This window comes from Aeromonas sp. 11P (assembly GCF_051920165.1).
GTDB lineage: Bacteria > Pseudomonadota > Gammaproteobacteria > Enterobacterales > Aeromonadaceae > Aeromonas > Aeromonas veronii.
Map to the genome: position 1 here is coordinate 2,900,001 of NZ_JBQBDJ010000004.1, position 57,248 is coordinate 2,957,248.

Here is a 57,248-nt window from a genome sequence, read left to right on the forward strand (position 1 = left end):
GCTCAAACCAGGCACCGAAGCCGCGGATTCACACTTATGTGTGAGTGGTAGGGGAGCGTTCTGTAAGTCTGCGAAGGTGTATCGAGAGGTATGCTGGAGATATCAGAAGTGCGAATGCTGACGTAAGTAACGATAAAGGGGGTGAAAAGCCTCCTCGCCGGAAGACCAAGGGTTCCTGTCCAACGTTAATCGGGGCAGGGTGAGTCGACCCCTAAGGCGAGGCCGAAAGGCGTAGTCGATGGGAAGCAGGTTAATATTCCTGCACGACTTGTAATTGCGATGGGGGGACGGAGAAGGCTAGGTGGGCCAGGCGACGGTTGTCCTGGTGAAAGTGCGTAGGTGGTGTTTGTAGGCAAATCCGCAGACACAACACTGAGACACGAGACGAACACACTACGGTGTGGAAGCCATTGATGCCCTGCTTCCAGGAAAAGCCTCTAAGCTTCAGATTACAAGTCATCGTACCCCAAACCGACACAGGTGGTCGGGTAGAGAATACCAAGGCGCTTGAGAGAACTCGGGTGAAGGAACTAGGCAAAATAGAACCGTAACTTCGGGAGAAGGTTCGCTCTTGACAGTGAAGTCCCTTGCGGATGGAGCAGTTGGGAGTCGCAGTGACCAGATGGCTGGGACTGTTTATCAAAAACACAGCACTCTGCAAACACGAAAGTGGACGTATAGGGTGTGACACCTGCCCGGTGCCGGAAGGTTAATTGATGGGGTTAGCGCAAGCGAAGCTCTTGATCGAAGCCCCGGTAAACGGCGGCCGTAACTATAACGGTCCTAAGGTAGCGAAATTCCTTGTCGGGTAAGTTCCGACCTGCACGAATGGTGTAACCATGGCCATGCTGTCTCCACCCGAGACTCAGTGAAATCGAATTCGCCGTGAAGATGCGGTGTACCCGCGGCTAGACGGAAAGACCCCGTGAACCTTTACTACAGCTTGGCACTGAACATTGAACCTACATGTGTAGGATAGGTGGGAGGCTTTGAAGGCGTGACGCCAGTTGCGCTGGAGCCGTCCTTGAAATACCACCCTTGTATGTTTGATGTTCTAACGCAGGGCCCTGAATCGGGCTCGCGGACAGTGCCTGGTGGGTAGTTTGACTGGGGCGGTCTCCTCCCAAAGAGTAACGGAGGAGCACGAAGGTTGGCTAATCCTGGTCGGACATCAGGAGGTTAGTGCAATGGCATAAGCCAGCTTAACTGCGAGACGGACAGGTCGAGCAGGTACGAAAGTAGGTCATAGTGATCCGGTGGTTCTGAATGGAAGGGCCATCGCTCAACGGATAAAAGGTACTCCGGGGATAACAGGCTGATACCGCCCAAGAGTTCATATCGACGGCGGTGTTTGGCACCTCGATGTCGGCTCATCACATCCTGGGGCTGAAGTCGGTCCCAAGGGTATGGCTGTTCGCCATTTAAAGTGGTACGCGAGCTGGGTTCAGAACGTCGTGAGACAGTTCGGTCCCTATCTGCCGTGGGCGTTGGATGATTGAAGGGAGTTGCTCCTAGTACGAGAGGACCGGAGTGAACGAACCTCTGGTGTTCGGGTTGTCACGCCAGTGGCACTGCCCGGTAGCTAAGTTCGGAATCGATAACCGCTGAAAGCATCTAAGCGGGAAGCGAGCCCTGAGATGAGTCATCCCTGACCCCTTGAGGGTCCTAAAGGGCCGTTGGAGACCACAACGTTGATAGGTGGGGTGTGTAAGCGCAGCGATGTGTTGAGCTAACCCATACTAATTACCCGTGAGGCTTAACCATACAACACCCAAGAAGTGTTTCGAGCCTTGTAACGAATACGAAACTACTTACATCAGCTTTCACAGATTGAAGAATTTGCCTGGCGGCCATAGCGCCGTGGAACCACCTGATCCCATGCCGAACTCAGAAGTGAAACGCGGTAGCGCCGATGGTAGTGTGGCATTCGCCATGCGAGAGTAGGACACTGCCAGGCACCCAATTTCAAGATTACGCCCAGCGTGGTCTTTACCGGTTAGTGTGCTGATATGGCTCAGTCGGTAGAGCGCATCCTTGGTAAGGATGAGGTCCCCAGTTCGATTCTGGGTATCAGCACCATTAAATAGAAAGCCTCCCTGAAAGGGGAGGCTTTTCTGCATCTGTCATTTTTGTGATATCCCCTTACATTCCCTATTCCCGCAACCCCCTCTGCTTGCAGCAGACACTGTTTATCTGCTGGTTTTAGTCCTAATGCGTTACTCATTTGACTGCTATTGATGGTTTTATCCAGATATTTAACCATGATTGATTGACGTAAAACGTTTTACATGTAAAATCCGGCGCGTTTTGCCTATTACGTGGAGAGAGAGCATGGCGCAGGATAACGAATACTGTTTGGGGGCGGTACCCGCCAAAGGGCGCAAAGGTGTGCTTTCGCTGATGCTGGTGATGCTCGGCCTGACCTTCTTCTCTGCCAGCATGTGGACCGGTGGTGCGCTGGGCACCGGCTTGGTGTTCAATGATTTCATCAAGGCGGTACTGATCGGCAACTTGCTGCTGGGGATCTACACAGCTTGTCTCGGTTATATTGGTGCTTCAACCGGTCTCTCTACCCATCTGTTGGCGCGCTACTCCTTTGGGGTGAAAGGTTCCTGGCTGCCATCCCTGCTGCTCGGCGGCACTCAGGTTGGCTGGTTTGGCGTTGGCGTGGCGATGTTTGCCCTGCCGGTGCAGAAGGCGACCGGCATAGATGTGAACTGGCTGATCGCCATTTCGGGCATTTTGATGACGGTGACCGTCTACTTCGGGATCTCCGCCCTGATGGTGCTGAGCTTTGTGGCCGTACCGGCTATCGCCCTGCTCGGTGGCTACTCGGTCTGGCTGGCGGTGACCTCGACCGGTGGCATGGCTGCACTGCAGCAGGTACAACCAAGCAATCCCATCGAGTTCACCACGGCGCTGACCATGGTGGTCGGTTCCTTTATCAGTGCAGGAACCCTGACCGCCGACTTTGTCCGCTTTGGTCGCAAACCCTGGGGCGCCGTCATGATTACCATGGTGGCGTTTTTTTTGGGCAACACGCTAATGTTCGTCTTCGGTGCAGCTGGTGCGGCGGTAACGGGGCAGGCCGATATCTCGGAAGTGATGCTGATGCAGGGGCTGTTGATCCCCGCCATTCTGGTGCTGGGCCTCAATATCTGGACCACCAACGACAACGCTCTCTACGCCTCCGGCCTCGGTTTTGCCAATATTACCGGTCTCAAGAGCAAGCCCCTCAGCGTGATCAACGGCCTCATCGGTACGGCTTGCGCCCTCTGGCTTTACAACAACTTTGTCGGCTGGCTGGCCTTTTTGAGTACGGCAATTCCGCCGATCGGTGGCATTATCATCATGGATTTCCTGCTCAATCGTGAGCGTTACCGTCAATTTGCCGATCAGCAGTTCGAGACGGTGCGCTGGCAGGCGCTGGTCGCCACGGCAGTCGGGGTGGCTGTCGGCAAGTGGCTGCCGGGCATAGTGCCACTCAACGCGGTATTGGGCGCCGCCTTCACCTATTTCATTCTGGTTCGCCTCACCCAGCGGCCGGTTCTGGTACAGGAAGCTAACAAATGCTGATTCAACATATTCGTTTGGCCGATCGGGAAGGGTTGTGGCAGATCCGTTGTCAGGATGGGGTCATCACAGCCATCGAACCCCATGACGAACATGCCGTCGCCGGTCGGGTGCTGGACGGGGAGGGCGGTCTTGTCATCGCGCCCTTTATCGAGCCCCATATTCACCTCGATACCACCCAGACGGCCGGTGAGCCGAGCTGGAACCTCTCCGGCACCCTGTTCGAGGGGATCGAGCGCTGGGCCGAGCGCAAGGCGCTGCTGACTCATGAGGATGTGAAGCAACGTGCCATCCAGACGCTGAAGTGGCAGATTGCCAACGGCATCCAGTTCGTCCGTACTCACGTCGATGTCTCCGATCCCAATCTGGTGGCGCTCAAGGCGATGCTGGAGGTGCGGGAGGAGATGAAAGAGTGGGTCGAGCTGCAAATTGTCGCCTTCCCGCAGGAGGGGATTCTCTCCTACCCCAACGGCAAGGCACTGCTGGAGGAGGCGCTCAAGCTAGGGGCTGACGTGATTGGCGCGATCCCCCACTTCGAGTTTACCCGGGAATATGGGGTCGAAAGTCTGCACTACATCTTCGATCTTGCGGATAAGTATCAGGTTCTGGTCGATGTGCACTGCGACGAGATCGATGACGAGCAGTCCCGTTTCATCGAGACGCTGGCGACTCTCGCCTACGAGCGGGGTATCGGTCATAGAGTCACCGCCAGCCACACTACCGCCATGCACTCCTACAACGGCGCTTATGCTTCCCGCCTGTTCCGTCTGCTGAAGATGGCGGACCTCAACTTCGTGGCCAATCCGCTGGTGAACATTCACCTGCAGGGGCGGTTCGATACCTATCCCAAACGCCGCGGTATTACCCGGGTGAAGGAGATGCTGGAGGCGAACATCAACGTCTGCTTCGGCCACGACGATGTGTTCGATCCCTGGTATCCCATGGGTACTGCCAACATGTTGCAGGTGCTGCACATGGGGCTGCATGTCTGCCAGATCATGGGCTACGAGCAGATCAACGACGGTCTGAAGCTGATCAGCAGCCACAGCGCCCGCACCCTGAATGTGCAGGATCGCTATGGCATCGAGGTGGGCAAACCGGCCAACCTGCTGATCCTGCCCGCCGAGAACGGCTTCGATGCGGTGCGCCGTCAGGTGCCGGTGCGTTACTCGATCCGCCACGGCAAGGTGATTGCCCAGACCCGCCCGGCCCAGACCGAAATCGTGCTGGGTCAGCCCGAGCCGATCGATTTTCGCCGCTGAGATTTCAATCAGGCTGGATGACGATTAGTTCCGCCTCTGGGCACAAGGGCCGCCATTGCGACATAATGGCGGCCTGACCCTGAGGGAGTGACACCATGCAAACCTTGTTCTATGTTGCTGCAGGGGGCGCCATCGGCGCCTGCCTTCGTTTTGGGATTGCCGAACTGATGGCCTTGCTGCTGGGGCGCCACTTTCCTTACGGGACGCTGGCCGTCAACGTGGTGGGTTCCTTCATCATGGGGGTGGCCTACGCCCTCATCAGCCACGGCCATATCGTCGAACATCCAATGAAGCCGCTGCTGATGGTGGGGATCCTCGGTGCCCTGACCACATTTTCTTCCTTTGCCCTCGATACGGTAGTGCTGGCCCAACATGGCGCCTATCTGAAAGCGTTGCTCAATATCGCGCTCAATCTCTTCCTCTGTCTGGCCATGGTTGTGCTGGGCATGCAGTTGGTTGCGAGCCGGGTTTAAGGTGTCCGGACGCCAGTGGCTCTGGTAAACTGGCGGCCATTCTTTGCTCTATGGGTGTTTAAGGGATGTCAGAACAAGCAACGACAACGCATTTTGGCTTTAAAACCGTGGCCGCGACCGAGAAGGAAACTCTGGTAGCAGGTGTCTTCCATTCGGTGGCAGCCAAGTATGATCTGATGAACGATCTGATGTCGTTCGGCATCCACCGCCTGTGGAAGCGCTTCACCATCGACTGCTCCGGTGTGCGCAAGGGCCAGAAGGTGCTGGATCTGGCCGGTGGTACCGGTGACTTGACCGCCAAGTTCTCCCGCATCGTCGGCGAGACCGGTCAGGTGGTGCTGGCGGATATCAACGACTCCATGCTGAAAGTGGGCCGCGACAAGCTGCGCAATCTGGGGGTCGCCAACAACGTCTCCTACGTGCAGGCCAATGCCGAGGCGCTCCCCTTCCCGGATAACCACTTCGACGTCATCACCATCGGCTTCGGCCTGCGCAACGTCACCGACAAGGACAAGGCGCTCGCCTCCATGTTCCGGGTACTCAAGCCGGGGGGCCGTCTGCTGGTGCTGGAGTTCTCCAAGCCGGTCAGTGAAGTGATCGCCAAGCTCTATGATCTCTACTCCTTCAAACTGCTGCCGAAAATGGGCGAAATCGTCGCGAACGACAGTGAAAGCTACAAATATTTGGCAGAGTCCATCCGCATGCACCCGGATCAGCAAACCCTGGCTGGCATGATGGAAAATGTCGGGTTCGAGCAGGTGGAGTACTTCAATCTGACTCAGGGTGTGGTCGCCCTGCACCGCGGTTACAAGTTTTAAGGTTGCCTATGCCGATGGATGCCATGGTCACCGCGGTGATCGAAACCAGCCTCAACCAGTTGCTGGCGCTGGACAAACAGAGCCCGGAGCGGCTGCGCAAACTGGTGGGCAAGGTGCTCAAGCTGGAGCTGCGTGAACTCAAGCCGCTCTGGTTTGTCTTCTCCGAGCGTCGGCTGGATATGCTGGCCCAGCATGAAGGGGAGGCCGATGCGGTGCTCAGCCTGTCGCTGACCGCCCTCGGTCTGCTGAAAGACCCGTCCGCCCTGACCCGCTATATCCGCGAGGAGAAGCTGGATCTGAGCGGTGATCCCCAGCTGGTACAGGCATTCAGCGTGCTGCTTGGTGAGCTGGATATCGACTGGGAGGAGGAGCTGTCGCGCTATACCGGCGACGTGCTGGCCCACACCCTGTTCAGTGGTGCCCGTCAGGCGCGCCGCCTGGTCGGCCGCGAGCTGTGCCGCACCCGCAGCCAGCTGGCGGAATATCTGACCGAAGAGGCCCGCCTCGCTCCCGGCCCGCTGGAAGTGGCGAGTTTCAACGATGACGTCGAGGTGCTTGCCCAGCAGCTCAAGGCCGTCGAACTGCGGCTGGCTCGCTTCGAACAGCAGGTGACCTGATGACCCCGAAGGAGTTCAAACGCCTCTATCGCATCATCACCATCCTGCTGGAGCAGGGCATCGACGAACTGGTGCCCGCCCGCTATCAACCCTGGCCGGGTCGTCTGGCCCGTCGCTCCCTGTTCTGGCTCAAGAACAAACAACCGGATCTCAGCCGCGGTGCCCGCATCCGCCTCGCCTTCGAGGCCCTTGGCCCCATCTTCATCAAGTTTGGCCAGATGCTCTCGACCCGCCGCGACCTGCTGCCGCCGGACATTGCCGAGGAGCTGGCTCTGCTGCAGGACAGGGTGCCCCCCTTCTGTGGTCAGGCGGCGCGCCAGCAGATCGAGCTGAGCCTGGGTTGTCCCATCGAAACCCTGTTTGACGACTTCGACGAGACGCCGCTGGCATCGGCTTCCATCGCGCAGGTGCATACTGCTCGCCTGAAGGAGAGTGGCCGCGAGATCGTTATCAAGGTGATCCGTCCCGATATCGAGCCGGTCATAGAGGCTGACCTGCGGTTGATGCAGGCGCTGGCCCGTCTGGTGGCGCGCTTCGTGCCCCAGAGTGCACGACTGCGCCCCATCGAGGTGGTGGAGGAGTATCGCAAGACCATCCTCGACGAGCTGAATCTGATGCGCGAAGCGGCCAACGCCATCCAGCTGCGCCGCAACTTCACCGGCTCCGAAGCGCTCTATGTGCCTGAAATCATCACTGATCTCTGCCGCGAGCAGGTGCTGGTGATGGAGCGGATCTACGGTATTCCGGTCTCCGACATTCCTGCGCTGGAAGCCAACGGCACCAACATGAAGCTGCTGGCCGAGCGCGGGGTAGAGGTCTTCTTCACCCAGGTGTTCCGCGACAGCTTCTTCCACGCCGATATGCACCCGGGCAACATCTTCGTCTCTTACGAACATCCGGAAAACCCGCTCTGGATCGGCATCGACTGCGGCATCGTCGGCACCCTCAATCGGGAAGACAAACGCTATCTGGCGGAGAACTTCCTCGCCTTCTTCAACCGCGACTATCGCCGGGTGGCGGAGCTGCACGTGGAGTCGGGCTGGGTACCGGCAGACACCAAGGTGGACGAGTTCGAGTTCGCCATCCGCACTGTGCTGGAGCCCATCTTCGAGAAGCCGCTCTCCGAAATTTCGTTCGGTCACGTGCTGCTCAATCTGTTCAACACTGCCCGCCGCTTCCATATGACGGTGCAGCCGCAGCTGGTGCTGCTGCAAAAGACCCTGCTCTATGTGGAAGGGTTGGGGCGTCAGCTCTACCCGCAGCTCGATTTGTGGCAGACCGCCAAGCCGTTCCTCGAAAACTGGATGCACGAACAGGTGGGGCCCAAGTCGGTATTGAACGCTATCAAGGAGAAGGCGCCATTCTGGGCGGAGAAGCTACCGGAGCTGCCGGAACTGGTCTATGAGACCCTGCGTCAGACCCGTCATCAGCAGCGTCATTTCGACCAGATGTTTGCCGAGTTCCGCCGTCACAGCCGTCGGCAGGGGCAGGCCCGCTACCTCTTAGGGGTTGGAGCCAGCCTGCTATTGGCGGGTGTATTCTTGCTGACCCAAAAACAACACATTGAGTGGGGACAAGCCAGTCTCGCCGGTGCAGCCCTCTGCTGGCTGGTCGGCTGGTTGCGAACCCGTTCCCATTAATCAACAACCGCGCCGTCAGGCGCCTGTTCTGGAGAGAAAATCATGGGTGGTATCAGTATTTGGCAATTGTTAATCATTGCAGTCATCGTCGTGCTGCTGTTCGGTACCAAGAAACTGCGCGGTATTGGCGGTGATCTGGGTGCGGCGGTCAAAGGGTTCAAGAAAGCCCTCTCCGACGAGCCGGCTGATGCCAAGGCCGAGCAGAAAGATGCCGAGTTTCCCCCGAAACAGCTGAACGAAGCGGCCACTCAGAGCAGTGAGACCGCCAAACAGAAAGACAAAGACCAGGCCTAAGCCATGTTCGATATCGGTTTTTGGGAGCTGGTCGTTATCGGTGTGGTAGCACTGGTGGTACTGGGGCCCGAGCGGCTGCCGGTTGCCATCCGCACGGCTACCCACTGGATCCGCCTCATTCGTTCGACCGCGAACTCGGTCAAGTCCGAGCTGGAGCAGGAGCTCAAGTTGCAAGAGCTGCATAACGACCTCAAGAAGGCGGAACAGTTGCAGATGAGCAACCTGAGCCCCGAGCTGCAGGAGTCTATCGAACAGCTCAAGGCGGCGGCCCAGTCGGTCAATCGCCCCTATCAGGTGGAGAACGAGATCCGTCCGCCACGCCCCGAGCCGGTCGCCCAGGCTGAGCCTGCCACGCCGGTTGAGCCTGCAGTGCAGCTGAGCCACGACGTGCCGCCGGTCAACAGCCAGCGGGAGAGCGAGCCGGTGCCGGTCAGCGATTCCGCAGTAAAAGGGGAGGTGAAGCCATGAGTCAGGCCGAACAACCCCTGATCAGCCATCTGGTTGAGCTGAGAACCCGTTTGCTGCGCTCCATTACCGCCATCCTCGTGGTGTTTCTGGCGCTGATCTACTTCTCCAACAACATCTACGACTTCGTGGCCCAGCCGCTGCTCAGCCAGCTGCCGGAAGGGACCAGCATGATCGCGACGGATGTGGCGACCCCCTTCCTGACGCCGATCAAGCTGACCCTGGTGGTCTCCTTCTTCGTGGCGATACCCTATCTGCTCTATCAGGCCTGGGCCTTTATCGCCCCCGGTCTGTACCAGCACGAACGGCGGCTCATCATGCCGCTGGTGGTCTCCAGTGCCCTGCTGTTCTATGCAGGGATGGCGTTCGCCTACTACGTGGTGTTCCCCCTGGTGTTCGGTTTCTTCACCAGTACCGCCCCTGCCGGGGTGACGGTGGCGACCGACATCGCCAGCTATCTGGACTTCGTACTGACCCTGTTCTTCGCATTCGGGGTGGCGTTCGAAATTCCGGTGGCTACCATACTGCTCTGCTGGACCGGCGTGACCACACCGCAAAACCTGAAGGAGAAACGTCCCTACGTCGTTGTCGGGGTGTTTGTGGTCGGCATGCTGCTGACGCCGCCTGACGTTTTCTCCCAGACCCTGCTCGCCATTCCGATGTGGGCGCTGTGGGAGATTGGTCTGTTCTTCGCCCGCTTCTACGTGAAGAAAGAGGATGAAGAGCAACAGGAACAACCGGATGTGGAGAGCTGAGGCTCTGTTCGTCACCTGTTTGCCGGACGGCGAGAGGATGACTAAGTCCGCAGGAATAGCAGAACGAGGGGAGCTTAGGCTCCCTTCCTCTTTTCATGCTCCCGTTCGAGGCGTATGGTAAGACCCCATTCGGTAGATGGTTTTCAAATACCTGATATGTATTCCTTTTGTTCGGAACGTCTCAATCCATGATCGATATCGGTTTAAACCTGACCAGCAGCCAGTTCGCCGGCGAACAGCCTGAGCTGGTGGCCCGTGCCCGCGCCGCCGGAGTGGAAGCGCTGATCCTCACCGGTACCGATCTGGCTGGCAGCCGCGAGAGCGCCGGGTTGGCCGCCCGTTGGCCGGGCTACTGCTTCTCCACCGCCGGGGTACACCCTCACGATGCCAAGAGTGTCGATGAGGCGACCCTGCCCGCCTTGCGCGAGCTGGCAGCCTTGCCGCAGGTGGTCGCCATCGGCGAGTGCGGCCTCGACTACAACCGCGATTTTTCCCCCCGTCCGGTACAGGACGCAGTGTTCGACGCCCAGCTGGCGTTGGCTGCCGAGCTCGGGATGCCGGTGTTTCTCCACTGTCGCGATGCCCACGCCCGTTTTATCGAGATCCTGCGTCCCTGGTTGCCGAAACTGCCGGGAGCCGTGCTGCACTGCTTCACCGGTTCCGACGAGGAGCTGGACGAGTGTCTGGCGCTGGGGCTGCATATCGGGGTGACCGGCTGGCTCTGCGACGAGCGCCGCGGCCAGCTGCTGCGCGAACAGGTGGCCCGTATTCCGGCCGGTCGGCTGATGATCGAGACCGATGCCCCCTATCTGGTGCCGCGGGATCTGAAACCTCGCCCGAAACGCAACGAACCAGCTTTTTTGCCGCACATCGCCCAGGTGGTGGCGGCCTGTCGTGGTGAAGCGCCCGAGGCCTTGCTGGCCCATACCCGGGCCACCTCCGCCGCGTTCTTCCAACTTCCTCTCCAGGAGTGATTCATGGCTACAACTCTTCCGGGCGCCTTTCCGGGCCGCCGCCTGCGCCGTCTGCGCAAACATGATTTCAGCCGTCGTCTGGTGCGCGAGAACGTACTGACCGTCAACGATCTCATCTATCCGGTGTTCGTGCTGGAGGGAGAGAACCGCCGTGAAGCCGTTCCCTCCATGCCGGGGGTGGAGCGTCTCTCCATCGATCTGCTGCTGGAAGAGGCTGCCGAGCTGGTGGCGCTGGGCGTGCCTGCCATTGCCCTGTTCCCAGTGACCCCGCTGGAGAGCAAGAGCCTGATGGCGGAAGAGGCCTACAACCCGAACGGGCTGGCCCAGCGTACTGTGCGCGCTCTCAAGGCCCGCTTCCCGGAGCTGGGGGTCATCACCGACGTGGCGCTCGATCCGTTCACCACCCACGGTCAGGACGGCATCATCGATGACGAAGGCTATGTGCTGAACGACATCACCACCGAAATTCTGATCAAGCAGGCGCTCTCCCACGCCGAGGCCGGGGTCGATATAGTCGCGCCGTCCGACATGATGGATGGCGCATCGGCGCCATCCGCGCAGCGCTGGAAGAGAACGGCTTCATCAACACCCAGATCATGGCCTACTCCGCCAAGTACGCCTCCTGCTACTACGGCCCGTTCCGCGATGCGGTCGGTTCTGCCGGCAACCTCGGCAAGAGCAACAAGGCCACTTATCAGATGGACCCGGCCAACAGTAACGAAGCCTTGCACGAAGTGGCACTGGATATTCAGGAAGGGGCCGACAGCGTGATGGTCAAGCCGGGCATGCCCTATCTGGACGTGATCCGTCAGGTGAAGGATCAGTTCGGCGTGCCGACTTTTGCCTATCAGGTGAGTGGCGAGTACGCCATGCACATGGCGGCGATCCAGAACGGCTGGCTGAAAGAGAAGGAGTGCATCATGGAGTCCCTGCTCTGCTTCAAGCGGGCCGGGGCCGACGGCATCCTCACCTACTTCGCCAAGCGCGTAGCGCAGTGGCTGAAGGAAGATGCCCGCTAAGTCGGGTTGAAGAGATAAACGAGAGGGGGAGCCGATGGCTCCCCCTCTGTCGTTATGGCTCTCTTTTTGTAGCGAGCGGATGATTACAGCTTGATCCAGGCATCGCTCCAGTGGCTGCCGGTACCCGGCGCATAGTGGCTGGTCGAGCCGCCACACCAGCCACTGTAGGGCCAGGGTTTGCACTCGTAGTCGCCACCGGCATTGCTGACCCGTTCGCCACTCTGATAAGCGGTGCCCGCAACATAGGCCGGATAGCTGCCGTTACCACCGTTACTGTCACCACCCGGAGCCTGTTCCACCAACGCCAGGGGGAAGCGGCGCTCGAAGCCCTGTTTGCTCCCCTCTGCCATGCCCGCCAGCAGCAGCTCGTAACTGCCTGCCGCAAGGTCCGACTGCGTCAGCTGCAGGGAACCCTGACCATCGATCAGAGCGCTGCCGGTAGCGACCGGATTGCCATCCTGCAACAGGGTCGCGGTGACGGTCACCGGGTTGGCGGTGGTCAGCGTCAGGTTGAGGTCGAGCGCGCCGTTGACGACGAGATATTCGGACGCCAGATCGGTAACGGTGAAGTCGCTGCTGCTACCAGCAGTGGGCAGGACGAAGTCTCCGCTCAGATAGGTGAGACCGATCCAGCCTGAGCTGGTCATCCAGTGTTTGCCATTGACCTGATAGACGTTGGGCAGCTGGGTGCACTGGTTGTTGTCATTGATGAAGCCGATACCGTAAAAGCCCGCCATATCCTTGTAGCAGAGCTGGCGACCATTCTGGTGCAGCACCGGTTGATCCAGCTTGCCCTTGTGGTGGAGCGACAACCAGTCAAACTGGTTGAGGGCAGAGACCAGCGGCACCAACTGGCCATCGGGCTGACGATAGAGGATCTGGGATCCTGCATCGCAGTACAGGCCGTCAGCCTGCTGTTCGACATAGCCGTAGTACTGTTCGCCATCCTGGAAGGTGAAACGGCAGAGATTGCGTTTCTCCGATTCCTTGGGGATCCAGCCCATCAGCAGCCGCTCCTGATTGTTCAGGGCCTCCAGCTGCCCGGCGCTGAAGCCACTGCCGTTGGCTACCCAGCCCTGCGGCATGGTGGAGAACTGCATGAAGTAGTGGTCGGTGTAGTACATGTGGCTGTCAGCACGGTGCTTGCGAGCCCCCTGGTTGACCGAGTTGTAGCGATAGATGTCGTTTTCCGGCTTGTGGAAGCCGTTGAGATCATCGTCCAGATAGGGCAGGTCTCCCTTGCGGATATGGTAGTTGGCCATGCCTGTCATTAGGGGATGCCAGCCGTGGCTGCCACGGGCAAACGCGCTCTCATGGCTGTAGGACTTTCCATCGAAGCCGTGGCCAAATTCATGGGCAATGACGCCCCAACTGCCGTAGTAGTGGCTGACAAAGTTAAAGGTATCGACCCCGGTGATGCTACCGCTCCCCAGTCCGCCGCCCATGGCGGTGATCCCCAGGTTGAGGTAGGGGCGTTTCAGCAGGCTGTGGTAGTAGTAGTCATAATCGGCCGCCGTAAAGATCCCGTTCGGCACATAGCTGTTACCGCCATTGCCGAACATCTCATAGCCGTTCACCGCCTTGAAGTTGTACCAGACGTGTTTGAACTCCTCGGTCGAGACCATGTAAGCCAGGTTGGTGGCGATGATCAGCCACTCGCGGGCGTAGAGGGCATTGATGGGGCGCCAGGAGCCGCTGGTATTGGTGGCGAAGCGCACGTTCCAGCTTGGCTTGAGGCGTGCCAGCTTCTGGGCGAACGGATCCGAGTTGGAGCTGAACCTGTGCTCGAACTGGGCAGGCAGGCTGATGCTGTTGTCGAGCAGGTTGTTGAGATCAAACACACCATCGCGGCTGGCGCTGCTGAAGCGTCCCTGCTCGCCAAAGGCACTCAGTGGCAGGGTGATTTGGGCATAGGCGGGCAGGCGATCGAGCTGGCCCAGGAGCAGCCACTTGTTGATGCCGTTCAGGCGCGACTCGATATTGATGTCATGCAGCTCTCTGGCGGCATAGTTGGTGATGCGCACCGTGTCGTTATCAAGTAGCTCGGTCTTGACCAGCGAGTTGATATTGACCGAACGCTGGGCGCGATCGATCAGCACCTCGTAGGGTTCGTCATTGCGCAGTATGTAGCTGACGGCGGCCGGCATCAGCTGATCGAAGATCAGCGGGCGAACCGTCAACTGCTCGTCGGACGTGAAGCTGATCTCCTTGCTCAGCAGCTGGTTGAAACCCAGACCGCGCTCGTTGGCGGTGAAAAGCGCCGAGCCCGCCAGCTGGAGATCTTTCAGTGCCGCCACGGGCTGCTGGTTGATATCCCGAACAGTAAAGGTCGGGTTCTTGAACAGAAAGTCGTTGGCGATCAGGGTATCGACATCATGCCACTCGATGCGGTCCTTGAAGTTCACCACCAGCCGATCGCCATCCATGTCGATTTTTTGCAGATTGCTGTCGGCGATCACCTGCTCAGGCGCCAGCGGGGTGTTGCTGGCGATGGCATCAGCCAGTTTGCGCAGGTCATAGATGTAGTAGTTTTTGCCGGCTGTATGGGCCAGGAGATAGTCACCCACCTGATGGAGTTGCACCAGACGGTGGCTGTATTTTCCTTCAAAGGCGAGCCGACCGGCGATGGGGGTCTTGAGGTTATTCTCCGGCGTCACATCCTGCTGGCGGTAGACCTTGATCTCGCTCAGCGCATCCGCCACCAGCACGTAGTCCTGATTGGCAAAGACGGCCTGGGCACGGTGCAGGCTGTTGCTGCCGGAATCCCGACCGGTTCCCAGGGTGGTGACATGGCGATGCTCGTCGGCCAGATCGAAGATATCGACACGGTGCGAGTAGCGCGAGACCACGTAGAGCAGGTTGTTCCGGACAAACAGTTCACTGACCTGGTTGTAGGCCATGGCGCTGCCGCTTTCTGTGCCACGGATCTCGCCAATCCGCTGGCGACTCGGGATATCGATAATGGCCACATGGCCCGGATTGCCGTTCTGGCTGACATAGAGCCGATCCTGATAGCGCTCGACCGCCGTGATCAGGCTGGCGTCCAGCCCCAGCTGGTCGGCCGTCAGCTCCTCGCCTTTGTCCAGATATTGCAGCGAGGTGGCAAACGAGTTGACGCTGCAGGAGCTGGTCTCCATCACCACACGGGTGCGTTCGCCATTCTGGATCTGGCCGTGGGGGAAGTACTCCAGCAGACAGCCGTTGCCGTAGTCATAGTTGCCAAAGCGCTTGTTGACCGCAACGACCCCACCGTCGTACCAGGTCAGCTCCCACTCCTCATCAAAGAAATCAAAGACGTTACGAATGGCTGTTTCGTCGAAAAAGTGGGGTTTGGGAAACTCGAACAGGATGTGGTTGTCCGCCGTCAGCGGGTAGAGCAGGCCATTGATGGCAAGGTGGCGCTTGCCATCCTTGATGATCACGTTCTGCTCGTCAGCCGCACTCTGATGCAGCGCGGCGAGGCGCGTCGTCATCTGCTCGTAGTGATCCTGATAGGTTTGTTTGAAATAGGCTTGTTCGCGCTCATCGGCCACGACCTGGGCCGACAGCAGCAGACCGAGCAGGGTGGCAAGCTTGGTGGTTCTTGGCATGTTGATTTCCTTATCCTGGTTGTTGGATATTTTTATGGTTGGCAAGCATGTAAACAGAGAGGTGCGCTAACCCTTCCGGGTCCGCGCATCCTGCCCATCGGCAGGGTGGCCGACGGGCAGAATATGGGGGAGGGGGCCTGTCGGCCCCCGGTCGAGGTTGGGGCAAGGTCAGAGCTTGAACCAGGCATCGCTCCAGGCAGTGCCGGTACCCGGCGCATAGTGGCTGGTCGAGCCGCCACACCAGCCGCTGTAGGGCCAGGGTTTGCACTCGTAGTTGCCACCGGCATTGCTGACCCGATCACCGGCCTGATAGCTGGTATTGGGGGCATAGGCCGGGTAGTCACCCTCTCCACCGCCGCTGCTCTCTTCAGTCAGCGCAACCGGGAAGCGCTGTACCACCGGCTGCTGGCCATCTGCCAGACCTGTGATAACCACGTCGTAGCTGCCATCGGTGACATTGCTGCCCTGTAGCACCAGGGTGCTGGTGCCGTTTACCTTGCTGCTGGTGGTGCCGTGGCTGCGGCCGCCTTGTTCCAGAGTCGCAGTGATCTGTACCGGGTTGGCGGTGGTCACGTTGAAGCTGATGCTGACCTGACCGTTGACGATGGTGTATTCGCCTGTCATGGCGCTAACAGTGAAGTCGCTGCTGCCGATCACCGGCGGCTTGCTACCACCGTCACAGTCGCTATCGCCCTGTACGCGCCAGACGCCCCACTCACCGGTTGTACCCGGCTCGTCGTTCTGGGTCCACCACTCGGCGCGCCAGCTCTTGCCGTTGTGGCTGACGATGTCGCCGCTAACGTAGGTCTTCTTGGCATCCCAGCTGTTTTGACAGATGGCGCCCTGCTCCCTGACGGTTACGTTGCGCTGCTGGGTTACCTGCTGACCGGCGCTGTCGCTCACCTGATAGGTGAGGGTGTAGCGGCCGACCTTGCTGTCGACGCTGCCGCTGACCTTGATTTGGGCGGTCAGGTCGCCATCTTCCTCATCGTGGGCGCTGACGCCGGTCATCGGATCGAAGGGGGTACCCAGCTCCAGCGTGGTGTCGGTGACACCGCTGAATACCGGCTTCATGCTGTAGACCTCGATGGTGCGTACCTGCTCGGTGACGTTGTTGTCGCGATCGCTCACCTTGTAGGTGAGGGGGTAGAGGCCGATGCGCTGGCTGTCTACCGAGCCTTCCACCTGGATCTGGCCAGTCAGGTCGCCATCTTCCTTGTCGTTGGCGCTGACACCGGCCAGCGGATCAAAGGCGGTGCCCTGCTTGATGCGGGCATCGCTCAGGCCACTGAACACCGGCTTGCCGTTGTCGTCCGGGGGAGTGATCTCCTGATCGTGGATGAAGGGGCCGTAGCTCTTGATGAAGGATTCGTTGTAGGACTGACCGGCGGCGTTGCGGCCCATGTCCCAGTTGATGGACCAGGTCATCACGCCGCGCAGTGGTTGCCCCTCGCTCTTCAGGCGGTTGAAGGCGTTGTAGAGCTTCTGCGGATCCTGCACATAGCCGGTGGCGGCGGCGTCAATGTTGGTCGGAATGCCGAACACCAGCTTGTCATGGGGGATCTTGTAGAAGCCGCGGGTTCCGTTGCTCAGCGAATCCGCCATGTAGTAGATGAACTCTTCTTTCAGGGCATCGTTGTTCTGGGCAATCCAGCCGATACCATCGATGTAGATACCGTCGCCACCCTGGTTGTAGAACTGGGGGTTGATCCAGTCGTAGTACCCTTCCAGATTGCGGATATAGGGGATGTAGGCGCCTGTCTGGGTCAGATAGGGGAACTCCGGCGCCATGGTGATGAGGAAGTTTTTCCCCTGGGTGCGGTAGTGATCCTTGACCAGACGCAGGGCCGCCGGGATCACGGTCTGGTTGTCGGCGGCGGTGATGGCAGCCTGTTCCAGATCGATATCCAGCCCGTCGAAGCCATAGGTCTCCACCAGACGGATGATCTCGTCGGCAAAGGCCTGCTCCTGACCCTTGCGCAGCTCGATGTGCGCATCGGCACCGCCCAGCGCCAGCAGCACGGAACGGCCCTGACGGTTCAGCTGGGCGATCTGCTCGATAAACTGGCTTTCGCTCATGCCGATAGCCGGGTCGAGTTTGAAGGTGGGGATGGGATCGCTGCCATAGACCTTCATGAAGGAGACATCGACCACGTTGTATTGCGGGTTGACCTGATCGAGCTTGACGCAGGGGGCGATACCGCCCTTGTAGCCTGAGCCGTCACACCAATTGTGCCAATAGCCGACCACCACGCCGGACTGGGGGTTGACCATCGCCTGACCGGCACTGGCGGCATATGCAATGGGGGTGCCCATGCCGAGCAGACAGCCCAGCAGGGATAACTTCAATTTGTTCATCTTGATATCTCCATACAGTACAAACGGAGCGTACAGCTATGGCCGAACGCTCCCGGGGGCAGCCCCGCTGTCATAGGTGTTTTCCCTTAGACCGGTGGCTTTGCGTCGCGCCCTTTCGGGTCGCTTTGCCTTTTTCACCCGATTTCTGTGCAGCACAGAGAATCAAGTGACCTGAGTAACAGGCTGCTTATGATATGCACTTAAAAACAAATTAATCAACGTATGTGTATGATTTGTTTTGGTTATTAATTTGTTGATTAGTTATTTTCCCAGCATGGAAAGGGCCAGAGATACACTGCTGTGACCTACTCCTTTGTTGAGTGTATTTGGTCTGCAGCCTAGTGATTCGAGAGTTGAAAAAGCTGCAAAAAGAGCAAAAAAGTACCCATTATTCATGCTGTTGCCGTCCAGTATCTGGCAGAGAGGTGTTTGAGTTCACAAAGAGGCGAAAACAGTGCCGAGAGGTGGATTCCCGCTTGATTATTGCGTGGCTTGGCCACATGTTAGAAAGCCATACAGAGCTGCTAAAGCGGTCTGTTCAAGACCAAACAAGAGGTAACCGGGATGAATAACCCTTTGCTGACAATGGATTCGCTGCCCCCTTTCAGCCAGATCAAGCCGGAGCAGGTTCAGCCTGCCGTGATTCAGGCGATTGCTGACTGCAAGCAGAAGATCAGCGATGTGCTGGCCCAGCGTGATCCCCATACCTGGGATAGCCTGATTGCCCCGCTGGAAGAGGTAAATGACCGCCTGTCACGGATCTGGTCACCGGTCAGCCACCTCAACTCCGTACTCAACAGCGAAGCGCTGCGCGAGGCCCATGACGCCTGCCTGCCGCTGCTCTCCGAATTCCAGACCTATGTCGGTCAGCATGAAGGGCTCTATCAGGCCTATCTGGCCCTCTCCCAGAGCGATGATTTCCCGCTGCTGAGCGGTGCCCAGCGCAAGGAGATCCAGAATACCCTGCGCGACTTCCGCCTCTCCGGCATCGGTCTGCCTGCTGAGGCGCAGCAGCGTTACGGAGAAATTCAGGCCCGCCTCTCCGAGCTGGCCTCCCGTTTCAGCAACAACGTGCTGGATGCGACCCAGGGCTGGAACAAGCTGGTGGTCGATGAAGCCGAACTGGCCGGTCTGCCCGACAGCGTGCGTGCCGCTGCCCGTCAGATGGCCGAGCTCAAGGGCAAAGAGGGGTGGCTGTTCACCCTGGATATCCCCTCTTATCTGCCGGTGATGATGTATGCCGACAACCGCGAGCTGCGCGCCGAGATGTACGAAGCCTTCACCACTCGCGCCTCCGATCAGGGCCCCAATGCGGGCAAGTGGGACAACTCCGCCATCATGAGTGAGCTGCTCACCCTGCGCCGCGAACTGGCCCAGCTGCTGGGCTTTGCCAACTATGCCGAGCTCTCCCTGGCCACCAAGATGGCGGACAAGACCGAACAGGTGGTGAGCTTCCTCACCGATCTGGCGGCCAAATCCCTGCCGCAAGGCAAGGCCGAGCTGGAGGAGATCCGCGCCTTCGCCGCCGAACAGCATGGTCAGAGCGAGCTGGCCGGCTGGGATCTCGCCTACTACGCCGAGAAGCTCAAGCAGCACAAATTCTCCATCTCCGACGAGCAGCTGCGTCCCTACTTCCCCGCCAGCAAGGTGGTGAAGGGGTTGTTTGAAGTGGTTAAGCGGGTGTTCGGCATGAAGGTGCGCGAGCGCCTCGGTATCGACACCTGGCACCCGGATGTGCGCTTCTACGACATCTTCGACGCCGACGACGAGCTGCGCGGCAGCTTCTACCTCGACCTCTACGCCCGCGAGCACAAGCAGGGCGGGGCCTGGATGGATGTCTGTCTGGGTCGTCGCTACCGTCAGGATGGCTCGCTGCAAAAGCCGGTGGCCTACCTGACCTGCAACTTCAACGGCCCGGTGGATGGCAAGCCTGCACTGTTCACCCATAACGAAGTGGTCACCCTGTTCCATGAGTTTGGCCACGGCATTCACCACATGCTGACCCGCATCGATGTGGCCGGTGTCGCCGGTATCAACGGCGTGGCTTGGGATGCGGTAGAGCTGCCGAGCCAGTTCCTCGAGAACTGGTGCTGGGAGTCCGAGGCGCTGGCCTTTATCTCCGGCCACTACGAGACCGGCGAGCCGCTGCCTGCCGATCTGCTGGAGAAGATGCTGACCGCCCGCAACTTCCAGGCCGCCATGCAGATGCTGCGCCAGCTGGAGTTCGCTCTGTTCGACTTCCGCCTGCATCAGGAGTTTGATCCGGCCAATCCGGCGCAGCTTCCGGCGCTGCTGGATGAGGTGCGCAGTCAGGTAGCTGTGATGACGCCACCGGCGTTCAACCGCTTCCAGCACAGCTTCTCCCACATCTTCGCGGGCGGCTATGCGGCGGGCTACTACAGCTACAAGTGGGCCGAAGTGCTCTCTGCCGATGCCTTCTCCCGCTTCGAGGAGGAGGGGATCTTCAACCCGGCGACCGGCCAATCCTTCCTGAAGAATATTCTGGAGAAGGGGGGCTCGAAGGAGCCGATGGAGCTGTTCCGAGCCTTCCGTGGCCGTGAGCCCAAGGTGGATGCACTGTTGCGACACAGCGGGATCGCTGCCTGAGATTCCTGACCCGCCGCCTGTGTGAGCTTCAAGCAGGTACACTGTTTTGCGGCATAGTGGGATCGAGTCGTGATTTCTGCGACAAAAAGGGACCTTTTGGTCCCTTTTTTCAAGGCTTTTTAATATCTTGCTGATTGCATATTTGCACTGCTCACAGCTCTTCAGTAGAGTCGTGTTCTAACCTTCAAGGAGAGAAAGCCACTTGCCATGAGGCGAGCACTCGATTCCGTCTATCAAATCATCTCAAGTCTGGCTCATTCGAGCGGCCAGGGATATTTCGATACCTTTGTGAGTGAAATCGCCGCTGCTGTGATGGCTGATGTCGTCCTGATCGCCAGCAGGGAATCAAATGCTACCCACTTGACGGTTCAGGCTGCCCATCCCTCCTCTCTTGACCCCGATACCCTGACGCTGCCACTGACTGACTCTCCCGATGCCATTACCTGGCAGGAGGGGGAAGCCTGGTTCAGCAATCGTCTGTTGCAGCTGTTCCCCGCGATGCCGCTTGCCGATGCGTGGCAGGCCCAGGCCTACGCCGGGATCGCCCTCAAGGATGCGGATGGCGAGACCATAGGCATCTGCTGCCTGCTCTATCGTCAGCCGCAGGCCAATATGACCAAGGTGATGGGGCTGCTCCGGTTGCTGGGGCCGCTGGCCGGTCGCGAATTGGCGCTGATGCTGCAACGCCAGCTGCCACAACTCTTGCCTGATACCCCCCATGTGCTGCAGAGCATGCTGTTTCAGGCCCCAGTGGGGATCGGCAAGCTCGATCTCACCGGCCGTATTCTCTGGGCCAACCCGGCCATCGAGAAGATGTTGGGATATCCCCTCGACGAGCTGCTTCATCGATCCATCTCCGACATCAATCACCCGGAGGATTGGCAGCGCAGCCTTGAGTGCTACGAAGAGATCCGGCGCGGCGAGCGCAGCAGTTTCACCCAGGAGAAGCGCTACTTCTGCAAGGGGGGCGAGATCCTGTGGGGGCGGGTAACTGTCACCCTGATCCGCGACGAGCAGCAGCAGCCGGACTACCTGATGGTGCTGCTGGAGAATATCGATCCCCTCAAGCGTCATGCGGAGCAGCTCAAGCTCTCTCACCGGGTCTACGACAACCTCTCCGAGGCCATTCTGGTGTGCGATGCCGACAGCCGCATCATCTCGGTCAACCCGGCCTTCGAGCAGATCACTGGCTACAGCAGCGACGAGGTGCGGGGCCAGCGTCCCAGCATGCTCAAGTCCGGGCTGCACGATCAGACCTTCTATGCCGACATGTACCATGCGCTGGAGCGGGTGGGGGTGTGGCGTGGCGAGGTGTGGAACAAGCGCAAGAACGGCAAGCTCTATCCGCAGCAGCTGATGATCAGCACCCTGCGCGAAGCCGGCAAAATCCAGCAATATATCGCCATTTTCAGCGATCTTTCCCAGACCAAGGTGGCCGAGCAGAAGATCGCGACCCAGGCCAACTACGACAACCTTACCAGCCTGCCCAACCGCTGGCTGTTTGGCCGCTGCCTCACCCGCTTCTGCGAGCGGGGCGAGCGCTTCGCGCTCATGGTGCTCGACCTCAACAACTTCAAGGCGGTCAACAACAGCATGGATCACCATGCTGGCGATGCCCTGCTGCGGGAGGTATCGGATCGACTGGTGAGCCGTGTGCGCACTGAAGATCTGGTGGCCCGCATCGGTGGCGATGAGTTCGCGTTCCTTGTGCCCGGCATCGTCACCCGCCGTCAGGCCGAGGTGTTTGCCAAGCAGGTGATCGGCAGCTTCGCCCGCCCCTTTATGCTGGCCAACCAGCACCTCTATGTGACCGCGACCATCGGCATGACCCTCTGCCCGGTCGATGGCAGCGAGAGCGACGAGCTGCTGCGCAATGCCGAACAGGCGCTGTTTGCGGCCAAGCGGCAGGGAAGGTTGCTCGGTGCCTACTGCTCATCCATGCGGGAAGAGGTGCGCCAGCGCCACCAGATGCAGCAGGATTTGGCCGAAGCGATCAAGCTGGAGCAACTGACCATGGCCTACCAGCCGATCTGGGACAATCGCAGCGGACGAGTCGCCAAGCTGGAGGCGCTGGTGCGTTGGTATCACCCCCACTGGGGGCAGGTCTCCCCTGCCGAGTTCATTCCGCTGGCGGAAGAGGCGGGCCTGATTCAGGGGCTGGGGGCGCTGGTATTGTGGCAGTCGTGCCGGGATCTGGCGCGGTTGCAGCAGTCCGGTTTCCCTGATCTGCAGATGTCGATCAACCGTTCCACCATGGAGTTTCAGACCATCGACCCCGAGGCGAGTGAGTGGCTTAAGGTGATCCAGCACTTCGGGCTCGATCCTGCCGACATCGTCATCGAAATCACCGAATCTCTGCTGATGGAGAGCAGCGATCAGCACAGAGTGCGGATCGATGCCCTGCGCGAGGCGGGCTGCAAGCTGGCCATCGACGATTTCGGTACCGGCTACTCGGCCCTCAACTATCTGCGCACCTTCCCGGTAGATCTGGTCAAGATCGACCGCTCCTTCGTGCGCCATATCCCCTTCAACGAGCAGGATCGGATGCTGCTCGATGGCATCATCAACATAGTGCACAACCTCGGCATGCAGGTGGTGATCGAGGGGGTAGAGACCCGCGAGCAGCTCAACTTCCTCTGCCAGAAAGGGTGCGCCTTCACCCAGGGTTATCTGCTCAGCCGCCCGCTGGCCTATGACGATCTCATCGATTACCTCGCCCTTAACCGTCAGGGGATGAACCTCACTGTCGTGAGCTGATCCACCGCTTCTGTTATCATGGCCGCTTCTGTACGTGCCATGAGTCTGCCTCCTATGCCCCATATTCAGGTTTTCAGTGAAGTCCCCGCCCGTGATGGCGAGCTCGACGCCCTGCGTTTACGCCTTGCCGACGTGGAGTTTCCGGCTCCGTTTGCGCTGGTACTGACTGAAGAGAGACTGGAGCTGCGCAAGCTGGATGAGCCCAAGCTGGGAGCCGTCTATGTGGACTTCGTGGAAGGGGCGGTGGCACATCGTCGCAAGTTTGGCGGCGGTCGCGGTCAGTCCATCGCCAAGGCGGTGGGGCTCAAGGCCGGTGCCACACCGACCGTGGTGGATGCCACTGCCGGGCTGGGGCGCGATGCCTTCGTGCTCGCCTCCCTCGGTTGCAAGGTGACCCTGATCGAACGCAGCCCTGTGGTGGCTGCTCTGTTGCAGGACGGGTTGGCGCGGGCGGAACAGGATCCCGAGATTGGCCCCTGGGTCAGTGAGCGGATGCACCTGCTGCAAGGCCCGGCGGTGGACAACTTGCTGGCGCTGCCGGAGCGGCCCGAGGTGATCTACCTCGACCCCATGTTCCCCCACAAGCAGAAGTCGGCGCTGGTGAAAAAGGAGATGCGGGTGTTCCAGTCGCTGGTGGGGCCGGATCTTGATGCGGATGCCCTGCTGCCTGCCGCGCTCAAGATGGCGAACAAGCGGGTGGTGGTGAAACGCCCTGACTACGCCGGCTGGCTCAATGAACAGAAGCCCAGCATGGCCATTGAGACCAAGAGCAACCGCTTCGATGTCTATGTGATGGCGGCGCTGGCAGCGGGTTAACGGCCGGTGTGAGCCGCAGATGCAAAAAGGAGGGCCAACGTCATGTTGGCCCTCCTTTTTCGTATTGGATTCAGTTGGTTGGCGCGAAGCGGATCAGCATTTCTTCCCCTTGCCAGTTCAGGCGCAGGGTCGCCAGATCCGCCAGACTGAGCCGCTCGCCACTGTGCAGCAACAGATACTCGACCCCTTCGCTGGCTTCGATAGTGCGGATCTTGTCATCCCGCTGGCGACCATCGCGGCTGGTGAGGGTCACCGGCAGTTGCCAGCTGGCAGCAATTTCGAGCCAGTCGTAGAGATCGCAGCTGATGGGTTGATAATCCGGCATGATCGGCTCCAAAACAGGCAGGTTGCTGAGTCAGGCTTCCTGTACGCGGGTCGGCCAGCCCATCTTCTGCTGGCGTTCCACTTCAAAGCGCAGCTCGCTGGCGCGCAGGTAGTGTTCATCCATCCAGCCCTTGGGCAGGGTCAGGGTCAGTGACTCCTCTTCTGCCTGCAGGGTGAAGTTGGGCACTGTGCCCTGGGTACGGCGCATGCAGAGGATCAGCGCGATGCGCAGGATACGGGCCAGCCGGATCGCCTGACGACCGGTGACTGCACCCTGTTTCTCCAGTGGTTCCAGCTTGAATTCGTCCCGCTGGTTGAACAGCAGGGCCGACAACAGCTTCTTTTGCGCAGGGGTAAAGCCCGGCATGTCGATGTTGTCGATGATGTAGGCGGCGTGTTGCGGCGCCTTCTTGTACTCGATACAGAGGCCGATCTCGTGCAGCAGGGCGGCATAACGCAAGATTGGGCGGCCGTAGCGTTTGGAGAGTCGCCAGGCCGGTTGCAGCTGGTTGAACGCCTCGACGGCGGTATCGCGCACCCGTTCGGCGTGCTCTTTATCCAGTTGATAGCGGCTGATCAGGCTGTCGGCGGTGCGATCCCGGGCATCACAGTCGTGATTGTTGCCAAGCAGACCGTAGATCAGTCCTTCACGCAGGGCGCCACCCGCGAGGGTCATGCTCTCGATATCGAGGGTTTCGAAGATGGCGATCAGGATGGCGAGGCCGGAGGGGAACACGGTCAGCCGCTCGGCCGCCAGCCCTTCCAGTTGCAGCCGGTCGAGCTTGCCGCAGGCGATGGCCTGACCCATCAGCTCCTGCAGTTTCGGCAGGGTGACCCGCTCGCTCTTCCCTTGCGCCAGCATGATCTCCTGCAGCGCCTGTACCGTGCCGGAGGCGCCGACACAGGTACGCCAGCCGAGGGCGCGGTAATCTTCCGCCACCTTCTCCAGCACCGCCTTGGCGGCAGCAATCGCCTGCTCGAAACGGGCTTCGGAGAGCTCGCCATCACCAAAGTGATTGTTGAGCCAGGTGACGCAGCCCATGTGCAGGCTGTTGAGCAGTTTCGCTTCGCTGTGCTCGCCAATCACCAGTTCGGTACTGGCACCGCCGATGTCGATCACCAGCCGGTTGCCTTCCCCGGCAGAGGTCCAGGAGACCCCTTCATAGATGGTCTTGGCCTCTTCCTCGCCCGAGATGATCTCGATGCTGTGGTTGAGTACCCGTTCCGCTTCGCTGAGGAACTCATCGACGTTGGTGGCAAGTCGCAAGGTTGCGGTGCCCACCACCCGGATGTTGTCGGCCGGAATGTCCTGCAACTGTTCGGAGAAGAGACGCAAACAGTCCCAGCCTCGCTCCATGGCGGCACGGCTGAGACGAAATTCCGGATCGAGCCCGGCTGCGAGGCGAACCTTGCGCTTGACCTTGGCGACGGTGCGCAGGGCACCGGCAACCTCGCGCACCACCAGCATATGAAAGCTGTTGGAGCCGAGGTCGATAGCGGCATAGAGAGGCGAGTTGTGCAACGGGCCTGTCCTTAGCTCTTGCGCGGCGGACGACGACGGTTGTTGCTGTTGCCACCGCCCTGACGATCCCGCATGTTGCGGTTCACCGGCTGACGGTTGCGGAACACCCGTTTCGGCGGGGTCACGTCATCCAGCAGCGCTTCGCGATCATATTTGCTGACCGGAATGGCGTGGTGGATGTACTCCTCGATGGCCGGCAGATTGAAGGCATAGTCTTCACAAGCCAGGCTGATGGAGTGACCGCTCTTGCCGGCACGACCGGTACGACCGATACGGTGTACATAGTCTTCGGCGTCGTCGGGGAGGTCATAGTTGAAGACGTGGGTCACGTCAGGGATGTGCAGACCACGGGCGGCCACGTCGGTGGCGACCAGAATATCGAGCGCACCCTTGGTGAAATCCTCGAGGATCTTCATCCGCTTTTTCTGCGGCACGTCACCGGTCAGCAGACCGACGCGGTGGCCGTCGTTTTCCAGCCAGGCATGGACGTCTTCACAGACATGCTTGGTGTTGGCGAAGACGATCGCTTTTTCCGGCCACTCCTCTTCCATCAGGGAGAGCAGCAGCAACATCTTGTCCTCATTGGAGGGGTAGAACAGTTCCTCCTTGATCCGCACGCCGGTCATCTGCTCCGGCTCAACCTGCACATGTTCTGGGTGGTTCATGTGTTCGTAGGCCAGCTCCTGCACACGCAGGGAGAGGGTGGCGGAGAATAGCATGCTCAGACGCTCGGTCGCGGGCGGCATGCGGCGGAACAGGAAGCGGATGTCCTTGATGAAGCCCAGATCGAACATGCGATCCGCTTCGTCCAGTACCACGACCTGAATGTTGCTCAGATCGATCACCTTGGACTTGAAGTAGTCGATGATGCGGCCTGTGGTGCCGATCAGGATGTCGACGCCCTGCTCCAGCACGGCCAGCTGCTTGTCGTAGCCTTCGCCACCGTAGGCGAGGCCGAGTTTCAGGCCGGTAGAAGCGGCGATGCTGTCGGCATCATTATAGATCTGTACTGCCAGTTCCCGGGTGGGTGCCATGATGATGGCTCTGGGTTGGTTAACCAGACGGGGCTTGGTCAGCGGGTGAGTCAGCAAATAGTTGAATGTCGCGGCCAGGAAGGCAATGGTTTTGCCGGTTCCTGTCTGGGCCTGACCGGCGAGGTCATGACCTTCTACCAGCAGTGGCAGAGACAGTGCCTGGATGGGCGTGCAATAGTGAAATCCCTTTGATTCCAGACCAGCCAGAACTTCGGGTTCGAGGCCCATTTGGGCGAATTTGTCGGTCGTTAAGTGTGTTTTGCTCATGGCGGTAGGTTATCAGGTTAGGCTTGCAATAATAAACAGGATCATTTCAAATAGGGCAACTATTGCCTTTGTTGATATGTCAATAAAGCCTTAATTACTGACTGGAGTTGGAGATGAGTGACAAGATTGTTCAGCTGAGCGATGCCAGCTTCGAGGCAGATGTAATCAAAGCCGATGGCGCCGTTCTGGTCGACTTCTGGGCCGAGTGGTGTGGTCCGTGCAAGATGATTGCCCCGATCCTGGAAGAAGTTGCCCAAGAGTACGAAGGTCGCGTGACCGTAGCCAAACTGAACATCGACCATAACTCTGATACTCCGCCCAAGTACGGCATTCGTGGTATCCCGACCCTCTTGCTGTTCAAGAATGGCGAAGTGGCAGCGACCAAGGTCGGTGCACTGTCCAAGACTCAGCTGAAAGAGTTCCTGGACGGCAACCTGTAATAATTAAAGAGGAGCGCATTGCAATAATGCGCTCCTTGTGTTTTATCACCTAGACGCTCATCCCGATTGGTGCTAGTTTATCGCTCGTTTGCTAACCTTTTTGCCTGACTCTTTGCTAACCACAGCCTGGCAATCAAATCCGATCAGCATCAATCCAGCAGACTGTCTCCTCATTTCAATCCTTGCTTACAGACTTTCACCACTATGAATCTGACTGAATTAAAGAACACTCCTGTGTCCGAGCTGGTCAAGCTTGGCGAATCCATGGGGTTGGAAAATCTGGCTCGGGCGCACAAGAAAGATATTATTTTTGCAATCCTCAAGGCGCACGCCAAGGGCGGTGAAGATATCTTTGGCGACGGTGTGCTGGAAATCCTGACCGATGGTTTCGGCTTCCTGCGCAGTGCAGACGGCTCCTATCTGGCAGGCCCTGACGATATCTACGTCTCCCCGAGCCAGATCCGCCGCTTCAACCTGCGTACCGGCGATACCATCTCCGGCAAGATCCGGCCACCGAAAGAGGGCGAACGCTACTTCGCACTGCTCAAGGTCAATGAGGTCAACTACGACCGTCCGGAAAACTCCCGCAACAAGATCCTGTTTGAAAACCTTACCCCCCTGCATGCCAACGAACGTCTGCGTATGGAACGGGGTAATGGCTCTACCGAAGATATCACCGCCCGTGTACTGGACCTGGCTTCCCCCATCGGTAAAGGCCAGCGTGGCCTGATCGTGGCGCCGCCCAAGGCCGGTAAGACCATGCTGCTGCAGAACATCGCCCAGAGCATCGCTTACAACCACCCGGACTGTGAACTGATCGTTCTGCTGATCGACGAGCGTCCGGAAGAAGTAACCGAGATGCAGCGGATGGTGAAAGGTGAAGTGATCGCTTCCACCTTTGACGAACCTGCTTCCCGTCACGTTCAGGTTGCCGAAATGGTGATCGAGAAGGCCAAACGTCTGGTCGAGCACAAGAAAGATGTGGTGATCCTGCTGGACTCCATCACCCGTCTGGCCCGTGCCTACAACACCGTTATCCCGTCATCCGGCAAGGTACTGACCGGTGGTGTGGATGCCAACGCCCTGCACCGTCCCAAGCGCTTCTTCGGCGCCGCGCGTAATGTTGAAGAGGGCGGCAGCCTGACCATCATCGCCACCGCGCTGATCGATACCGGCTCCAAGATGGACGAGGTTATCTACGAAGAGTTCAAGGGTACCGGCAACATGGAACTGCACCTCTCGCGCAAGATTGCCGAGAAGCGCGTCTACCCGGCTATCGACATCACCCGCTCAGGCACCCGTAAAGAAGAGCTGCTCACCTCAGGTGACGAGCTGCAGAAGATGTGGATCCTGCGCAAGATTGTCCACCCGATGGGCGAGATCGACGGTATCGAGTTCCTCATCGACAAGCTGGCGATGACCAAGACCAACGACGAGTTCTTCGACGCCATGCGGCGCCAGCAGAAGTAAGTCCGGTCAAAAAATGACGAAACCGCGGCCATGGTCGCGGTTTTTGTTTATCTGTTTTCCGGTCGCCCTAGTAGTATGAGATCCCGATGTCACATGGATGGAGACGTCATGAAGCCTGTTTTCTGGTTATTGCTGGGGTTGCTGAGTTCAATGCCAGCCTGCGCGCAGAGTGCTCCGATCGCGGTGACAGCCGAGACGTTGCAGAGTCACCAGCGCTATCTGGCGGGCCGTCTGCAGGAGGGGCAATTTGCAGCCATCGACTCTCTGCTGGCGACCCTGAGTCGCGAGCGGCGGGAGTTCCTGCTGTTGCAGCTGCTGCGGGATATTCCCGCTACCTCCCCTGCATCCCCTGCGTTGCAACAGTGGGTCGAGGCTCAGGCCGACAAGGCACCCGAGTGGCTCATGGAGCAGCAGGTCGACGGTTTTCTGGTGCAGCAACCTGTCTATGATTTTGCCGCGCAGGCCCGTCAGCTGCTGGGGGAGTGGCAGCTGCAATCACTGATGCAGCGCTATCGGCAGCAGCTTGCCCAGGGCAGCTTCCAGCTAAAGTCCATCTACTACAGCAGTAACCCCGATCTCGCCATGCAGCAGCAAGCCCTGTTGCTGGCCCTCGACACCTTGCCGCAACCGATCTGGATGCGGGAGGCGCAAGCGCTGGCCAGCCAGAATATCTATCTGCCCGATAATCACCTGTTGTTCCATCTGTTGCAGCGCACCGGGGAACCGGCACTCTATAGCATGCTGTGGCGGCGGCCGGCAGATCAGGATGCGCTGCGTGCACTCTCTACCATCAACCGCTTCCATCACGGCAGTGCTGCCAGCGATTTGCTGATTGCCGCCAGTGGCAATGAGGGATTGAAGGGAGCCGCCCTGCGCCAGCTGAGCGCACTCTCCCCCTTGCCGCCGCAAGCCCAGAAATACCTGCTGGCGGAGCTCTCCAACCGCCAATACGGGGCGCTGGTGGCCGGTCTGTTGATGGAGGTGGACGAGCCCCAACTGCTCTCTGCGCTGGCCAGACGCCTCGGCCAGCGTGACATGCCACCCATTGCACCGAGTCTGCTACCCGATTCGGGTACACCCGATGGGCAGCCAGGGTTATAATGCGTGACCTCCTGAACCTGGTTGGGAACTTGCATGAAATACAAGGATTTGCGTGATTTCATCGCGCAGCTGGAACAAAACGGACAACTCAAGCGCATTACCCGCGAGATAGATCCCTATCTGGAGATGACCGAGATCAGCGACCGCACCCTGCGTGCGGGTGGCCCGGCTCTGCTGTTCGAAAATCCCAAAGGCTACACCATGCCGGTGCTGACCAACCTGTTCGGTACCCCGGATCGGGTTGCCATGGGCATGGGCCAGCCCGATGTGGGCGCCTTGCGTCAGGTTGGGGTCTGGCTCTCCTATCTCAAGGAGCCCGAGCCGCCCAAGGGATTCAAGGAGCTGATGGAGAAGCTGCCGATCTTCAAGCAGGTGCTCAACATGCCGACCAAACGCCTCTCTTCCGCGCCCTGCCAGCAGGTGCTGCAGGAGGGCGATGCGGTTGATCTCGACCAGATCCCGATCCAGCACTGCTGGCCCGGCGATGTGGCGCCGCTGGTCACCTGGGGCCTTACCATCACCCGTGGCCCCTACAAGAAGCGCCAGAACCTCGGCATCTATCGCCAGCAGAAGATCGCCAAAAACAAGCTGATCATGCGCTGGCTGGATCATCGTGGCGGTGCCATCGATTTTCGCGAGTGGCAGGAGGCCCATCCCGGTGAGCGATTCCCGGTGGTGGTGGCGCTTGGCGCCGATCCCGCGACCATTCTCGGCGCGGTGACGCCGGTGCCGGATACTCTCTCCGAATATGCCTTTGCCGGTCTGCTGCGCGGCAGCCGTACCGAGGTGATCAAGGCCATCAGCTGCGATTTGGAGGTGCCCGCCAGCGCCGAGATCGTGCTGGAAGGCTATCTTGAGCCGGGTGAGATGGCGCCGGAAGGGCCCTATGGCGACCACACCGGTTACTACAACGAGGTGGACGAGTTCCCGGTCTTCACCATCACCCACATCACCAAGCGGCGCGATGCCATCTATCACAGCACCTACACCGGCCGTCCGCCCGATGAACCGGCGGTGCTGGGGCTGGCGCTGAACGAGGTGTTCGTACCGCTGCTGCAGAAGCAGTTCCCCGAGATTGTGGACTTCTATCTGCCGCCGGAGGGGTGCTCCTACCGGATGGCGGTGGTGACCATCAAGAAGCGTTACCCGGGCCACGCCAAGCGGGTGATGCTGGGGGTCTGGTCCTTCCTGCGCCAGTTCATGTACACCAAGTTCGTGGTGGTGTGTGACGACGACGTCAACGCCCGCGACTGGAAGGATGTGATCTGGGCCATCACCACCCGGATGGATCCGGCACGGGACACCACCTTGATCGAGCATACGCCGATCGACTATCTGGACTTCGCCTCGCCGGTCTCTGGCCTCGGTTCCAAGATGGGGCTGGATGCCACCAACAAGTGGCCGGGCGAGACCAATCGGGAGTGGGGTCAGCCCATAGTGCAGGATGAGGCGGTGAAGCAGAAGGTCGATGCCATCTGGGATGAGCTCAATATCCTCGGATGAGGCAAACATGACAGCTTTGCTGCAAAAAGTGATGCGATCCGCACTGATTTGAGTATTCTCGACTGACGGGGCCAGGGCTGCTGGTCGTCACTCCATAGTGAAACAATGAGCGAAGCGGGCCGAGCGAGCCCGCCACAAGGACAAGAATGCAACGTATCAAATGCCGCGTAGAGGAACTGCGCGAATATGTCGACACCATCTGGCATGTGGCCCTGACGCCGCAGCAAGCGATCAGCTTCAAGCCGGGCCAGTATCTGCTGGTGGTGATGAGCGATTCGGACAAGCGCCCCTTCTCCATCGCCAACTCGCCGACCCGCCCGGGCGTGCTGGAGCTGCAAATTGGTGCCACTCCCGAGAACGCCTACGCCGGTCAGGTGCTGGCCCGCATGCGCGAGCAGGGGGAGATCGAGGTCGAATTGCCCGCTGGCAAGGCGTTCCTGCGCGATGAATCCCCCCGTCCGCTGATCCTGATGGCGGGCGGCACCGGCTTCTCTTACGCCCGCTCCATTCTGGAGTACCTGATCGACACGGGCAGCAAGCGTCCGGTGTTCTTCTACTGGGGTGTGCGTCAGGCTCACTGGCTCTATGAGCTGGAGCAGATGCAGCAGTGGGAGCGTGACTATGCGCCGCTCACCTTTATCCCGGTGGTGCAGGAGCCGGATGCTGACTGGACCGGCAAGAGCGGGCTGGTACACAAGGCGATCATGGATGACTTCGTCAGCCTCCACGACTACGACATCTATGTCGCCGGCCGTTTCGAGATGGCGGGTGCCGCGCGTGAGGAGTTCAAGATCCTTGGCGCCGAGCCTGAGCGCATCTTTGGTGATGCCTACGAATTTATCTGACGGGATCCCCGTCTGGATGACGCAGCCCCCGGTTTTGCCGGGGGCTTTTGTTTTTGTGGCCGCCGCAGTACCTGATCGTACCGAATGGTTGGATTATCGCGGCGTTATCCCATTATTTTTCAATATTTTGGCTATGAGTGGCTACTAATCGAGCCTAGCTGATGGCATCTTTGTGGGGGATTGACAAGAGCATCCATAGAGTAAGCACAAGGAGGCGCAGTGTTGAGTGAAGAGGGCAGGGCATCAGCGGAGGATGACAGGGGAGAGACCGGCTCTGTCGAGCGGGTCGCAACGCAGATCCCGTCCCCTCATGGCGGTGAAATGGCCCGTTTGCAGGCAGAAATCGCCGCTTTGCAGCATGCAAACGGTCTGTTGCAGGAGAAGCTCAATGCCGCCCTCGATGGCACCGGCATCTGTCTCTGGCAGGGCACCATTCCCACCGGCGAGCTGCGGGTCTTCAACCTGCAGAACTTTCAGGCCGGTGACATGGCCCCTCATTTCGATCAGTGGAGCGCCAAGCTCCATCCCGACGATCGCGCCCATGCCATGGGCAGCTACTTTGCCCACCTTGAGGGGAAAACCCCCTTCTATGAAGCCGAATACCGCACCATCAACCCGCAAGGCGAGGTCACCTGGCTGTGGGATAGGGGACGGGTCGTCGATCGGGATGGCGATGGCAAGCCGCTGCGGATCATGGGTTCCCATATCGATATCACCCAGCGCAAAGCCTATGAACAGAGGCTGGCCGAGCGAGCCAACAGCGATGCCCTGACCGGCCTGCTCAACCGGCAGGGGTTTGGCAAGGCGTTTGCTCAGCAGCAACATGACGGAGCAGGAGCGCTGCTCTTTATCGATCTGGATGATTTCAAGGGGATCAATGACCAGCTGGGCCACGCCTGCGGCGATCTGGTGTTGCAGCAGATGGCGGACTGGCTGCGCCTTATTATGCCTGGCTCGGCGCTATGTGGCCGTTACGGCGGCGACGAGTTTGTGGTGCATTTGCATCGGGATGTGTCGAGCCATGGCCTGGCGCAACTGGCTGACGCCCTGATCAGCCGGATGCACGGCTATGTGCCCAAACCCGGTTGCCCGCAACGGGTGGGGCTGAGTATCGGCATCGCCCTGTGGGAGGAGGAGCCATTGAGCTTCCGGCAGGCATTGGAGGTGGCCGACCGTGCCATGTATGAGGCCAAGGCGCGCGGCAAGCGAGCCTGGTATCTGCTTCAGGTGTGATGTTTTTTACAGGTTCAATTCAAAGCAAAAACCCCAGCCGAGCTGGGGTTTTCGTTATTCGCCTTTGGCGCCGAGCTGCTGCTCGAGCTGAGCCAGCTTGCTTTCGAGGGCGGCCAGTTTTTCACGGGTACGCAGCAGCACCTTGGTCTGCACGTCGAACTCTTCGCGGCTGACCAGATCCAGCTTGCCCAGCTGGGCTTGCAGTACCTGACGCATCTTCTTTTCGGCCTCTTCACCCATGCTGCGAATGCCGGGCGGCAGGGAGTTGTGCACCTGCTTGGCGATCTCTTCCAGTTTCTTCGGGTCGATCATGATGTCCTCCTTAAGCGTTGGCGGACATTCTACCGACAATTCCCTCACTTTGCCGAGATCGCGGCGGCTTTTTAGTCGTGATGGTGCCCGCTGGCTGGTCGGGTCTGGTGATGGGGCCACAACTGCTACCCTTGCGCCCCTTTGTTAACCTGAAACCATGACATGCACCACAAAGCTGAGCCAGAACTGTCCGGCATGAGTCTTATTTTGTGTTGGTTTTATGTTAACGTTTTGCAGTCGAGGTCGTGATGACCCCGTTGGCTTGTGATGGATAACAACCTTATAAAAAGAGAATAAAAAATGAAGAAGAAGCTAATTTATGCAGCTGTTGTCAGCGCCCTGCTGGCCGGATGTGGTGGAGATGACAACAAGGGAGACACCACCAGCTCCCTCGACTACGTCCTGAGTGGCGCCAACGGGGTGCGCCCGAGCGTGCTGGCCCCCCGTGCCAGCGACGGTACCCTGAAGTTTTCGACAGAAACTGCTGATCTGTCGAACCCGGTATCTGCCCTATCCACCCTTGATGGCTGGTCAACCACCCAACCTGTCCAGCTGGTACCGGCGACCGTGACCGGTGTCTCTGTGCCGGCACCGGCGGCCAGCGAGTATGCCTCTGCCGTTGCGCCCCTCTACCTGCTCGAGCTCACGCTTGATCCGGTCACTCTGCAACCCAACGGTGTCAAGGGCGGCAAGCCACTGGTTTATGGGACCGACTTTGTGGTCACCGGCGGGGACGGCAAGCTTAATCTGGTTCCGCTCAAGCCGTTCAATCCCTCTTCTTACTACATGATCGTGGCGACCGATGCCCTCAAGGACAGTCGTGGCACACCGCTCAAGGCGGGCGGCGATTACAGCAGCTTCAAATCGACAACTGGCGCAACCACTCAGGAGCAGACCATCAACGGCCTGATCTCGCTGCAGGAAGGTCTGTTCAAGGCGGCCACCGGGATCACCAGCGATCGGGTGATCTTCTCCGACTGGTTTGCCACCCAATCTGGTGCCGATGTACTGCTGGCGGTGAAGAGTGCCGCCGCTTCCGTGCTGAAGAGCCCGAGTCTGGACGCCGCAGCGCTGTGGAAACAGGATGCCAAGGGCAACACCAGCCTGCCAGCAACCTATACCATCAACGGTCTAAATGGCGGGGTGGATTTTCTGACCCAGCTGGCGAATGAGCAATTCTTGCCGCAGAAAGATCGTGATGCGATTGCTGCCGCTGTGGCGGCTAATGCCACCCTAAACGGAGTTGCAGCGGTGACCAAGGTGTATACCGGTACCGTCAAGCTCCCTTACTTCCTCTCTACTCCAGCGATAGCCGGCTCCTGGGACAAGGCCAAGACCCAATCCTGGCACGGCGCCATTCCCAGCCTCTATGCCATCGCCAACGCGCTGAAAGCGGGTGATAGCGAGGTGATCGGTGGGCTGGTCGGGGCGGGCGTGGACCCGGCATTGCTGGGTGAGCTGATCGCCGACCCGAGCCGTCAGAGTGAACTGCTGACCGAGGCAAGCAAGCTGATCGGGGTGACCCTCACCTCTGGTGGCAAACCGCTGGATGCCGAGCGTAATATCGGCCGTTTCAATCCGCTGCCGACCCTGACCGAAGTGCAATCGGTACCGCTGCGGATCTTTGCCGCCGGGCCGCTGGCCAATGTCACCGATGTGATCATCTATCAGCACGGGGTCACCTCCATCAAGGAGAACGCCTATGCGCTGGCACTGGGCCAGATCGGCGCTGGCGCCACTGCCAGCAAGAGCGTCGCTGTGGTAGTGATCGATCATCCGCTGCACGGTGAGCGTGGCTATGCCCTGAGTGGCAGCACGGATACCGTCACCACCTCCGAGAACCCGACTCCCTACCTGAATCTGGGCTATCTGACGGTGGCGCGGGACAACCTGAAACAGAGTGTGGCCGATCTGCTGGGGCTGCGACTGGCCGTCGGTCTGGCCAATGCCAAGGGGTTGGGTGGCCAATTGGGTGGTGCCGGTCTGAAAGTTCACTTCCTCGGTCACTCACTCGGTGCCATTACCGGGGCCAATCTGCTGGCTGTCGCCAACCAGACCACCGGCAGTGCTCAGGCTGATGCCCTGTTCAAGTTCGATACCGGTGGTCTGGCGATGCCGGGTGGCGGCATCGCGCCGTTGTTGCTCAACTCGCCGAGCTTCGGGCCGACCATCAAGATGAGCGTGCTTACTTCGGGCAGTCCGGAGCTGAAAGCGGGCTTTACCGCCTATGCACCGAATTGCAAAACAGCTGCCGCCACTTGCTTCGTCAACGAGTTCCTGCCCAGTCTGGATGCGGCCACGCTGGCGGGGGCGGCGAGCACCTTGCAGAGCTATACCTTTGCCGCCCAGTCAGTGCTGGATTCTGCCGACCCGATCAATCTGGGCAGTGGCGTCGCCAAGAGCCTCCCGCTGTTCGCCACTGAAATTGTTGGCGATGGTGCGCTCAGCTTGCCGGATCAGGTGATCCCCAACAGCATTGCCTCTGCACCGTTGGGTGGCACCGAGCCGCTGTTCCGGGTGTTGGGTTTGCAAGAGCTGAAGGGTTCCGGTGTGCTCCCGGCGGGTCACCATGCTGCACGCTTCCTGAAAGGGGGCCATAGCTCGCTGCTGGCCCCTGACGAGAACTTCGATCAGGCTGGCGCGGTCACCACCGAGATCCAGACCCAGTTCGCCAGCTTCTTTATGAGTGGTGGTGCGGCGGTCAAGGTGACTGACGACACCCTGATCAAGCAGTAACTGCCCATCGCGTAAAAAAACGCCGCCCCTCGGGGCGGCGTTGTTGTTTCTGCAACTGCTGAAAAATCAGGTCGGCTGGTGGTTGCGATCCAGCCAGCCTTGCAGCAGGCCGACCAGCAGGCCGGTCAGGTGGGCAATATTGGCCGTGCTGGTGCCGAGCATGTCGAAGAAGCCGAGCACCATCCAGAACAGCATAAAGCCCATCAGCGCCGGTGGCAGAGTGAGGCCACAGGCCGGTTGCAGCTTGCTGCGCAGCCAGCAGTAGCCGAGCAGGGCATAGACCACACCGGAGAGGCCGCCAAACAGTGGGCCGCTGGCAAAGAACTCGGCGATATTGGGCAGGGCGGCGCCCACCAGCAGCAGGATCAGCAGCTTGCCGCTGCCAAGGCGCTGCTCGATCTGGCCGCCGAGATACCACCACCAGAGCAAGTTGAACACCAGATGGAGCACCGAGAAGTGGATCAGGGCAGGGGTGAAATAGCGCCACGCCTGCCAGTCGGTGAACTGGGCCAGCGTCGGGTGGAATGCCAGTTGATCAAAAATGGGCAGGCCGATGGCCTCGATCCCGTAGATGGCGAGACAGGCGATGATGACCACTAGCGTCAGCGGCCCCGCCTGATGGAGGAAGTCGGTGATGGGGTCCGTCATCCCCTTGCTGTAATCGATGCGGGCATCGGCGCGGCCGGATTGCCAGGAGGCTTCCATATAGCGCGGGTGGCCCGGCTCGGCCAGAAAGCGTTTCACCTCCAGCTGAGCCTGGGCGAGGCGTGGCTCGTCAGCCAACCAGATGGTGACCCCCAGCTCGGACTGGGTCAGCTCGCAGGAGATCCCCAGGGTCGCCAGATAGTCCACCAGCGCCTGCGCCATGCGGGCGTTGTCGAGCACCAGCAGCTGGATCATGCCTCGCCTGCCTCGATGGGAAACTCCCGGCGCCACGCCTCGAAGCCGCCATCCAGACTGTAGACCTCGTCATAACCCTGTTGCAGCAGGTATTGGGCCGCCCCCTGACTGCTGTTGCCGTGATAGCACATCACGATGATCGGGGTATCGAAATCCACTTCGTTCATAAAGCGCACCAGGGTGCCGTTGGTGAGGTGGAAGGCGCCGACCGCGTGGGCCGCTTCAAAGGACTGCGGGTCGCGAATATCCACCAGACGGGCTTCACCCGCGCTCAGTTTCTGGTGGGCATCATGGGCATTGATATGGGCAAACTGGTCCATCGGGATGTCCTGCGAATAGGTTGATTACGGGCCAGTGTACCGCAAGCTTGGGCGCAAACTAACCCCACAAAAGATAAGGGAGCCAGCGGCTCCCTTGTTGATATGGCATGCGGGTCAGTGGGTTAACCGCCCAGATAAGCCTGCCGCACCGCCGGGTTGGCCAGCAGAGCGGCGCCCGTGTCTTGCAGCACCACGTGGCCGTTCTCCAGCACATAACCGCGGTCGGCCAGCTTGAGCGCCTGGTTGGCGTTCTGTTCCACCAGAAAGATGGTCATCCCCTTCTGGCGCAACTGCTCAATGGTGTCGAAGATCTGCTGGATGACGATGGGGGCCAGCCCCAGCGAGGGTTCATCCAGCAGCAGCAGGCGCGGTTTGCTCATCAGGGCACGGCCGATGGCCAGCATCTGCTGCTCGCCGCCGGACATGGTGCCCGCCCGTTGTTGCAAGCGTTCGTGCAGGCGCGGGAACAGGGTGAACACCTGATCCAGCAGGCCATGCTGCTCTGCCTTGTCGACGAAGAAGGCGCCCATCAGCAGGTTCTCCTCCACCGTCAGGCGGGCGAAGATGCGGCGCCCCTCCGGCACCACGGCGATATCTTTGCGCATGATGCGGGCTGTGGTGAGGGAGCTGATCTGTTCCCCCTCAAACCAGATTGAGCCGCTGCTGGGCTTGGGCTCACCGCAGAGGGTCATCAGCAGGGTGGTCTTGCCCGCGCCGTTGGCGCCGATCAGGGTGACGATTTCACCCTCTTTCACCTCGACGCTGACATCGTGCAGTGCCTGAATTTTGCCGTAGTGGGTCGATACGTTGCGAAGTTCTAACATCTTGTTTTCCTTACGACTCGCCCAGATAGGCCTTGATCACTGCCGGGTTGTTGCGGATCTCATCCGGCTTGCCGTGGGCCAGCGGGGTGCCCTGGCTGACCACGAAGATGCGGTTGGAGATACCCATCACCAGCTTCATATCGTGCTCGATCAGCAGCACCGAGACCCCGAATTCGTCCCGCAGGCTCATGATGAGCTCATCCAGCTCGTCGGTCTCCTTCGGGTTGAGGCCAGCAGCCGGTTCGTCCAGCATCAGCAGCTCGGGGCGGGTCGCCATGCAGCGGGCGATCTCGAGGCGGCGCTGCTGACCGTAGGCCAGATTACCGGCGGCGCGGTTGGCAAGATCCTTGAGGCCCACTTTATCCAGCCAGAAGGCGGCCCGCTCCAGCCCCTCCTGCTCTGCCCGGCGGAAGGCTGGGGTCTTGAACAGACCGGCGATAAAGCTGGTGTTGAGGTGCTGGTGCTGGGCAACCAGCAGGTTCTCCACCGCTGTCATCTCCTTGAACAGCCGCACGTGCTGGAAGGTACGCACAATCCCCTTGCGGGCGATGAGATGGCCGGGCAGCCCCTGGATCTCCTCACCCTTGTAGCGGATGGTGCCGCCGCTCGGGCGGTAGAAGCCGGTCAGGCAGTTGAAAATGGTGGTCTTGCCTGCGCCGTTGGGGCCGATGATGGAGATCACCTCGCCCTTGTCGATATCCAGCTTGACCCCGTTGACTGCCAGCAACCCTCCGAAACGCATCGACAGATCAGAGACTTCCATTAACTTCTGATGAGTACTCATTTCTTCAACTCCAGATGCGGACGGGTCATCGGCAGCAATCCCTGTGGCCGCCAGATCATCATGAACACCATCAAGAGGCCGAACATCAGCATGCGGTACTCGTTGAACTCGCGCGCCAGCTCGGGCAACACGGTCATCACGATAGCAGCCAGCACCACCCCGATTTGCGAGCCCATACCGCCCAGCACCACGATGGCGAGCACGATTGCCGACTCGATAAAGACGAAGGATTCCGGGCTGATAAAGCCCTGCCGGGAGGCAAAGAAACTTCCCGCAAAACCGGCAAAGGTGGCGCCTATGGTGAAGGCGGTCAGCTTGATGATGGTGGGGTTGAGCCCCAGCGATTTGCAGGCGATCTCGTCTTCTCGCAGCGCTTCCCAGGCGCGGCCCAGCGGCATGCGCAGCAGGCGGTTGATGACGAACAGGGTGGCGATCACCAGCACCAGCGCCATCAGGTAGAGGAAGATCACCTTGTGGTTGGCGTTGTAGGCGATGCCGAAGAACTCGTGGAAGGTCTCGAAGCCGCCATCCTTGACGGTGCGGTTGAACTCCAGACCACCCAGGGTCGGTTTGGGAATGCCGGAGATACCGTTGGGGCCGCCGGTCAGGCTGGTCATGTTGTTGAGCAGAATCCGGATGATCTCGCCAAAGCCGAGGGTGACGATGGCCAGATAGTCCCCCCGCAGCCGCAGCACCGGGAAGCCGAGCAGGAAGCCGAACAGGGCCGCCAGTCCACCGGCGATGGGCAGACACTCCCAGAAGCTCAGTCCGAAGTAGTTGTTGAGCAGGGCGTAGCTGTAGGCGCCGACCGCATAGAAGCCGACATAGCCGAGATCGAGCAGACCGGCAAGGCCGACTACCACGTTCAGACCCAGCCCCAGCATGATGTAAATCAGGGTGAGGGTGGCCAGATCGATGGCACCGCGAGAGGCCATAAAGGGCCAGCTCACCGCAAACAGCAGTACCAGAATGGCGGTGGTGTTGTAGAGGCGCGGTGCTTCTTCCTGACTCGGCAGCACCAGCTTGCCGAAGCCGACCGAGAAGCCGCTGATGGATGCCTGGAACAGCTTGGCAATCTGGCCGCGCAGCAGCTGGAACCAGAATACGAGGGTGGCGCCGCCCAGCAGCCAGGCCAGCGACACATCGAGGCGACTAACCACCAGCAGACGGGAGCCATCGGTCTCCAGCTTGAAGCCGAGCAGCCAGAAAGAGAGCACCAGCAGCACCAGGCTGGCGATACAGGCGTGGATAAATTGATGTTTCATCACACTTTCTCCACTTCCGGACGACCCAGGATGCCAGTCGGCATAAAGAGCAGCACAAAAATGAGCAGGGCGAACGCCATCACATCCTTGTACTCGGTGCTGAGATAACCGGCGGTGAGCGCTTCAACCACGCCGAGCAGCAGGCCGCCCAGTACGGCGCCCGGAATGCTGCCGATACCGCCCAGCACTGCGGCAGTGAAGGCCTTCAGACCGGCCATAAAGCCGAGGTAGGGGTTGATGACGCCGTAATACATGCCGAGTAGCACCCCGGCGACGGCGGCCAGCGCGGCCCCCAGCACGAAGGTGATGGAGATGACTACATGGGTGTCTATCCCTAACAGGTTGGCCATCTTGATATCTTCCGAACAGGCACGGCAGGCGCGGCCCATGCGGGAGCGGCCGATGAACTGGGTCAGCGCCAGCATGGTGATGAAAGTCACCACGAAGATGATCAGCTGCATATAAGAGAGGCTGGCCTGAAAACCATCCTCACCCCCCAGGGTCCAGCCACCGGAGATCAGGCTGGGCATGGCGATATCCCGCGAGCCCTGAGCCATCCGCATCATGTTCTGCAGGAAGATCGACATGCCGATGGCGGAGATGAGGGGGATCAGCCGGTTGCCACCGCGCAGTGGCCGGTAGGCGACCCGCTCGATGCTCCAGCCATAGGTGCCAGTGATGATGATACTGACCAGGAAGGCGCCTCCCAGCAGTAGAAAGGTGCTGTCGATGCCCATCATCATGAGCCCCGCCATCACCATAAAAGCGACATAGGAGCCGATCATGTACACCTCGCCGTGGGCGAAGTTGATCATGCCGATGATGCCATAGACCATGGTGTAGCCAATGGCGATCAACGCATAGGTGCTGCCTATGGTTAATCCGTTCAGCAGCTGCTGAACCAGATAGAGGAGGTGTTCGGACATACTGCGTTCCCTGTACTTGCCCGCAAAGAGAGGAGGGGGTGAGCGTACTCACCCCCGATCGGCAGATTATTTGACTTGGCTGGAAGTACCGTCAGCGTGCCACTGGAACACACCGAATTCGAAGCCTTTCAGGTCACCGTTCGGTGCCCAGGTCAGGGGGCCCATCACGGTATCGATCGGTGCGGCCTTGATGGCGGCGGCAACGGCGGCCGGGTCATCTTCACCCGCCTTGGCGATACCGGCAGCCAGGGTTTGCACCGCGGCATAGGTAGTCCAGACGAACGGGCCGGAGGAGTCCTGACCCTTGGCCTTGAACGCAGCGACCAGCGGGGCGTTGGCCGGCACCAGATCGTATTTGTTCGGCAGGGTCACCAGCAGGCCTTCGGAAGCCGGGCCGCCGATGGCGGAGATATCCTTGTTACCCACCCCTTCCGGGCCCATGAACTTGGCTTTCAGCCCCTTCTCGCCAGCCTGACGCAGGATCAGACCCAGCTCAGGGTGATAGCCGCCGTAGTAGACGAAATCGACGTTCTCTTTCTGCAGCTTGGCGATCAGGGCGGAGAAGTCCTTGTCACCGGCGGTGATCCCTTCAAAGGCCACCACTTTCACGCCAGCCTTGTCGAGCGCCGCTTTGACGCTGGAGGCGATCCCTTCACCGTACTGCTTCTTGTCGTGGATAACGGCCACGCGCTGGGGTTTGACCTGCTCGATGATGTACTTGGCGGCAGTCGGGCCCTGATCGCTATCCAGGCCGATGGTGCGCAGGGTCAGCTGGTAACCGCGCTCGGTGATCTTGGGGTTGGTGGAGGCAGGGGTGACCATCAGGATCCCCTCGTCTTCATAGATGTCGGAGGCGGGCAGGGTGTTGTCGGAGCAGAGGTGGCCGACCACGAACTTGACGCCATCGTTCACCACCTTGTTGGCAACGGCCACCGCCTGTTTGGGATCGCAGGCATCGTCATAGACGACCGCTTCGATCTGCTTGCCATTAATGCCGCCAGCCTTGTTGATCTGCTCAACCGCCATCTTGCCGCCGGTGAACTGCATGTCCCCGTACTGGGCTACCGGACCGGTGACCGGGCCTGCGATACCGATCTTGATGGTGTCTGCCGCGTGGGCAATGGAGATCGATCCAAACAGAGCCAAAGAAACCGCTGCGCCAACTGTGATTTTTCTCAACTTATGCATTGATTCGTCCCTTAATCAGTGGATTGTTTCATTTCCGTGTGCCATTCCGGATCTACATCCCGTGCATCCGGCTATAGGTATGGTTCTATCATTCCTCACGGGGCAATAACAAGCTGTTAAAGATACTAACCAGAGGGGGTTGGATGGGTGGATTTTGAAATAAATGACCTGTTATTTTACGCTAATCAGAGCTTAATTTTGATTTGTTGACTTAACATCTTGGTAACGAGAGGCGATTCTGACAAACGCCAGAGGATTAATCTGGCGATATTTTACTCTGACAGCGCTCCCATTTTGACCACAATCCATTTGCGCAAACAGAAATGAGCGCCTAAATTAGCCGGCATTGACAATTCCGTGGCAGAGCTCGTTAAAACCAAGCCTTTATTCGGGAAATCTGCTAATGTTCCGCCTTTGACAGTCAGGAGACAGAGATGGCCACTATCAAGGATGTCGCCTCACGCGCAGGCGTATCCATCTCCACCGTCTCACATGTGCTCAACCACACTCGGCGGGTCAGCGAAGACGCGACCCAGAAAGTGATTGAGGCGGTGGCAGAACTCAACTACGCGCCCAACTCGGTAGCGCGCAGTCTTAAAATAAATTCGACCAAGACCATTGGTATGCTGGTGACCACCAGCGTAAACCCCTTCTTCGCAGAAGTGGTGCAAGGGGTTGAAGCGTACTGCTTCGAACAGGGATACAGCCTGATCCTCTGCAACACCGAAAACCAGCCGCCTCGCCAACAGCATTACCTGAGAATGCTGATGGAAAAACGGGTGGATGGCCTGCTGGTATTGGGTACCGATATCGACACCCCGTTGCGCGACATGCTGCGCATCCACAAGAACGTGCCGCAGGTGGTACTGGATTGGGGCACGGAGTGCGATTTCGCCACGTCATCAACGATAACGCCCGAACCGGCGCCCGCATGGCTGTGCAGCATCTGCTGGAGCTGGGGCACCGCGACATCGTCTGCATCACAGGCCAACTCTCCAAGCCGACCACCCAGCAGCGGCTGGACGGGGTACGTGATGCGCTGGGCGAACAAGGTCTGACCCTCAAAGATGAACAGGTCTTTGAAGGGGATTACGAGAGCCAGAGCGGCTTCGATGCCATGCAGCGCATCCTGGCCCTGCAGCCTCGTCCGACCGCGGTCTTTGCCTTCGACGATCCCATGGCGATCGGCGCGATTTGCGCTGCCTGGGAAGCGGGAGTCAAGGTGCCGGACGATATCTCCATCATCGGCTACGACGATGTGGAGATGGCGCGCTTCTCCAGCCCGCCGCTGACCACCATCCGCCACCCTAAGGCTGAACTGGGCCAGCTGGCGGTGAAGCATCTGGTCAGCCGGATCCGCAACAAGGAGCTGGAAGTGGAGTCGATGACGGTACAGCCCGAGCTGATCGTCCGTCGCTCGGTCAAACCGCTGCGTTAATCCGCACCCGTTGCCAACACGAAAAACCCCCTCTGTCACGAGGGGGTTTTTGTTTATGGGCGGGTTACTTTCAACCTGTTGCTCGCAGTGCCGATCTCGGCCTTGTGAGTGAATATTCCCCCCGTTTGACCCACCTCGCATTTTGCCTGTTAATCGTTTGATCAATATCAACAAAGGGTTAAGTTATGATGGACTCCCGACTTAACCGTTCCATCCTGTAGGTTGGGTATGACTGTCAAGGATGGTGTCTTATGTTCCCCCCTCGCAAGCTGGGTCACCAGATCACGCTGCTGGCAATCGGCGGCATCGTATTGCTCGCCGTGGTGCTGCTTACTTTTAATCTGTTTGAAAATCGCCAGCGGGCGCTCGCGGCCGAGCAGGCTGCACTGCGGAGCCAGCTCCAGAATGTGGAAGCGGTGATCAAAAACACCAGCCATGAAACCGTGCTGGCGGCAACCCTGATCGCCCAGCGGCCGGATGCAGCCAGGGCGGTGGCCGACAAGGATTGGCAGACCCTCGCCAATCTGTTTGATCCGCTCTGGCCCGCCCTCAAGGCGCAGGGGATCCAGCAGTTTCACTTTCACATTCCCCCGGCTACTTCCCTTTATCGGGTACACAAGCCCGCAAATCATGGCGACGACCTCTCTACTACACGGTTGGCTGTGGTCGAGGTGAACCGCAATCATCAACCGGTCGGCGGGTTGGAGACCGGTCAGGGCGGCACCGGGATCCGCGGCGTAGTGCCGGTCACTTTCAATGGTCAGTCGGTCGGCTCGGTGGAGTTTGGCCGCGCCCTCGACACCTCGCTGTTTGCCGATCTGCTGGGCAAGGACAGTCGCCTTGCCATCTATCTGTTTGAACAGGGTAAGCCCGTTATGCTGACTGGTGCCTCCATGCTTGGTGAGTCGGTGGACTGGTATCAGGAGGTATTGGCGGGCGAGAGCCGCTTCGCCACAATCAAGCAGCAGGGGAGCGATTTTCTGGTGATGGCGGCGCCGCTGCGCGACTTCTCCGGCAAGGCGGTCGGGGTGATCGAGCTGGCGCGGGATCACAGCGAGGTCGTGGCCGCGCTGGCGCGCCAGAGCTGGCAGATGGTGATGATCGCGCTGCTTGGCACCGCCCTGATTGCGGTGGCGCTGGTGTGGCTGCTGGGCCGCCTTAACCGTCCGTTGCTGGAGAGCGTCAAGGCGCTGGAGGCGCTGGCCAATGGCTCCGGCGATCTCGGCAGCAAGCTGCCGGTGGCGGGGCCGGAGGAGATCCGTCGGCTCGGGTCGGCGTTCAATGCTTTTGTAGCCAAGATCCGCGATACCATCAGCCAGCTCACTGCCACTCTGGGCGAACTGGCTGGCGAGAGTGAGCGGCTGTCGCGCAGTGCGGCAGGCAACCTTGGTAGCATGACGCGCCAGCAGGAGCAGACCACCCAGCTCGCTACCGCCATGACCGAGATGACCAGTACGGTACACGAGGTGGCCAACAACACGGCACAGGCGGCCGAAGCGGCCAACGAAGCGGACAATCAGGCGGTCACCGGCGATGAGGTGGTGCAGCAGAGCGTCAACATGATCGAACAGCTGGCAGAGGAGATCGCCAGCGCGGGCAACACAGTGAAAGAGGTCGCCAAGGCCAGCGAGCAGATTGGCTCGGTGCTGGCGGTGATCCAGTCCATCGCCGAGCAGACCAACCTGCTGGCCCTCAACGCTGCCATCGAGGCGGCCCGGGCCGGTGAACAGGGGCGCGGTTTTGCGGTGGTGGCCGACGAGGTGCGCTCGCTGGCAGGGCGCACCCAGCACTCTACCGCCGAGATCCGCGGCACCATTGAGCAGTTGCAACGGGCGGTGGGCACCACTGTGACCATGATCGAACACAGCGTCTCGCGGGCCGGGGAGTCGGTGGAGCGGGCCAATCAGGCGGGAGAAGCCCTCGGCCGGATCAAGGGGGCGGTCAACAGCATTCGCGACATGAATACCCAGATCGCCGCCGCCTCGGAGGAGCAATCGTCGGTGAGCGACGAGATCACCCGCAATATCGTCAGCGTCCACGAGATCTCCCAGGCCACCACGCTGGTGGCGCGGGATACCGCCCATATCGCCAGCCATGTGGCGACCCTGGTGGACAAGCTGGGGGATCTGGCCGGGCAGTTTCAGGATGGTTCCAACGTGCGGATGGTGCTGAGTCGCGCCCGCGCCGCTCACATGGGCTGGAAGACCCGTGTGCGCGCTTATCTGGATGGGCAGGAGGGGCTGTCGCGCAGCGAGGCGGTCAGTGACAAGGAGTGCCGCCTTGGTCACTGGTACTTCAGTGAAGGGCAGGCATGCTGCGGCGATCAACCCGCCTTCAGGGCGATGGCCGCCCCCCACGCCAAACTGCATCAGGTGATCCAGCAGATTATCGAGCTGAAAAATCAGCACAAGCATGAAGAGGCGGAGGCGCTCTACCGCGAGATCGAGCAGAACTCAGAACAGGTAGTGGGCTGCATCGATCAGTTGCTGCGGGAGATGACCAAGCCGGAGCGTTAATGACGAGCAGGCGGATAGCCAAAGGGCTGACAGCGATGTCAGCCCTTTTTCATGGTGCGGGTCTGGGGCGAGGTTACTGCTCCGGACGCAGATCCTGATAACGGGCGGCGGTGATGAACTGGCTGAAGGTTTCACACCAGACGATCACGCTGCTGTAGCGGGCCGGATCGATCGTGGCGGGCAGCGGCACGATAAAGTTGTCGAAGGTCTTCACCGGCCCGACTCGCACCATCTGATCCTTGAGGCGGGCAAAATCGGCTTCGGTCTCGACAAACTCGGGGGAGAGGTAGAGCTGGTAGTCCGGCCCGGGGGCCAGCTTGCCCATCAGACTGATGGCATCCTGCCCTATGCTCACCTTGCCTTCCCCCCAGTGCAGCCGATCGCTGTCTTTCAGATCCCGGCGAAAGGTGCCGTGGAATCTCGCTTGCTGCTGGCTGGCCGCTACCTGCTCGGTATCAGGGGCGGGTGGCGCGATCAGGATCGGCAGGGTGTAGACACCGGCGGCAAAGCCTGCCGCCGCGACCAGCAGATGGGTGCCCAGCAGCAGGGCCATGGTTTTGCGTTTCATGATATCTCGGTCGTTGATGAATTGATGGCAAAACCATACCAGTCCGGGGGCCCGCTGCCCAGTTTGCTCAGGCCAAAGGCCTGGTTATCCATCTATGGTGACGTGGGGTGTGGTCACGCCAATGGCTCAAGGCCGGATAGTGCCGTCCTGGCCTTTGTTGATCTCGCTGGCGGCGTGTACCAGCTGTTCCAGCTGGTGGTGGATCTGGGTGCGATCCAGTTGCTGCAAGGGCTGACGACTCCACAGTACCGGTGTCAGGCTCTCGGTATCGAAACCCAGTACCGGCTTGCACGGGTCCTGACTGAAGAGGTTCTGGGCGGCCGCCTGAGCGCTGGTGGCTGCGTCTAGGCGGGTAAACATCAGCAGATAGTCGGCTGGGTGTTCGGTCAGGTGACAGGTCAGTTCGCCGATCTGCAGGCTGGTGACGCTCTCCTCCTGTTGCGGCGCAGGCAGGGAGAGGGAGAGAAACAGCTGGTGGATGGCGGCGTGATAAAGAGAGTTCATTGATGGCTCCAGATTGATGATGGCGCCATTAGAGCAGGTCACCGCCAGCGGCACTGTTAATGGTGGCTCTCTTTTTTTAGCTTTTCGGTCAGCGAGATAGCACGCCGCGCTCAGTACAAAAATCGCGACCAATCCCGATAGTCCCTGTTGATGGCCTCTCCTAGACTGGCGGCGAAACATCACAAGAAGACAATCATCATGCAGATTCAAGCAAACACCGTCGGCACACAGGCTGTCGCTCACCACAGTGATGCAACCACAGGGGTTGGCCGGATGGGCCAGCTGGAGGCGCGTCAGGTCGCCACCGGACAAGATGCGATCTTGCTGGGTAATCGCAGCGAACCGCAGAAAGGACAGGGGCTGCTCTCGCGACTGGGGGCCCAACTGGCTCGTCCGTTTGTGGCCCTGAAGGAGTGGATTGGCAACCTGCTGGGGAGCAGCAAGAGTGACGCTGCGCCGAAGGCGCAACAGACTCCTGTGACAGACAACCTCTCGCAGGCTGACCAAAAAAGGTTGCTGCTGCAACAGGCGTTGCCTTTCACCCTGGGCGGGCTCGACAAGGCCAGCGAGCTGAACAATATCAATGCCGAACAATTGGGGCAGGATCATCCCCGTCTGGCGACCGGCAATGGTGCCCTGCGCTCACTGGCGACCTCCCTGATCGGGATCAGGGATGGTTCCATGCGGCAGGAGAGTCAGACCGCTGCAGCCGGGTTACTTGAACGCCCCATCGCCGGTATCCCGCTCCAGCAGTGGGGCACTGTAGGGGGCAAGGTGACCGAGCTGCTCGCCAGCGCCACTCCCGAACTGTTGCAAGAGGCGATTAGCCAGCTGCACACCGCGATGGGTGAAGTGGCCGACCTGCAGCGGGCCGTCAAAGCTGAAATCGCTGGTGAACCGGCGCAAAGCGCGACCACAACTGCGGATGCGGCGCCCGTCCAAAGCGGTGAGAGCAAAGGGGCTGCCCGCGAACAGGTCACCATGGCGCGCCAGACCCCGGCCACCGGCTACAAGCTGGCGCTGGATCTTATCAGCTATCAGGCCAGCTACCTGCTGCGGGATCAAACCTCGACCGAGGTGACCCTGAGCAGCAGCGATCTCAACGCCCTGCATCAACACATTGCCGATGGCTCCATCAATGGTTCCCACATGGCCAAATTGCAGACCCGTGGCGATCTGCAAACCCTGCGCACACTGGCGCTCTCGCTGGCCAGCGGCAGCGACGCCAAGGGCTCTTCCCTTGGTCATGCCCTCGACAGTCTCGCCTCGGCGCGCCCCAACCAGCGGTTGGTGCTGGGCGGCCTGATGCAGTTTGCCAGTCAGGGCGATCAGGCGTGGGCTGACCATACCGCTGGCAAGCCGGAAGATCGGCTCGATGCCGGGGCGCGGCAGCGCTTTGATGGTGACAACATGAAGGCGGCGGTGACGCGCCTCGGCGCCAGCGAAGCGCGGCAGGTGCTGCAACAGCTGGAAGGGGCTTTTGGTGATCGGGTGAAGGGCATCTGTGGTCTTGCGGTTGAGCTGGTTTCGCCCTTTGCCGATAGCGAGACCGGCCCGGAGGCCGTGTTGACCTCCCGGTTGACCCGTATGGGCACTGTGGTGAGCACCCTGATCGACCAGATCAAGGAGCACCTCGCACTGCCCCTGTCAGCTCACAGTGATTCGTCCCAGATTGATTCTGTCGATCAGCTGACGCCGCTCGAACTGGCTGCGCTGGCTCATATCGGCGTCGATGAGAGCTATCTGTAAACCGTCAGCACACAGCCCCTCGGGGCAAGGTGATATGACATAAAAACGGACACCCTCGGGTGTCCGTTTTCTTATTCGGGCGGGAGTAGGCTGAGGGGAGCAGGGCAGGCCGATATGGCTTACAGGCTGGCGAAATCCACCTCGGGCAGGGTTTCAAAGCCGGGGCGGGCAAACAGATAGCCCTGCATCAGGCTGATGCCCATCTCCCGCAGGCAGACCATCTCTTCACGGGTCTCGATCCCCTCCGCCAGCGGGGTGATCTGCAACTCTGCAAACAGCGCCAGACAGTGGCGCACTATGGCTTGTCGGGTCGGGTCATGGTCGATGCCCCGCAGCAGGTGCATATCGAGCTTAACGATGTTGGGGTGAAAATCGGCCAGCAGGTTGAGGCCCGAGTAACCGGCGCCAAAGTCATCGATCGCCGTCTTGAAGTCGAGCGCCTGATAGTGATCGACGATGCCGCGAAGATGCTGGCTATCCTGCACCTGCTCCACCTCGGTCAGCTCGAACATGATCTGCTCGATGGGGAAGAGGTGCTCGCGGGCCGCCTGCAGGGTGGTGCGGATGCAGCGCTCCGGGCGGTAGACCGCATTGGGCAGAAAGTTGATGCTCAGCATGCGCCGCATATCGAGCCGGGCGGCCAGTGCGATGGCCTTGATCCGGCACAACTGATCGAAGCGGTAGCGATTGCCATCGTTGACCCGGGCAATCACGCTCTGCGCCGGCTCGTTGTTGAGCCCCCGCACCAGCGCCTCGTAGCCGAAGATGGTGCGCTTGCTGCAATCGACGATGGGCTGAAAGGCCATGGTGAAGTCGAAGTCGAGATCGGCTTTCTCCTGACACAGCTGGCAGATGGACGGGGCGGGGGCGGAAGGTATATCCATGACTCTCCTCTTGGGCGTGGCGGCGCTGGGCACTGTCTCAAATGATAACAGCTCATTCCCCCCCCTGTAGGTTCGATTAGCGCAGCGTAATCGAACGATCGAGAGGCTTTTGTTTCGGTTGTTCCTGCGAGTCAGGGTTGGCCAGCCGGAGTTGGAAATTCGGCTGGCCGTGATGGCGGGAGAATCGATTTACGCGAATGTCCGATTACGCCTGACGGCTAATCGAACCTACGGGCTGGTGATGAAAAGACAGGTCGCGCAGAGTGTGATGACAGGGAAGCTATCGATGTTGAAAGCGTCAAAGAACAGTACGACATGGTGGTTACCGCTATTGGCAGCAGTGGCGCATAGGGTGCTGACAGAAATAAGGGAAAGACTGGAATGGGCTGCTGATTATTTGGCCAACAACGCTTGCCGAGCCCAGAAGAGAAAATCGGTACGGAACAGGACCTTGGAAGGCGTTTTAAAGGGACTCAACGCTTAAGGTCCTGTACATGAATGCAGCCTATAAGCTATTTATGGCTTTCAATGTGGAGATATACCATGCAGGTCATTTTTAATATCTACCCAAGCTTTTTCCAAAGTATTACACACTAATATTTGGAGGTTGTTTATCTCATTGGTAAAAGCACTTGTATCTGTACTTTGAGAAAGGTCTAGTACTCGTACAATGGAACGTTCAATTTCCTTGTTGTTATCTTTCTTCCTATCTAGCAGAAATTCCATTCTAACTTGATAGCGTGTTAGCTCACTGATTTTTTCAGGGGTTAATAGTTGATTGTTATGTGTTTTATCATAGTGTACACGCATGGCACAGGAAAAAAAATCTGTCGCTGCGCTACGTAGTTCTTCTTGCCATTTTTGTCTGAACGTCGCAATGTTTGATCTTATTTGGCTGCGCTGATTTATGTAGCTAATACGAGCAACAATAATAGATGTGAGAATGCTTCCTAAGCCGACTATGAGCGTTGCAATAAATATTGGCCAATCAGTACTTGTCTCCAAAGATACTCTCAATGGCTGACTGTTATTTTCTACAACATTTATAATTGCTTCTTTCGTATTTTGTTGCTTTTCATGCTTTAATTCTAAAGCACCATTCTTTGTTAAAGAAATAGTGAGTTTTTCTTGGTTGTTTTCATTCATTTTTATATATCACCGTTTAAAAAACGGCGCCTCGCGGCGCCGTTTTTAATATCAATCAACCCAACCAGAGTCACTGCAGCAGGGAGATATCCGCGACTTGCAGGAACAGGTTGCGCAGGTTGTTCAGCAGTGCCAGACGGTTGGCCTTGAGGGCTTCGTCGTCGGCCATCACCATCACCTCATTGAAGAAGGTGTCGACCGGCTCGCGCAGGGCGGCCAGACGGGTGAGGGCAGCCTGATAGTCACCGGCGGCGAACAGCGGGGCCAGTTCGGCTTGCAGTTCGGCAACCTGGGTGGCCAGCGCCTTCTCGGCGGCATCGACCAGCAGTTCCGGTTTGACGGCAGTCGGCAGTTCGCCTTCGACCTTGGCCAGAATATTGCTCACGCGCTTGTTGGCGGCAGCCAGTGCCAGTGCGGCATCCAGCGTGCGGAAGTGGCTGACGGCCTTGACGCGACGATCGAAGTCGAGCGGACGGGTCGGGCGGCGGGCCAGTACGGCCAGCACCACGTCGGCACCGATGCCTTCGTCCTGATAGGCGGCGCGGAAGCGGCCCAGCATAAAGTCGACCACGTCGGTAACGACGGTTTTGTTGGTCAGCTTGTCGCCGTAGACGCGTACCGCTTCTTCAACCAGTTCAACCAGATCCAGATCCAGCTGCTTCTCGGTCATGATGCGCAGGGCACCGATGGCAGCGCGACGCAGGGCGAACGGGTCCTTGTCACCCTTCGGCAGCATGCCGATGCCGAAGATACCGGCCAGGGTGTCGAACTTGTCGGCCAGCGCGACGGCGCAGGCAACCAGACCGGACGGCAGGGCATCACCGGCAAAGCGCGGCATGTACTGCTCGTTGAGGGCCACGGCGACTGCTTCGTCTTCGCCATCGTGACGGGCGTAGTGCATCCCCATGACACCCTGGGTGTCGGTGAACTCGCCGACCATGTTGGTCATCAGGTCACACTTGGAGAGCAGACCGGCACGCTTGGCCTGAGCCACGTCGGCGCCAATACGTTCGGCGATAAAGCCAGCGACGGTCTCGATGCGCTCGACCTTGGCCTTGACGGTGCCCAGCTGTTGCTGGAACAGCACGGTTTCAAGGCGCGGCAGGCGGGAGGCCAGGGTCTGCTTGAGGTCAGTCTTGAAGAAGAACTCGGCGTCTGAGAGACGGGGACGAACCACCTTCTCGTTGCCGCTGATGATCTGGCTCGGGTCTTTGGACTCGATGTTGGTGACGAAGATGAACTTCGGCAGCAGCTTGCCGTTCTTGTCGTAGACCGGGAAGTACTTCTGGTCACCCTTCATGGTGTGAACCAGCGCTTCAGCCGGAACGGCCAGGAACTTCTCTTCGAAGTTGGCGGTCAGCACTACCGGCCACTCGACCAGTGCGGTCACTTCTTCCAGCAGGGCGTCGTCCAGATCGGCAACGCCACCGAAGGCGGCAGCGGCCGCTTCGACGTCAGCCTTGATCTTGGCCTTGCGCGCCATAAAGTCGGCAATCACCATGCCGCGCTCCTGCAGGATCTGCGGGTACTGGCAGGCGTTGTCGATGGTGAATTCGCTCTCGCCCATAAAGCGGTGGCCGCGAATGGTGCGGGCAGAGTCGATACCCAGAATGTGGGCGGGAACCAGCTCGCCATCCAGCAGCAGGGTCACGGTGAAGACCGGACGCACGAACTGGATGGTCTTGTCGCCCCAGCGCATCATCTTCGGGATCGGCAGCTTGGCCAGTGCGGAGGCAACCAGCTCGCCCAGCAGATCGACGGCCGGACGGCCTTCGACCTTGGCGGTGTGAACCAGCCACTCGCCCTTGTCGGTGACCAGACGCTCGGCCTGCTCAACGGTGATGCCGTTGCCACGGGCCCAGCCTTCGGCAGCCTTGGTCGGCTTGCCTTCGGCATCGAACGCCTGAGCCACGGCCGGGCCGCGCTTCTCGACGCTCTTGCTCGGCTGTTCGCCGGCCAGCTCGCTCACTTTCAGCGCCAGACGGCGCGGTGAGGCAAACCACTCGACGTCGCCAAAGGCCAGATCGGCCTTGGTCAGTTCGGCTTTGAAGTTGTCGGCAAAGGCTTCGGCCAGGGAGCGCAGGGCTTTGGGCGGCAGCTCAGCAGTACCGATCTCTACCAGAAATGTATGTTGTGCCATGTCCGTTCCTTAACCTTGCTTGTTCTCACTGCGCTGACACATAGGGAAGCCCAGCGCTTCGCGGGAGGCGTAGTATGCCTCTGCCACGGCCTTGGTCAGGGTGCGAATGCGCAGGATGTAGCGCTGACGCTCGGTGACCGAGATGGCCTTGCGGGCATCCAGCAGGTTGAAGGAGTGAGCGGCTTTGAGGATGCGCTCGTAGGCAGGCAGCGGCAGCGGTTTTTCCAGTGCCAGCAGATTCTGGGCTTCCTTCTCGTACTGCTCGAAGCAGTGGAACAGGAACTCCACATCGGCGTGTTCGAAGTTGTAGGTGGATTGCTCCACTTCGTTCTGGTGGAACACGTCGCCGTAGGTGGTCTTGCCCAGCGGGCCGTCAGACCAGACCAGATCGTAGACGCTGTCTACGCCCTGAATGTACATGGCCAGACGCTCGAGACCGTAGGTGATCTCGCCGGTGACCGGCTTGCACTCGAGGCCGCCAACCTGCTGGAAGTAGGTGAACTGGGTCACTTCCATGCCGTTCAGCCACACTTCCCAACCCAGACCCCAGGCACCCAGAGTCGGGTTTTCCCAGTTGTCTTCCACGAAGCGGATGTCGTGGATTTCAGGATCCATGCCCAGCTCTTTCAGGGAGCCCAGATAGAGTTCCTGAATGTTGTCGGGGGAAGGCTTGATGATCACCTGGAACTGGTAGTAGTGCTGCAGGCGGTTCGGGTTTTCACCGTAGCGGCCGTCGGTCGGACGGCGGGACGGTTGCACGTAGGCGCAGGCGATGGGCTCCGGGCCCAGGGCACGCAGACAGGTCATGGGGTGGGAAGTACCGGCACCCACTTCCATATCCAGCGGCTGAATGATGGTACAGCCCTGGCGGGACCAATAGTCCTGCAGCTGCAGGATCAGGCCCTGAAAGGTTTTGACATCGAATTTTTGCATAATTTTTTTCGCGCGAAGTGAAAATCAGAGCAAGATTTGCTGAATGTGAACCGAGGGAGTATACCGTCTGGCATGGTCGGATAATAGGCGAAATTGCAGCGGATTCGCGGGATGGTGCTGCGCTCTGGCTGGTCGGGCGGGATGTCCGGTATATGATGTGAGCAGTGCCGCCTGTAGAGTGGGCAGGGGCGGGTACACCGCTGAAATAACGAGGGAGAGGAAATGGAACTGCGCTGCGCCTGGGTGACCAAAGACCCGGAATACATTGAATACCATGACAAACAGTGGGGCAGGCCGGTCTATGACGCCCGCGAGCTGTTTGCCAAGCTCTGCCTCGACGGCCAGCAGGCGGGGCTGTCGTGGATCACCATCCTCAAGCGCACCGAGAGCTATTACCGCGCCTATACCGACTTTGATCCGCAGCGTATCGTGCAGTTCGACGAACAGGATGTGGAGCGGCTGATGCAGGACACCGGCATCATCCGCAACCGGCTCAAGGTGCAGTCGATCATCAAAAACGCCCGCGCCTATCTGGCGCTGGAGGCCGAGGGCATCGACTTCGTCGATTATCTGTGGGGCTTTGTCGGCGGTGCCCCCATCGTCCACCAGCGCCAGGGTAATGGCGATATTCCGGCGACCTCGCCGGAGTCGGATGCCATGTCGAAAGCGCTCAAGAAACGCGGCTTTACCTTCGTCGGCAGCACTATCTGCTACGCCTTTATGCAGGCGGTGGGGATGGTGAACGATCATCTGGTCAGCTGTCCTTGCCACGCCGAGTGTCAGTTACCGCGCTGACAACCCGCCGATTGCCCAAAAAAACATCACTCTCGCCATCTGTTCAGGCTTGCGTCAGACAATGGCGTGCCAGCGCGTTACAATCCGGCCCCCGGCATGGTGCCGGATTGTTTTCACAGAGGTTTTTTCATGCGAGCCAAGATCCTGGTGCCTGCTCTGGCACTGACCGTTGCCCTGAGCGGCTGTACCACCAACCCCTACACAGGTGAATCCCAGACCTCCAAAGGTGCCTGGGGCGCGCTGGCTGGCGCCGCTGCCGGTGCGGCCGTAGGTGCGCTCTCCTCCAGCAAGGGTGACCGCAAGAAGGGCATCCTGACCGGCGTTGCTGCTGGCGCGGCGCTGGGTGGCGGTATCGGCTACTACATGGACGTGCAGGAAGCCAAGCTGCGCGAGAAGCTGCAGGGCACTGGCGTCAGCGTGACCCGTAATGGCAATGAGCTGATCCTCAACATGCCGAACAACGTGACCTTCGACAGCTCCAGCTCCCAGCTGAAAGCGGCCGGTGCCAACACCCTCTCCGGCGTGGCCATGGTGGTTGCCGAGTTCGACAAGACCCGCCTGAACGTGGTCGGTCACACCGACAGTACAGGTTCCCGCGACCTGAACATGAAGCTCTCCCGCGATCGTGCCGATGCCGTTGCCGCCCAGCTGATTGGTCAGGGCGTTGCAGGCAGCCGCATCTCCACCACCGGCGTGGGCCCGGATCAGCCGGTTGCTACCAACAGCACCGCCGCTGGCAAAGCCCAGAACCGCCGCGTGACCATTACCCTGACCCCGACCTCCTAAGTCGTTCAGGTCTTGGTAACGAAAAGGCCCCGCCAGTGATGGCGGGGCCTTTCTATTGGCGCAGTTGCGAGCAATGGCGCCTTGTTGTTTGCTCCCTTCTCACCTCGTGGGAGAAGGGGCGGGGATGAGGGGGATAAGCGCCTCTTAGACCGCCGCTGTCAGCTGCACTTCGACCTTATAGCCTTCGTGGGCCAGACGGGCCTGTACACAGGCGCGTACGGGGGCTGTGCCAGCCGGGATCCAGGTATCCCACTGCTCGTTGAAGGCAGCGATGTCACCAATGTCTTTGAGATAGATATTGGCCATCAGGATTTTGTCGACGCCGGAGCCGTTGGCTTCCAGCAGGTGCTGCAGGCTCGCCAGCACTTCGCGGGTCTGCTGGTGGATGTCGGCCTCTTCGCTGACGGGCACTTCCACCACGTAGAGGGTGCCATTGTGGATGACCACGTCAGACCAACGCTGGGTGGTGCCGATTCGGGTAATGGTTGTCATGGAGTGCTCCGGTACGGGGGCTTATTGACCCTTGCGGATCAGATAGCGGTAGGGGGCCTGCTCTGTCTCGCTGGCGACCAGGGTGTGATCCATAAAGCGGCAGAAACTGGGGATGTCGCGGGTGGTTGAAGGATCGTCGGCGCTGACCAGCAGGGTCTCGCCATCCGCCATCAGCCGCACTTTTTTGCGAACCATCATAACGGGTTCCGGGCAACGAAGCCCGATTGCGTCCAACTCGTGGGTCGCCTCGCAGAATAAATCACTCATCTATTATCAACCTTCAAC

At 59.6% G+C, this 57,248-nt stretch carries 45 protein-coding genes, 1 tRNA gene, 2 rRNA genes, 3 pseudogenes and 1 riboswitch (1 of these 52 only partly in view); of the genes and pseudogenes, 30 read left to right on the plus strand and 21 right to left on the minus strand.

The window, feature by feature from the left end:
* The 14 genes and pseudogenes from ACTG1P_RS13375 to hemB form a co-directional block, all read left to right on the plus strand.
* Nucleotides 1-1,764 (plus strand): 23S ribosomal RNA (locus tag ACTG1P_RS13375) (it extends 1,126 nt beyond the left edge of the window).
* A gap of 78 nt (nt 1,765-1,842) precedes the next feature.
* Nucleotides 1,843-1,957, plus strand: a 5S ribosomal RNA gene (gene rrf, locus ACTG1P_RS13380).
* A 46-nt stretch (nt 1,958-2,003) separates the two neighbouring features.
* Nucleotides 2,004-2,079: transfer RNA gene (locus ACTG1P_RS13385), tRNA-Thr, on the plus strand.
* A gap of 252 nt (nt 2,080-2,331) precedes the next feature.
* Nucleotides 2,332-3,576: a cytosine permease gene (gene codB / locus ACTG1P_RS13390; protein WP_139734416.1), complete on the plus strand. Its 1,245-nt coding sequence runs from the start codon at nt 2,332-2,334 to the stop codon at nt 3,574-3,576.
* Nucleotides 3,570-4,835 (plus strand): cytosine deaminase, encoded by a 1,266-nt coding sequence (locus ACTG1P_RS13395; protein ID WP_440001468.1) that lies wholly within the window; start codon nt 3,570-3,572, stop codon nt 4,833-4,835. Before codB ends, ACTG1P_RS13395 begins: the two co-directional genes overlap by 7 nt.
* Before the next feature lie 95 nt (nt 4,836-4,930).
* Nucleotides 4,931-5,308 carry a fluoride efflux transporter CrcB gene (gene crcB, locus ACTG1P_RS13400; RefSeq protein ID WP_440001469.1) on the plus strand — a complete coding sequence of 126 codons (378 nt, stop codon included), beginning with the start codon at nt 4,931-4,933 and terminating at the stop codon, nt 5,306-5,308.
* A 65-nt stretch (nt 5,309-5,373) separates the two neighbouring features.
* Entirely contained in the window at nt 5,374-6,126 is a 753-nt protein-coding gene (ubiE, locus tag ACTG1P_RS13405) for a bifunctional demethylmenaquinone methyltransferase/2-methoxy-6-polyprenyl-1,4-benzoquinol methylase UbiE (protein WP_005342396.1), read from the plus strand.
* An 8-nt stretch (nt 6,127-6,134) separates the two neighbouring features.
* Nucleotides 6,135-6,743 (plus strand): ubiquinone biosynthesis accessory factor UbiJ, encoded by a 609-nt coding sequence (locus tag ACTG1P_RS13410; protein ID WP_440001470.1) that lies wholly within the window; start codon nt 6,135-6,137, stop codon nt 6,741-6,743.
* Complete coding sequence (gene ubiB / locus ACTG1P_RS13415; RefSeq protein WP_005339383.1) at nt 6,743-8,383, plus strand: ubiquinone biosynthesis regulatory protein kinase UbiB; 1,641 nt, start codon at nt 6,743-6,745, stop codon at nt 8,381-8,383. Before ACTG1P_RS13410 ends, ubiB begins: the two co-directional genes overlap by 1 nt.
* A 42-nt stretch (nt 8,384-8,425) precedes the next feature.
* Complete coding sequence (tatA, locus tag ACTG1P_RS13420) at nt 8,426-8,677, plus strand: Sec-independent protein translocase subunit TatA (RefSeq protein WP_005339385.1); 252 nt, start codon at nt 8,426-8,428, stop codon at nt 8,675-8,677.
* A 3-nt stretch (nt 8,678-8,680) separates the two neighbouring features.
* Entirely contained in the window at nt 8,681-9,145 is a 465-nt protein-coding gene (gene tatB, locus ACTG1P_RS13425) for a Sec-independent protein translocase protein TatB (RefSeq protein ID WP_005342398.1), read from the plus strand.
* The gene (gene tatC, locus ACTG1P_RS13430; protein WP_005342401.1) at nt 9,142-9,897 is read left to right on the plus strand and encodes a twin-arginine translocase subunit TatC; all 756 of its coding nucleotides are present in this window, start codon (nt 9,142-9,144) and stop codon (nt 9,895-9,897) included. Before tatB ends, tatC begins: the two co-directional genes overlap by 4 nt.
* Before the next feature lie 188 nt (nt 9,898-10,085).
* Complete coding sequence (locus tag ACTG1P_RS13435) at nt 10,086-10,871, plus strand: TatD family hydrolase (protein ID WP_111809358.1); 786 nt, start codon at nt 10,086-10,088, stop codon at nt 10,869-10,871.
* A gap of 3 nt (nt 10,872-10,874) precedes the next feature.
* A pseudogene (gene hemB, locus ACTG1P_RS13440) lies at nt 10,875-11,890 on the plus strand (porphobilinogen synthase).
* 83 nt (nt 11,891-11,973) lie between these two features.
* Here the strand turns inward: hemB and ACTG1P_RS13445 are convergent.
* Both ACTG1P_RS13445 and ACTG1P_RS13450 read right to left on the minus strand, forming a co-directional pair.
* Entirely contained in the window at nt 11,974-15,480 is a 3,507-nt protein-coding gene (locus ACTG1P_RS13445) for a hypothetical protein (protein ID WP_440001471.1), read from the minus strand.
* A 168-nt stretch (nt 15,481-15,648) separates the two neighbouring features.
* Nucleotides 15,649-17,838 (minus strand): immunoglobulin-like domain-containing protein, encoded by a 2,190-nt coding sequence (locus tag ACTG1P_RS13450; RefSeq protein WP_440001472.1) that lies wholly within the window; start codon nt 17,836-17,838, stop codon nt 15,649-15,651.
* Between the two features lie 54 nt (nt 17,839-17,892).
* A riboswitch (cyclic di-GMP riboswitch) is annotated at nt 17,893-17,978 on the minus strand.
* 424 nt (nt 17,979-18,402) lie between these two features.
* On the opposite strand from ACTG1P_RS13450, the gene prlC reads away from it, so the two are divergent.
* The 3 genes from prlC (at nt 18,403) to ACTG1P_RS13465 (ending at nt 24,018) form a co-directional block, all read left to right on the plus strand.
* The gene (prlC, locus tag ACTG1P_RS13455) at nt 18,403-20,445 is read left to right on the plus strand and encodes an oligopeptidase A (protein ID WP_440001473.1); all 2,043 of its coding nucleotides are present in this window, start codon (nt 18,403-18,405) and stop codon (nt 20,443-20,445) included.
* A 207-nt stretch (nt 20,446-20,652) separates the two neighbouring features.
* On the plus strand, nt 20,653-23,202 hold the full coding sequence (locus tag ACTG1P_RS13460) for a putative bifunctional diguanylate cyclase/phosphodiesterase (RefSeq protein WP_440001474.1): 2,550 nt from the start codon (nt 20,653-20,655) through the stop codon (nt 23,200-23,202).
* Nucleotides 23,203-23,256: 54 nt separating this feature from the next.
* Entirely contained in the window at nt 23,257-24,018 is a 762-nt protein-coding gene (locus ACTG1P_RS13465; RefSeq protein WP_440002306.1) for a class I SAM-dependent methyltransferase, read from the plus strand.
* A 70-nt stretch (nt 24,019-24,088) separates the two neighbouring features.
* Here the strand turns inward: ACTG1P_RS13465 and ACTG1P_RS13470 are convergent, their stop codons facing one another.
* The 3 genes from ACTG1P_RS13470 to rhlB are packed head-to-tail and all read right to left on the minus strand — an operon-like array spanning nt 24,089 to nt 27,165.
* Nucleotides 24,089-24,343 (minus strand): Rho-binding antiterminator, encoded by a 255-nt coding sequence (locus tag ACTG1P_RS13470; protein WP_440001475.1) that lies wholly within the window; start codon nt 24,341-24,343, stop codon nt 24,089-24,091.
* Nucleotides 24,344-24,373: 30 nt separating this feature from the next.
* Nucleotides 24,374-25,864, minus strand: a complete 1,491-nt coding sequence (gene gppA / locus ACTG1P_RS13475; protein ID WP_440001476.1) for a guanosine-5'-triphosphate,3'-diphosphate diphosphatase — start codon at nt 25,862-25,864, stop codon at nt 24,374-24,376.
* An 11-nt stretch (nt 25,865-25,875) separates the two neighbouring features.
* Nucleotides 25,876-27,165, minus strand: coding sequence for an ATP-dependent RNA helicase RhlB (rhlB, locus tag ACTG1P_RS13480; protein ID WP_005339414.1), 1,290 nt, complete (start codon nt 27,163-27,165; stop codon nt 25,876-25,878).
* Between the two features lie 113 nt (nt 27,166-27,278).
* Here rhlB and trxA point away from each other — a divergent pair, with 113 nt between their 5' ends.
* The 6 genes from trxA (at nt 27,279) to ACTG1P_RS13510 (ending at nt 33,757) form a co-directional block, all read left to right on the plus strand.
* On the plus strand, nt 27,279-27,605 hold the full coding sequence (gene trxA, locus ACTG1P_RS13485; RefSeq protein ID WP_005339416.1) for a thioredoxin TrxA: 327 nt from the start codon (nt 27,279-27,281) through the stop codon (nt 27,603-27,605).
* Nucleotides 27,606-27,809: 204 nt separating this feature from the next.
* A complete protein-coding gene (gene rho, locus ACTG1P_RS13490; RefSeq protein ID WP_005339417.1) occupies nt 27,810-29,075 on the plus strand; it encodes a transcription termination factor Rho in 1,266 nt (421 codons plus the stop codon).
* A 108-nt stretch (nt 29,076-29,183) separates the two neighbouring features.
* A complete protein-coding gene (locus ACTG1P_RS13495) occupies nt 29,184-30,176 on the plus strand; it encodes a hypothetical protein (RefSeq protein ID WP_440001477.1) in 993 nt (330 codons plus the stop codon).
* A gap of 33 nt (nt 30,177-30,209) precedes the next feature.
* A complete protein-coding gene (gene ubiD, locus ACTG1P_RS13500; protein WP_263719020.1) occupies nt 30,210-31,679 on the plus strand; it encodes a 4-hydroxy-3-polyprenylbenzoate decarboxylase in 1,470 nt (489 codons plus the stop codon).
* A 146-nt stretch (nt 31,680-31,825) separates the two neighbouring features.
* Nucleotides 31,826-32,524: an NAD(P)H-flavin reductase gene (gene fre / locus ACTG1P_RS13505; protein WP_042054686.1), complete on the plus strand. Its 699-nt coding sequence runs from the start codon at nt 31,826-31,828 to the stop codon at nt 32,522-32,524.
* Nucleotides 32,525-32,743: 219 nt separating this feature from the next.
* On the plus strand, nt 32,744-33,757 hold the full coding sequence (locus ACTG1P_RS13510) for a GGDEF domain-containing protein (protein WP_440001478.1): 1,014 nt from the start codon (nt 32,744-32,746) through the stop codon (nt 33,755-33,757).
* Nucleotides 33,758-33,811: 54 nt separating this feature from the next.
* On the opposite strand, the gene ubiK is transcribed toward ACTG1P_RS13510, so the two are convergent.
* Complete coding sequence (gene ubiK, locus ACTG1P_RS13515) at nt 33,812-34,069, minus strand: ubiquinone biosynthesis accessory factor UbiK (protein ID WP_005339429.1); 258 nt, start codon at nt 34,067-34,069, stop codon at nt 33,812-33,814.
* Nucleotides 34,070-34,369: 300 nt separating this feature from the next.
* On the opposite strand from ubiK, the gene ACTG1P_RS13520 reads away from it, so the two are divergent.
* Nucleotides 34,370-36,805, plus strand: a complete 2,436-nt coding sequence (locus ACTG1P_RS13520; protein ID WP_440001479.1) for a VolA/Pla-1 family phospholipase — start codon at nt 34,370-34,372, stop codon at nt 36,803-36,805.
* A 66-nt stretch (nt 36,806-36,871) separates the two neighbouring features.
* Here the strand turns inward: ACTG1P_RS13520 and glpG are convergent, their stop codons facing one another.
* From glpG to ACTG1P_RS13555, 7 genes are all read right to left on the minus strand, one after another.
* Nucleotides 36,872-37,705, minus strand: coding sequence for a rhomboid family intramembrane serine protease GlpG (gene glpG / locus ACTG1P_RS13525; protein WP_440001480.1), 834 nt, complete (start codon nt 37,703-37,705; stop codon nt 36,872-36,874).
* The gene (gene glpE / locus ACTG1P_RS13530; RefSeq protein WP_005339432.1) at nt 37,702-38,025 is read right to left on the minus strand and encodes a thiosulfate sulfurtransferase GlpE; all 324 of its coding nucleotides are present in this window, start codon (nt 38,023-38,025) and stop codon (nt 37,702-37,704) included. Before glpE ends, glpG begins: the two co-directional genes overlap by 4 nt.
* Nucleotides 38,026-38,147: 122 nt before the next feature.
* On the minus strand, nt 38,148-38,849 hold the full coding sequence (locus ACTG1P_RS13535; RefSeq protein WP_005342433.1) for an ABC transporter ATP-binding protein: 702 nt from the start codon (nt 38,847-38,849) through the stop codon (nt 38,148-38,150).
* 10 nt (nt 38,850-38,859) lie between these two features.
* On the minus strand, nt 38,860-39,633 hold the full coding sequence (livG, locus tag ACTG1P_RS13540) for a high-affinity branched-chain amino acid ABC transporter ATP-binding protein LivG (RefSeq protein ID WP_204477937.1): 774 nt from the start codon (nt 39,631-39,633) through the stop codon (nt 38,860-38,862).
* Nucleotides 39,630-40,898, minus strand: a complete 1,269-nt coding sequence (locus tag ACTG1P_RS13545; protein WP_440001481.1) for a high-affinity branched-chain amino acid ABC transporter permease LivM — start codon at nt 40,896-40,898, stop codon at nt 39,630-39,632. Before ACTG1P_RS13545 ends, livG begins: the two co-directional genes overlap by 4 nt.
* Nucleotides 40,898-41,824 (minus strand): high-affinity branched-chain amino acid ABC transporter permease LivH, encoded by a 927-nt coding sequence (livH, locus tag ACTG1P_RS13550; protein WP_005339439.1) that lies wholly within the window; start codon nt 41,822-41,824, stop codon nt 40,898-40,900. The genes ACTG1P_RS13545 and livH overlap by 1 nt, the downstream gene beginning before the upstream one ends.
* A gap of 66 nt (nt 41,825-41,890) precedes the next feature.
* Nucleotides 41,891-43,012, minus strand: a complete 1,122-nt coding sequence (locus ACTG1P_RS13555) for a branched-chain amino acid ABC transporter substrate-binding protein (protein ID WP_252657110.1) — start codon at nt 43,010-43,012, stop codon at nt 41,891-41,893.
* A gap of 434 nt (nt 43,013-43,446) precedes the next feature.
* Between ACTG1P_RS13555 and ACTG1P_RS13560 the strand changes: the two are divergent.
* Together ACTG1P_RS13560 and ACTG1P_RS13565 are read left to right on the plus strand one after the other, a co-directional pair.
* Nucleotides 43,447-44,450, plus strand: a pseudogene (locus ACTG1P_RS13560) (substrate-binding domain-containing protein).
* 251 nt (nt 44,451-44,701) lie between these two features.
* Complete coding sequence (locus ACTG1P_RS13565; RefSeq protein WP_440001482.1) at nt 44,702-46,966, plus strand: methyl-accepting chemotaxis protein; 2,265 nt, start codon at nt 44,702-44,704, stop codon at nt 46,964-46,966.
* A gap of 73 nt (nt 46,967-47,039) precedes the next feature.
* Here the strand turns inward: ACTG1P_RS13565 and ACTG1P_RS13570 are convergent, their stop codons facing one another.
* Together ACTG1P_RS13570 and ACTG1P_RS13575 are read right to left on the minus strand one after the other, a co-directional pair.
* A complete protein-coding gene (locus tag ACTG1P_RS13570) occupies nt 47,040-47,534 on the minus strand; it encodes a DM13 domain-containing protein (RefSeq protein ID WP_181270031.1) in 495 nt (164 codons plus the stop codon).
* Nucleotides 47,535-47,660: 126 nt separating this feature from the next.
* Nucleotides 47,661-48,038, minus strand: coding sequence for a CesT family type III secretion system chaperone (locus tag ACTG1P_RS13575; RefSeq protein WP_019446305.1), 378 nt, complete (start codon nt 48,036-48,038; stop codon nt 47,661-47,663).
* 198 nt (nt 48,039-48,236) lie between these two features.
* On the opposite strand from ACTG1P_RS13575, the gene ACTG1P_RS13580 reads away from it, so the two are divergent.
* Entirely contained in the window at nt 48,237-49,787 is a 1,551-nt protein-coding gene (locus tag ACTG1P_RS13580) for an ADP-ribosyltransferase (protein ID WP_440001483.1), read from the plus strand.
* Between the two features lie 119 nt (nt 49,788-49,906).
* Here ACTG1P_RS13580 and ACTG1P_RS13585 read toward each other — a convergent pair whose 3' ends face one another.
* Nucleotides 49,907-50,671, minus strand: a complete 765-nt coding sequence (locus ACTG1P_RS13585) for an EAL domain-containing protein (RefSeq protein ID WP_440001484.1) — start codon at nt 50,669-50,671, stop codon at nt 49,907-49,909.
* Nucleotides 50,672-50,906: 235 nt separating this feature from the next.
* Here ACTG1P_RS13585 and ACTG1P_RS13590 point away from each other — a divergent pair.
* Nucleotides 50,907-51,155, plus strand: a pseudogene (locus tag ACTG1P_RS13590) (IS4 family transposase); the annotation flags it as partial.
* 41 nt (nt 51,156-51,196) lie between these two features.
* Here ACTG1P_RS13590 and ACTG1P_RS13595 read toward each other — a convergent pair.
* From ACTG1P_RS13595 to glyQ, 3 genes are all read right to left on the minus strand, one after another.
* Nucleotides 51,197-51,817: a hypothetical protein gene (locus tag ACTG1P_RS13595; RefSeq protein WP_440001485.1), complete on the minus strand. Its 621-nt coding sequence runs from the start codon at nt 51,815-51,817 to the stop codon at nt 51,197-51,199.
* Between the two features lie 70 nt (nt 51,818-51,887).
* Complete coding sequence (gene glyS, locus ACTG1P_RS13600; RefSeq protein WP_440001486.1) at nt 51,888-53,957, minus strand: glycine--tRNA ligase subunit beta; 2,070 nt, start codon at nt 53,955-53,957, stop codon at nt 51,888-51,890.
* 9 nt (nt 53,958-53,966) lie between these two features.
* Entirely contained in the window at nt 53,967-54,890 is a 924-nt protein-coding gene (gene glyQ, locus ACTG1P_RS13605; RefSeq protein ID WP_005339464.1) for a glycine--tRNA ligase subunit alpha, read from the minus strand.
* Nucleotides 54,891-55,112: 222 nt separating this feature from the next.
* Here glyQ and ACTG1P_RS13610 point away from each other — a divergent pair, with 222 nt between their 5' ends.
* The gene (locus tag ACTG1P_RS13610; RefSeq protein WP_440001487.1) at nt 55,113-55,685 is read left to right on the plus strand and encodes a DNA-3-methyladenine glycosylase I; all 573 of its coding nucleotides are present in this window, start codon (nt 55,113-55,115) and stop codon (nt 55,683-55,685) included.
* A gap of 129 nt (nt 55,686-55,814) precedes the next feature.
* Nucleotides 55,815-56,471: an OmpA family lipoprotein gene (locus ACTG1P_RS13615; protein WP_440001488.1), complete on the plus strand. Its 657-nt coding sequence runs from the start codon at nt 55,815-55,817 to the stop codon at nt 56,469-56,471.
* Between the two features lie 144 nt (nt 56,472-56,615).
* Here the strand turns inward: ACTG1P_RS13615 and ACTG1P_RS13620 are convergent, their stop codons facing one another.
* Nucleotides 56,616-56,963, minus strand: coding sequence for a RidA family protein (locus ACTG1P_RS13620; RefSeq protein WP_440001489.1), 348 nt, complete (start codon nt 56,961-56,963; stop codon nt 56,616-56,618).
* Between the two features lie 21 nt (nt 56,964-56,984).
* Nucleotides 56,985-57,230: a sulfurtransferase TusA gene (tusA, locus tag ACTG1P_RS13625; protein ID WP_108613548.1), complete on the minus strand. Its 246-nt coding sequence runs from the start codon at nt 57,228-57,230 to the stop codon at nt 56,985-56,987.
* Nucleotides 57,231-57,248: the final 18 nt, after the last annotated feature.

Excerpts from the sequence above, each read along its gene's own strand:
- ACTG1P_RS13445 (WP_440001471.1), bottom strand. The coding sequence starts at position 15,480 with ATGCCAAGAACCACCAAGCTTGCCACCCTGCTCGGTCTGCTGCTGTCG.
- livH (WP_005339439.1), bottom strand. The coding sequence starts at position 41,824 with ATGTCCGAACACCTCCTCTATCTGGTTCAGCAGCTGCTGAACGGATTA.
- ACTG1P_RS13495 (WP_440001477.1), top strand. The coding sequence starts at position 29,184 with ATGAAGCCTGTTTTCTGGTTATTGCTGGGGTTGCTGAGTTCAATGCCA.
- ACTG1P_RS13450 (WP_440001472.1), bottom strand. The coding sequence starts at position 17,838 with ATGAACAAATTGAAGTTATCCCTGCTGGGCTGTCTGCTCGGCATGGGC.
- glyS (WP_440001486.1), bottom strand. The coding sequence starts at position 53,957 with ATGGCACAACATACATTTCTGGTAGAGATCGGTACTGCTGAGCTGCCG.
- trxA (WP_005339416.1), top strand. The coding sequence starts at position 27,279 with ATGAGTGACAAGATTGTTCAGCTGAGCGATGCCAGCTTCGAGGCAGAT.
- ubiE (WP_005342396.1), top strand. The coding sequence starts at position 5,374 with ATGTCAGAACAAGCAACGACAACGCATTTTGGCTTTAAAACCGTGGCC.
- glpE (WP_005339432.1), bottom strand. The coding sequence starts at position 38,025 with ATGGACCAGTTTGCCCATATCAATGCCCATGATGCCCACCAGAAACTG.
- ACTG1P_RS13565 (WP_440001482.1), top strand. The coding sequence starts at position 44,702 with ATGTTCCCCCCTCGCAAGCTGGGTCACCAGATCACGCTGCTGGCAATC.
- prlC (WP_440001473.1), top strand. The coding sequence starts at position 18,403 with ATGAATAACCCTTTGCTGACAATGGATTCGCTGCCCCCTTTCAGCCAG.
- ACTG1P_RS13580 (WP_440001483.1), top strand. The coding sequence starts at position 48,237 with ATGCAGATTCAAGCAAACACCGTCGGCACACAGGCTGTCGCTCACCAC.
- ACTG1P_RS13570 (WP_181270031.1), bottom strand. The coding sequence starts at position 47,534 with ATGAAACGCAAAACCATGGCCCTGCTGCTGGGCACCCATCTGCTGGTC.
- codB (WP_139734416.1), top strand. The coding sequence starts at position 2,332 with ATGGCGCAGGATAACGAATACTGTTTGGGGGCGGTACCCGCCAAAGGG.
- glyQ (WP_005339464.1), bottom strand. The coding sequence starts at position 54,890 with ATGCAAAAATTCGATGTCAAAACCTTTCAGGGCCTGATCCTGCAGCTG.
- crcB (WP_440001469.1), top strand. The coding sequence starts at position 4,931 with ATGCAAACCTTGTTCTATGTTGCTGCAGGGGGCGCCATCGGCGCCTGC.
- ACTG1P_RS13575 (WP_019446305.1), bottom strand. The coding sequence starts at position 48,038 with ATGAACTCTCTTTATCACGCCGCCATCCACCAGCTGTTTCTCTCCCTC.
- ACTG1P_RS13535 (WP_005342433.1), bottom strand. The coding sequence starts at position 38,849 with ATGTTAGAACTTCGCAACGTATCGACCCACTACGGCAAAATTCAGGCA.
- tatC (WP_005342401.1), top strand. The coding sequence starts at position 9,142 with ATGAGTCAGGCCGAACAACCCCTGATCAGCCATCTGGTTGAGCTGAGA.
- ACTG1P_RS13470 (WP_440001475.1), bottom strand. The coding sequence starts at position 24,343 with ATGCCGGATTATCAACCCATCAGCTGCGATCTCTACGACTGGCTCGAA.
- fre (WP_042054686.1), top strand. The coding sequence starts at position 31,826 with ATGCAACGTATCAAATGCCGCGTAGAGGAACTGCGCGAATATGTCGAC.
- livG (WP_204477937.1), bottom strand. The coding sequence starts at position 39,633 with ATGAGTACTCATCAGAAGTTAATGGAAGTCTCTGATCTGTCGATGCGT.
- ACTG1P_RS13620 (WP_440001489.1), bottom strand. The coding sequence starts at position 56,963 with ATGACAACCATTACCCGAATCGGCACCACCCAGCGTTGGTCTGACGTG.
- tusA (WP_108613548.1), bottom strand. The coding sequence starts at position 57,230 with ATGAGTGATTTATTCTGCGAGGCGACCCACGAGTTGGACGCAATCGGG.
- ACTG1P_RS13520 (WP_440001479.1), top strand. The coding sequence starts at position 34,370 with ATGAAGAAGAAGCTAATTTATGCAGCTGTTGTCAGCGCCCTGCTGGCC.
- ACTG1P_RS13465 (WP_440002306.1), top strand. The coding sequence starts at position 23,257 with ATGCCCCATATTCAGGTTTTCAGTGAAGTCCCCGCCCGTGATGGCGAG.
- ACTG1P_RS13395 (WP_440001468.1), top strand. The coding sequence starts at position 3,570 with ATGCTGATTCAACATATTCGTTTGGCCGATCGGGAAGGGTTGTGGCAG.
- ACTG1P_RS13610 (WP_440001487.1), top strand. The coding sequence starts at position 55,113 with ATGGAACTGCGCTGCGCCTGGGTGACCAAAGACCCGGAATACATTGAA.
- glpG (WP_440001480.1), bottom strand. The coding sequence starts at position 37,705 with ATGATCCAGCTGCTGGTGCTCGACAACGCCCGCATGGCGCAGGCGCTG.
- ubiB (WP_005339383.1), top strand. The coding sequence starts at position 6,743 with ATGACCCCGAAGGAGTTCAAACGCCTCTATCGCATCATCACCATCCTG.
- ACTG1P_RS13595 (WP_440001485.1), bottom strand. The coding sequence starts at position 51,817 with ATGAATGAAAACAACCAAGAAAAACTCACTATTTCTTTAACAAAGAAT.
- ACTG1P_RS13460 (WP_440001474.1), top strand. The coding sequence starts at position 20,653 with ATGAGGCGAGCACTCGATTCCGTCTATCAAATCATCTCAAGTCTGGCT.
- ubiD (WP_263719020.1), top strand. The coding sequence starts at position 30,210 with ATGAAATACAAGGATTTGCGTGATTTCATCGCGCAGCTGGAACAAAAC.
- ubiK (WP_005339429.1), bottom strand. The coding sequence starts at position 34,069 with ATGATCGACCCGAAGAAACTGGAAGAGATCGCCAAGCAGGTGCACAAC.
- ACTG1P_RS13435 (WP_111809358.1), top strand. The coding sequence starts at position 10,086 with ATGATCGATATCGGTTTAAACCTGACCAGCAGCCAGTTCGCCGGCGAA.
- ACTG1P_RS13410 (WP_440001470.1), top strand. The coding sequence starts at position 6,135 with ATGCCGATGGATGCCATGGTCACCGCGGTGATCGAAACCAGCCTCAAC.
- tatB (WP_005342398.1), top strand. The coding sequence starts at position 8,681 with ATGTTCGATATCGGTTTTTGGGAGCTGGTCGTTATCGGTGTGGTAGCA.
- ACTG1P_RS13545 (WP_440001481.1), bottom strand. The coding sequence starts at position 40,898 with ATGAAACATCAATTTATCCACGCCTGTATCGCCAGCCTGGTGCTGCTG.
- rhlB (WP_005339414.1), bottom strand. The coding sequence starts at position 27,165 with ATGAGCAAAACACACTTAACGACCGACAAATTCGCCCAAATGGGCCTC.
- ACTG1P_RS13615 (WP_440001488.1), top strand. The coding sequence starts at position 55,815 with ATGCGAGCCAAGATCCTGGTGCCTGCTCTGGCACTGACCGTTGCCCTG.
- ACTG1P_RS13555 (WP_252657110.1), bottom strand. The coding sequence starts at position 43,012 with ATGCATAAGTTGAGAAAAATCACAGTTGGCGCAGCGGTTTCTTTGGCT.
- ACTG1P_RS13585 (WP_440001484.1), bottom strand. The coding sequence starts at position 50,671 with ATGGATATACCTTCCGCCCCCGCCCCGTCCATCTGCCAGCTGTGTCAG.
- rho (WP_005339417.1), top strand. The coding sequence starts at position 27,810 with ATGAATCTGACTGAATTAAAGAACACTCCTGTGTCCGAGCTGGTCAAG.
- tatA (WP_005339385.1), top strand. The coding sequence starts at position 8,426 with ATGGGTGGTATCAGTATTTGGCAATTGTTAATCATTGCAGTCATCGTC.